The following is a 56,549-nucleotide window of genomic DNA, read 5'->3' as shown; positions in this document are numbered from 1 at the left end:
CAAGCGGCCCTTGTAGGTGTTGATGTAGAATTTGAAGAGCCCGTTAACGCAGACCAACGCCAGAAACGAGCACGATAGCGCGATGAGATAAGGCCAGCGTTCCAGCTGCATGCCTTCGTAGAGCGTGAAACCGGCACCACCCAGAAATTCCGGCAGGGACAAGCTCAGATCGAAAAAGGTTTGAGTTGCCGTGGCAGTCTCGAAGCCGACCCCCTGGATCGGTTCATTGATGATTTTGACTGGCAGGTTGAGGATCAGGAAATAAGGGACCATCGAGATGATGATAACAAAAAGCAGCCATATCTGCTCACCACGTGTCTGCCGCCAGATAAAACGCATGAGGCGCGTTTCCAGCGGCTTGTTGGCGGCGTCGTATTCGTCTTCCTTCGCCAACAGGCCCACCCTTCTTGCACGCCCGCTCAATCAGCAAAGCTCTGCCCCTGCGATGAAGGTTAGCGCAGTCAGCCCGATTGCGAAACCCGCGGTTTTTGCAAGAAATTTTCTATCGCCTTCGTTGGTTACCGGCGTTCACTTTCCGGTCAGAACTTGATGTGGCCCGACCCCGGCTCCTGACCGGGTCGTTGAAGTGTGACAAAAGTCCATTTCGTTACGTTGCCCGGAAGGTTAAAGACGGGTGACAAAATCACATCGGACAGGCGATCTCGCCAATTCCTTCAGGCTTTCTTTACCATGAACGTATGGACTCGCATTTCGTCTTCTTACCCGACCGGTGGTGCCATGCGCCTTCTTCCCTCAGCGGCTACCGGTCTCCGGAGTGCCGCCATGAAACTGTCTTCGCGTCTGTCGTTGCTTGCTCTCGTACCCGTGGTGGCTTTGTCCGCCTGTACTGAGGAAACCTACAGCTTGGAAAAAGCGGTGCGCGTGCAGACGACCTCGCATCTGAAATATGGCGATTTTGATCCGGTGAAAATCAAGGGCAAACAGCCCTCGGATTTCGTCGTCCATGGCATTGATATTTCGCGCTACAATCCGGCGGTGAACTGGCGCACGATCAAGCGTGAGGGCATCGACTTCGCATTCGTTAAAGCGACCGAGGGCAAGGATGATGTCGATCCGTCATTTTCCAAATGGTGGCAGCAGGCGGGCGCTTCCGGCATTCCGCGCTCGGCCTATCATTTCTATTATTTCTGCGCGACGCCCGAAGCGCAGGCGGCAAATTACATCCGCACCGTGCCAAAATCACAGCGTTCGCTGCCACCGATCCTCGATGTTGAATGGAACCCGTCATCACCATCGTGCAAAGGCCGTCCAGCGCCTGCCAAGGTTCGTGCCGTGCTGGCCAAATGGCTGACGATTATCGAAGCCCATTACGGGCAAAAACCGATTATCTACACGACCGTAGATTTCCACGCTGAGAACCTGTCGAACGGCGAATTGCCCGGCTACCAATACTGGCTGCGTTCGGTGAAGGCGGAGCCAAAATATATCTACGGCAGCCGTCCGTGGACGTTCTGGCAATATACCGGCACCGGCAAAATTCGCGGCATCGAAGGCCCCGTAGACATAAACGCCTGGAACGGCAGCCGCAGCCAGTGGAACACATGGCTGAAGCGCAACCGCCGTTAGGCGGACGCGCTAATCACCCCTGGGACGGAACCGCGTAGCCGGTTCGTGGTTGGTTTTTTCACACGATGGAGAACCACCCGATGCCAGACTTTATCGACATCATCTTACGCACCATTTTTCTGGTGGCGTTGCTCATTTTACTGACGCGGCTTCAGGGCCTGCGGTCGTTTTCCAAAATGTCAGGGTTCGATTTTGCGATCACCGTTGCCATGGGCTCGGTGCTCGCAGCAGGTGTTACGACACTATCGACTCCTGCATGGAAATTTGCCGTGGCCTTCTTGGCCCTGTTCATCGTGCAGGGCATCATTGCACGATTGCGGGTGCGGTGGACCGGATTTGAAGACACCACCGACAACTGCCCGATGCTCATCATGGAACATGGCGAAATACTAACTGGCAATTTAAAGAAAGCCGGTGTCACAGAAGCAGATCTCTACGGCAAGTTACGTGAAGCAAACGCGCTGGATTTGTCCCGCGTCAGAGCCGTTGTGATGGAGCCAACCGGCGACGTGAGCGTTCTGCATTTCGGCGCAGACGATGAGGCGTTTTCAGATAAGCTGCTGGAAGGCGTAAAACGCTAGAGGCAAGTCAGTCGCCAGATTAAAAGCAAGCCAAGGCGGACAAGCCCGCCCGGCGCTAACTGCGCCGCCCTCGCGGAGCGATCGGCAAAGCCGATCTGCGTGAGCGCAAGCTAGAACCGGTGGCGATAGCCAACGGTGACGAAGTTGGAACCGCAACCATCGCAGCCGAATGCGCCGCTGGCGCCTGAGCGGTGGTGAAGGCGGAACACGACTTCTTTGTTGAGATCACTCGGCAAAGAGAAGGCAATCTCGGGCGAGAAGTAATGCAGGATGTTTTTCGTCTGGCCTGCGCCCGGTGTCTCGAAATTCTCAAACGCTGTCTTCTCGGATGTATAGTTCAGACCGATGCTGCCCGCGATGGATGTGTGAATGATGTGGTTCCACGGGAAGGCGTCGTAGCGGCCGTAAAGCGCGCCCCATGCCTGAAACGAGGAGTTGTCCTGACCGCGAAAGTCACCGAACTGGTAACCGATGCCACCTTCGGCCTCGACGGAAAAACCTTTCCAACGCCACACTTCTTTGTTCAGCGCCGCGCCGATGAAAGACGTGTCGGTGAAATTTGCACCCTCGGTGGGCACAACAATATCGGAAAGCTCGTTCTCGGTCAGCTGGCCGCCGAAGATCATCACCGACCAAAGGCCACGGTCCGGTTTGTTGTCGAAATACGGTGAGCTGAGGTCGCCCTGCGGAACGGGGTCCGCGTCAGCGCGTGCAGCATCTGCAGCGTGCGCGGCACCCGAAATACCAAGACCGACAGTTGCAAATGTAGCCACCAAAACGGCACACAGGGTCTGTTTGATTGTCATAATTTGCCGCATCGCTTTAGTCACACCACTTACAAAGTCCCGCGCTGCTTCACGACTTGGACCGTCCATAGAACCCGCTATATCGCTCTAACATGGCTTTTGTCACCCTGTTCGCGTCAAGACCCTTAACTGTGTTGCGTAAATGCACGACTCCGTTTCTGCCGTGATGTCCATGCTGCCGCTGTTCGTCGTGCTGCTTAAATAAGCAGCTTGTCTGTTGCGCAAATCCGCTCTTGAGCCTATATTCCGCGCGGTTGCGCCCGCATTGGGCACGCAGCTTTCACGGCCCGCTCTGGACGACATCCCGGCGCGGGCGTCTTTTTACACTCTCATACAGGAGATCACCCGATGTCGATCACTCCAGAACGCAAGGCCGAACTGGTCGCAAAATACGCAATCGTCGAAGGCGATACCGGTTCCCCTGAAGTGCAGGTCGCGATCCTGACCGAACGGATCAACAACCTCACCAGCCACTTCAAGACCAACAAGAAGGACAACCACTCACGTCGTGGCCTTCTGCGCATGGTCGCCACACGTCGCTCGCTGCTGGACTATACCCGCGGCAAAGACGAGGCACGCTACAAAACACTCATCGAAGCTCTGGGCATCAGGCGCTAGGCCTTTGGCCTAGCTTCTATTGCTTTGCGCTCACGCTGTCGGGCTTCGCCCTTCGCTGCGCGGGCGCGCTGCATAAGCAGCGGTCGCTCTTCGCTCCTGTTGGAGGCAAAGAGTTGGCTATTGAGTTTTGAATGAATTTTAAGGCCGTTTCGGGAAACCGGAGCGGCCTTTTTTGTTTCTATTGGAGGAAATCGAGAACCGGTTTGATGGATTCTGTTGGCGCTTCTTCGAAGGGCACGTGGCCCAGGTCTGGCAATGTGACCAATCGGGCGTCTGGCAGGACGGCCAGATAATCCTGCGCGTTGGTGACGGGGATCATACGGTCTTCTTCGCCCCACAACAGCAGCACGGGCGCGGTGATTTTCTTTAGAAACGGTTCCGGGTTTTGCAGCACAGTTTGCTTCATTCGGTCCAGCAATGCCTGTCGGTTGCCCGGTGCAAGCATGAGGTCGTGGTAGCGATCCATCGTGGCATCAGACAGGCGGGTTTCGTCGCCATAGGCTATTTCGAGGTTTGTGCGCAGCATGCTCTTTGGCAGCGCATATTTCATCGCGCTCATTATAAAGGGCACCTCAGGTGGCTTGCCGTATGCGAAGCCGGGGCTTGCATATCCATCTGGCGATATAAGAACGAGTTTCTCGACCCGCTCGCCGTGCTGGCTGGCAAATTTCCACGCGATGCGCCCACCCACGGAATTGCCAATGATGCTGGCATTCTCAACGCCGAGGTGATCCATGATCCCAAGCAAAAGTTCCGATGCACGCTCATCGTCATAACGGCCCGTGCTGTCCGGCGGAGAAAGGGCCGCGCCAGGAAAATCGAAACAGACGACGCGAAATTCATCATCCAGAATATTGGCCCACCCGTCCCATGTCTGTAAGTGGGAACCGAGACCATGCAGCAGGATAACCGTGCGTCCACTTTTGGCCGCACCGCTGTCGCGCAAATGCAGCCTGGTCCCTGCGATCTCGATCATATCAGCAGGGTCGCTTAGATATTTGGCTTCCAACTCGGCGCGGCTGCGATCCGGCGTCCACGCCCATGTGGCAGCAGCAATGATAGCGATCATTACCAGCGTTGCGACAATCCAAAGCCACATCTTCACGCCCCGCATTCATTCACTTTCCAAGTAGGCATCCGCGCGCTTTGAGAAGCTGCTTGATTGCGCGTACAGCTTTTTATCCGGTTCGATTAAAATTGAAACAATGACGCAATTTTATTTCAGCATTTGCGGCGCAAAGTTTCATGATGGAACCTTGCAACGACCCTTATCCCGGCGACCACGAAACAGCGCAAAGCCTGTTTGCACTGGCGCAGCATTATGACGCTGCGGCCCTGCTTGTGTTACCAATGCGAAAGAAGAAAAACGCTGCCAGTTGGGCTCCGTTTCGATTTCTCTCTCTCCATGCCGTCGAACTCTACCTCAACGCCGCGTTGCTGCATCGCGGGCAAACCGTCGCCGACATTCGCGGTCTGAAACACGATCTTATCGCTCGTACCGATTTCGCTGAGTCCAAAGGTCTAAACCTTGAAGCGAGCACAGTGAAGCATCTTCAACAAACCAACGCTAAGCGTGCCTATGTGGCCAGTCGCTACGAGGCGAAACCCCGCTTCGCACCGGCCTGTCCCGCACACTTTGAAGAGGCGTTGAAAGACGTAGCCGCCAAAGTGAAACGAATGCTCACCACTCCACCCCCGCCACCACCATGCCCCCATTGCGGACATACCAAACTTACGACCCGCGTCTTGGAAACTGCCTGACAGCGCTTCATAGTGGCTGCAATCCCACGCCATTGTTCCGCCACGCATTTGGTGCTACTTGCGGCTTGCGTGGGAGGCATGTGTCGTCCGCGTGTGTTCTTGTGGTCCTTTGGGTCAGGGGGCAGGATTGTTAGCCACTGCTGAAACGCGCAGTTGCTTATTGTCTTGCCCTTGGCGGATCCGACGACGGGGAAACACCGAATGCGCCTGCAATGCAGCAGGACGGTGCGCCCTGAAGATGCCGAAGCGGTGGTAGCGAGGAGCTATCGCTGGCGGACATATGATGCGGTTGCGTACGCGTGGCCGCACCCATGTGCAGACAACCCCGAACACAACAGAACGGACCGAACCTTATCACTAAGGCGCGGTCACACGCGGTTCACGCAGCACGGCGATAGGCGTCGTGCGGCCGCGATGAAGGAAACTAGAACCGAATGTCCATGTTTGAAAAACATACCGTCGAAATCGAATGGGGCGGTCGCCCTCTTACTCTCGAGGCCGGTCAGGTTGCCCGTCAGGCCGACGGCTCCGTTATCGTCACTTACGGTGAAACCACCGTCATGTGTAACGTCGTCTCCGAGAAGAAGCCCAAGCCACACCTCGACTTCTTCCCGCTGACCGTGAACTACATCGAAAAAGCCTATGCAGCCGGTAAAATTCCGGGCGGCTTCTTCAAGCGCGAAGCGCGTCCTTCCGAAAACGAAACGCTGGTCTGCCGTCTTATCGACCGCCCGATCCGTCCGCTTTTCGCTGAAGGCTACAAGAACGACACGCAGGTTACCTGTACCGTTTTGTCCCACGACATGGAAAACAACCCGGACATCGTCGCCATGATCGCGACGTCCGCAGCGCTGACCATTTCCGGCGTGCCGTTCAGCGGCCCGATCGCCGGTGCCCGCGTCGGCCTGATCGACGGCGACTACGTGTTGAACCCCAATGTCGATGAAATGCCCGAGAGCGATCTCGACCTCATCGTCGCCGGTACGACCGACGCCGTGCTGATGGTGGAATCGGAAGCCAACGTGTTGTCCGAAGAAGTCATGCTCGGTGCGGTCATGTTCGGCCACGAAGAGTTCCAGCCCGTCATCGACGCCGTCATTCAGCTGGCTGAAAAATGCGCCAAGGAACCACGTCCGCACACCGTGCCGGACAATTCCAAGCTCGAAGGCGAAGTCACCAAGCTGGTCGGCAAGGCCATCGAAAAAGCCTACACCATCGCCGACAAGCAGGACCGTTACGCGGCCATCGACGAAGCCAAAGCCACCGCCAAGGACAAGTTCCTGAGCGAAGAATCCACCGATGAAGAAAAAACCACCTTCGGTGGCGTCTTCAAACAGGTGCAGGCCAATGTCGTTCGCGGCTCGATCATCAAAACCAAAAAACGCATCGACGGTCGTGACCTCGACACCGTGCGCCAGATCGAATCCCAGGTCGGTATTCTGCCCCGCACCCACGGTTCCGCGCTCTTCACCCGTGGTGAAACGCAGGCCATCGTGGTCGCAACATTGGGCACAGGCGATGATGAGCAGTTCATCGACGCGCTGACCGGCACGTACAAAGAAAACTTCCTGCTGCACTACAACTTCCCGCCCTATTCGGTCGGCGAAACGGGTCGCATCGGCTTCACCTCACGCCGCGAAATCGGCCACGGTAAGCTGGCATGGCGCGCTGTGAAAGCGGTTCTGCCGTCCAAGGAGGACTTCCCCTACACGCTGCGTGCGGTTTCCGAGATCACCGAGTCCAACGGCTCGTCCTCCATGGCCACCGTTTGCGGCACATCGCTTGCGTTCATGGATGCTGGCGTTCCGCTGAAGGCACCTGTTGCCGGCATCGCCATGGGCCTCATCAAGGAAGGCGACGACTTCGCGGTCCTCTCCGACATCCTGGGTGACGAAGACCACCTCGGCGACATGGACTTCAAAGTGGCTGGTACTGCCGAAGGCATCACCTCGCTGCAGATGGACATCAAGATCACCGGCATCACCGAAGACATCATGAAGATTGCTTTGGAGCAGGCCAAAGGCGGTCGCGAGACCATCCTGAACGAAATGTCCAAAGCGTTGACCGAAGGTCGCTCCGAGCTGGGTGAATTCGCCCCGCGCATCGAGAGCTTCAAAATCCCCACCGACAAGATCCGTGAAGTCATCGGGTCCGGCGGTAAGGTCATCCGCGAGATCGTGGAAAAAACCGGCGCCAAGGTGAACATCGAAGACGATGGCACCGTGAAAGTGGCGTCCTCCGACGGCAAAGCAATCGATGCTGCACTCAAGTGGATTCGCTCCATCACGGACGATCCGGAAGTCGGCGAAATCTATCAGGGTACGGTCGTGAAGACGGTCGACTTCGGTGCTTTCGTGAACTTCTTCGGCGCCAAGGACGGCCTCGTCCACATCAGCCAGTTGGCCGATGAGCGCGTGGGCAAAACCACAGACGTCGTCAACGAAGGCGACAAAGTCTGGGTCAAGCTCATGGGCTTCGACGATCGCGGCAAAGTCCGCCTGTCGATGAAAGTCGTCGATCAGGAAACGGGCGAAGAGTATGAGGATGAAGAAGACGAAGCCTAGAGGCTTCGACTTTTTCGGGTTCGCCCGATTGGGTTTGCGCTCACGCAGACCGGCCTACGGGCCGGTCGCTCCGCGGGGGCGACCTGACGGTCGGGCGGCTCTTCGCCGCCTGATACGGGCCTGAATTGAGAATGCAAAAGGGCGCTGCGGGAAACCGTAGCGCCTTTTTTCTGTTCTTCGGCGCCGCTGTCACCCGACAATCTGTGAGGTGGACTTTTTCTTAGAGCCCAAATGTACAAATGCTGCGCAGCGAGCGAAACAACGCTTCGTATGTTGGTGATACTCAGCGCTCAACATCGTTCAGGGCAGTTTGGTATCAATTTAGGTGGAGTGTTCAAAACCGTCTTGTTGAAATTCAGGACGCTCGCCCTAACAAATTGACGTCTTTAAGATCTATCTGGAAGAGCATCGGCCAAGCTAGTAAAATTCTGATCCGTTAATGCACTTAACAAGGCTTCCCGTTGCAGCTTTGTCAGATGCTTGCTGGGGTTGTTTTTCTCGACCTTAAGCCAGCGGAAATACACACCTTCAATATGAGATTTCAATGAATTCGGCGGTTCGCCTTCATTACTTGCCGTAATTTTGCACAATCGTGCGATTTCTTTCCATATTTGATACAGAATAGCTCTATTTGTTCGCAGAATTTGGTCATCGTAATCTCCGTCGGGTACGCGAAAGTGAATACCATCCGAACCAACGAAGTCACTAGCCGCCCAACTTGAGAGATTACATAATAGTTCCAATCGATCAGGTGTAAATTTTTTCGAAATCGGGAAATTTGCGCGAGCGCAGTTGTCTGCAAGATTTTCAAATACTCTGGTCGGATAAACACGTCCAGGCCTTGGAGTTCCGCGGAGAATAATTCGTAAAGTTTCGATACTTATATTTTCCACATTTTCCGGATTCGTCGCCTTTCTTGCTTCGTCACATAGTTCGAACCAAGTCAAACGTTCACTACCTATTGTTACACGGGTTGTTCCCGGCAGTCCGCGTAAGGTGTTTGCATGATAAACAATTAATTCCGGAGATTTCTCTTTTTCAATAGAGGCCTCGATCAAAGCCACAGACTCGTCAATGAGTTCGACAGATTTCGGATCTTCAGAATTGTAATATTTTGATAGTTGAGCCAGTCCCCTCGATAGGTATCTGAAGTAATCAGACTTTACTACATTTCCTTCCTCCATGAACAACTGATCAATCGTATATCTTACAACATCCTCAATAGCCTTCGGACTTTCGTGTGAAATTTTGTTAGCGCGATCGTAGCCCACTAGATACACCATGTTGTTTGCAAGTGCTGATAGTTTCGGAGGATTGGGAGTCATCTGCTTATGTGGGCCGACCTCAGAAAATGTGGCATAATGTGCCCATTTTGACGCACGGAAAGTGCCTTGTGGTCGAGACTTGTTCGCCGACGTCCCAAAGATTTCTCTAAATAGAAGCTGTGCAATCCTTGGGTGGCGGAACTCGTAGCTGCCCAATCCAACCACGGCGACCTCGCCCAACAACCGTCCAAAAAATTCCCTGACAATAGACTCGCTATCGTCTGCCGCGAGTCCTTGTGCCTCCGTGTGACGCCTTACATGCGCGATAAGTTCGCCGAATTTCGGCAAACGACCATGTGCGATCCGACCATTGATATCAAATAGCCACACGGCACTGGCCATTGTGTGAAACTCATGGCTACCAATTTCATATTCTTCGACGAGCCGCCGATACCGCATGTACAGCGCCTCACCCCGCGTTGCAGCAATCATTGCCGGCAGCAAGCCAAACCCAGAAGCGCCTTTAAGCTCCTCAGAAAAGAGCAATTTCAAGTCTACATCTGAGTTGTCGAAGGCTTCAAATTTTTTGATCAAACCGACGTATTTATCAGCGTCCTCAGGCCGGGTCCTTTCCAATGGTATTGCGTGAACTTCTACCTCAAGTTTTCTCTCCAGCCAGCGCCGATCTTTTTCACGGCAACCCAAAACCAGATGAAGTGACTGCTGGTCAGTGTTGTCTATCTTACAGCACCAAGTCGGAAATTTGATGCCACCATACTGTCGATCTGCAACGACCACGACCTTGCCGTCTGGCGGTGGCGGGGTGTCAGGCAATTTTCCGCCAGAGCTCCAGTAAACAATCGTCTTGGGTTCTTCGCGAGTCATTAGCTCAAGAAACTGTAGCAATGTGGATGTCACACCTTCGCCGATTGGCGCATTCAAAACGGTAATAACGTTTCCAGTTTCAATGGACGTCAACACTCGTTCAACTTGGTCTGTGTGGGGAACCATTCCATCTTTGACAATCTTAGGTGACGGATATCCTCCACGCAGGTAACTTTTTATAGCTGAATCTTGCTCAGGTGACGCTTTTGATTTGAAGGTCCCCTTGTCTATTTCAAGCTGCCACCATGGGTTCCAGTTCGTTGGCTCAGTGACATCTTTGAGTCTTGGGTCGTGAGTTAAGTTTAGCTCATCAATTATCCGTTTCTTATTGATATGTGAAATGTCGTGCTTTGCATTTAACCATCTGGACACCTGTCCCTTCTGCGCACCAACTCGCGCAGCAAGCCAAACAGAATTGGTCTCCATCTCCTTGAGCCTAAGGCGCATGAGTTCAGCAAAAGCGTGAATCTCACTCACTTGACAACCTCGCATCAACTATTTCGGAAAAACCACGGTATTGGTGCAATTAGCAGGCCTTCCCGTCAACCTTACTCCAACTACGAGATCAAACGCATCCCGCACCTCATACTCTAGGCCCGCCGCTTTGGTTCAAGGGTCGTAGATTGAGGAAAATGATATGATTCTTGTCAAAATTTCACATGCGGTAATCTGTATCGCCTATGCTGGAGCTCTCGCGGGTTTGGACAAACAGATCGTTTCTGCTGCGATGATGTCAGCCTATGCAATCATTGTGTGGGCCGATTGTTTTGGTAACGGTCGCTAGTTCAAAAAATTTATCCACATATCAGTATACACTGGACTAGGCTGCCACATTAAATGATATTCCTGCGGCAGCCTATTGCAAAATTCCATGCGAATAAATTTCCTACATCTCCTTCGGTGCGGTTGTGACGTTCGCTAACAATGACCACTTCCCGCACGTCCAAGACCTCCTACCAAAAATTCAATTTTGTCGCTTCGTTCACATAGCTGACTTTCGATGCGTTCGACCAAGCACAGAGAAAATTTCTCCCCACCCTACAATCCCACTTCATAATCACTCCATCCCCTCACAGGGAACCGGCGGTGCGCACCGTTCGGCTGTCGTGAGGGGGCGGTTCTTCCGGGGTGGGTGATGTAACGGCCATTCATCTTTCGGAGCCCCGCGCTCTCTTTCTGGGTCGCCGCGTCGTGCGGGGGCTGGCAGGGACCGGATGCGGCTCGCAAGGGTCGTGCACGGAGTGGTGTGTGAGGGGAAAGGCGTTTTTCGCGACGCCCGCAGCAGAACCGGGTGGGGCGTGACGGGCAACCGTTCTCGCCGAAACTACCGGCATAAGGTTGGCTTTCACGCCCCACCGGTTCCCGACTTCCCATCCCCTCGCAGCTTTCCGCTGGCGGGGTCGCGCAGCTGCGACCTCAGACTGTAACTTTGACTGAGGTTGGTACTGTGACCGGGCCGCAACGTCGGGAACGTTGTCTTAGGGCCGCCCTTGGATTCCGCCGCCGCACCGCTAGAGTGCCCGCACGTTCAACAGAAACGCGCCTTCTGACATGCGTATCGCGGTTGCCCTTCTCCTAACGCTCACGCTCGCGGCCTGTCAGGTCACGCGGCCTGAAACCGCGTCCTCCATCGCCGCGATCACGCCGCAGGAAGCGGTGGACGTCAATTCGGTCGATGCGGGCGTGCTCGATCCAGTCAACTCACGAGTGACGCCGCACTTGAAAATCCTGTCTCTGTCCGGTGGCGGGGTGGACGGTGCCTGGTCCGCGGGCATTCTCAACGGCTGGACCGAAGCCGGTACGCGGCCGAAATTTGATGTCGTAGCGGGCGTTTCCACCGGCGCGCTGGTGGCGGTGCTCGCCTTTCTCGGGCCAGACTACGATCCGGTGTTGAAACGCCTCTACACCGAAGTTGCTGAGGACGACATCTTCAAACGCCGCGGCATCACAGGCTTGTTGGGGGATTCCATTTTCGACAACGCGCCGCTGAAGCGCATGATCGAGCGCGAAGTGACTGCTGGACTGCTTGACAAGGTGGCAACCGAGCATCGCGCCGGGCGCCGTCTCTACGTCGCAACCGTCAATCTGGATGCCGGCGAAACGGTGGTCTGGAATATGGGCGCACTGGCAGCAGGCGAGCGCGGTGGGCGTACAAACTCTGTTCAGACGTTCCAGAAAATCCTGCGTGCATCCGCTGCCATTCCGGTGTTCTTCCCGCCGGTCTATCTAAAGCCAACACGCGGCGTTCAGTTGCGTCAGGCCCATGTCGATGGCGGTATCAAGACGCCGGTTATCCTGTCCGATTTTCTGTTCAAACGCCCTGCGCTCAAACGCGATCTCTATGTCATCGTCAACGGGCAGCTCGCCCTGGAAGATGTGAACGCTCCCATTGAAGCTAACCTGAAAAGCATCGCCGGAAAAACCGTGTCGTCTTTGACCCGCGAGTTAATGCAACAGACACTTTATCGCGGTTACGTTCGTTCGCAGAACACCGGCACGAATTTCCGCCTGTCCGCCATACCCAATGACATACCCCCGCCAGCCGACGCGCTGACATTCGAGGCGGGCTATTTGCAGCGTGTTTATGATCTCGGTCGCGCTTCCATCAAACAACCCGGTTTCTGGCAATCGACACCGCCGACCGTCAAACAGTTCGACCGCGTCACGATGCGTTAGAAGACGGGTGCCGGTGCTGGCGGCGGCGAAAAACCTTCGCGGGAAATACGGCGGTCAAGGCGTTCGATTTCAAAATCAAGATCGTCAATATCTAACTTCGCCTGCCTGATTTCACGACGAAATTTCCGCCTTTCTGCGATGACATCCGACTGCGTTCGCACACCGGCTGCGAATTTTTCATTGATGTCATCGATTCCTGACTTCGCGGTACTGATATTGCTCACCTCGCTGCTTCGGCGCTGTAGCAGTGCGTAGCGTTCCTTGCCGAGATTGTAGCCATCGAGAAACCCGGCCTGCTGATCTGCGGCGCAGATATTGTTGTAGGTCGATCCTATGTTGCCAACCAGGAGACCATTGTCCGGGGTGCAATAGCGGCGCGCACCGAGGGCATGACCTTCCTGCCAACGAGGCTGATCCACCGGTTGGCCGGATTTCGAGCAGGCTTTAATATGTTTGGAGATATATCCCAGCGATCGTCCCGCCGAACCGTCCCGTTCACCAATGAGCGCCCAATCGGCGACGGCGCATTCTTCTTTCGACAGCGTTTGGCAGGCTTGCAGGGTGAGCAGACCCAAAATGCTTGAAGCAAAGATAGTTAGTCGCAACATGAAAGAAGTTCCTGTGCTTGGTTCGATGGACCGGACATTTGCAGCTGCGGCCACTTTCAGCAGTGCCAAGTGACGGGCGCTGTTGTAAAGCGCACAGGCTGTTCAATTTACCCCCGTCCACCGGATCCACCATATGGCTGACGCCCGCGACACCCTGCTGCTGCCTTTTGATCAAGACCTGCTGCCGCAGCCAGATGGCGATTGGCTGTTTCTTGAGGCTCAACCCTTGCCCGGTGGAGCACTGCCGGAAGTGTTATGCGAGCAGGGGCATCGAGGCTTCTACCTCGCCTTAGAACAGGCTGGTTATAACACGGCCGCGGAGCGTGATGAGATCAGCAGGGCAGGTGCGCTGGTTCTGGCGAACCGCAACCGCATCGCCAACGAGCGCAATCTCGCCCGCGCGTGGAATGCAACGCGTGAAGGTGGCGTGGTTGCTTTTGCAGGAGATACGAATTCCAGCGTGAAGGCGTTGCGCAAATGGGCGGGCCGGCGCACCGAGGTCGCGGGCAGCTTGTCTAAACATCACGCGGTTGTCTTCTGGTTGATAAAGAGTGGCGACGACTGGCCGCTTGCGGAAGCGCCTGCCGTGAACCACGAATTCCATGTCGCGCCAGGCATGTTTTCTGCGCGCGATATCGACAAGGGGTCAGCGCTGTTGGCCGAACAGTTCGTGGGCAAACTGCATGGGCGAGTTGCGGATTTCGGCGCGGGTTGGGGGTATCTTTCCGCCAAAGCGCTGGAGGTCAGTGTCGAACATATCGAACTTTACGAGGCTGACCATGCTGCGCTGGAAGCTGCCAAGATCAATGCACCCGGCGCGGCAAGCTTTAGCTGGTGTGACATTACCAGCGAAGCGCCTCTTCGTTCAAATGGGGGCGGCACGTTCGACACGATCATCATGAACCCACCCTTCCACACTTCGCGGGCTGCGGAACCTGCGTTGGGGCAGACGTTCATTGAAGCGGCGTCCAAAGCGCTGCCGCAAGGCGGACGACTGTTGATGGTTGCAAACTCTCGCCTGCCCTATGAAGCCGTTTTGACGAAGCACTTCCGGCGGTTCTCAGCACTGACGCACCGGGACGGGTTCAAGGTGCTGGAGGCGGTGCGTTAGGGACAACGCCCTCGGTCATCCGGCGCACCACGATAGCAGATGAAGCGCTCGTGGAGTTGCAGCAGCTTCCAACCACGGTCCGTCTGACCGATATAGCCGATCAACTCCTGTCCGCTCACGGAGTCATCAAGAAAGTCACCTGCGGAGATATCGACCCGCAAGACATCACCCGCCTTTACCACATTCATCGAGAAGGAAGGCCGCCCTTCCAGACTTTCCGGTCCCGGCGGCAGATACCGGCCCAACGCGCCGAACACTGTGGCGGACGCAACTCGGTTCGGTGACAGTTCGACGGGGTGGAAACCGTCCGGCACGGCGCGCAGATCACTGGCAGGTGCAGCGGTCGCCCAAATTAAAACGGCACCGAGAACGACGAGTCCCCGGTGCCGCAAAGTGGTGTAGATTTGGCCCAACTCAGTGAGCCGCAGCAACCGCGCGTTTGGCCATGACCTTGACCAGATGGGCGCGGTATTCGGCGGAGCCATGGATGTCTGACAGCATGTCGCCTTCATCCACCGAGCAACCGTCGAGCGCGTCGGCGGAGAAGTTGTCGGAAAGTGCCTCTTCCATATCAGCGGGGCGATAAACGCCGCCGGAAGATGCACCGGTCACGCCGACGCGGACCGCATCGCCGTGATGGGCGACAAAGACGCCAGCCATGGCGTAGCGCGAGGCGGGGTTACGGAATTTTTCGTAGCCGCATTTTTCCGGCGCGGTGAAGGAAACGGCGGTGACGATTTCACCTTCCTTCAATGCGGTGTCGAACATGCCGGTGAAGAAATCGTCGGCTGCGATCTCACGTTGGTCCGTGTGAATGGTCGCGTTGAGCGCAAGCATTGCAGACGGGTAGTCAGCTGCCGGATCGTTGTTGGCGATGGAGCCGCCGATGGTGCCGCGGTGGCGCACATGGGGGTCGCCGATCCAGCCGCCCATTTCGGAAATGGCGTGGCAGGCGTCGCGCAGACCGGAGTGGTTGGCGACTTCGGCGTGGGTGGTCATGGCGCCGATTTTGACGGATTTCCCATTCACTTCGATGCCGCTCAGACCGTTGATCTTCGACAGGTCGATGAGGTCCGACGGGGCGGCAAGGCGTTGCTTCATAGTTGGCAACAGCGTCTGTCCGCCGGACAGGTATTTGCCTTCTTCGCCGATCTTGGATGCGGCATCCGCAAGGCTGTCAGCGCGGTGATAATTGGTCTCGTACATTGGGTCTCTCCCCTAAGGTGTTCGTTGTGCGATCATGCAGGGCGACTGCTCGCCCCACTTAAGATCACTCAGCCGCGTCGGTGATGTGGCGCTCGAACTGGTTGTTGTCGTTCGTGCCGTTCGGCCCGCCATGGATCGCCTTCCACACATTGTGCGGGCTGGCCGGCATCGTGATGCCTTCGTGGCCAAGCGCATCGGTGATGGCGTTGATGACGGCAGGCGGCGAACCGATGGCACCGGCCTCGCCACAGCCTTTGATGCCGAGCGGGTTGCCCGGGCACAGCGTGGTCTGGTGGGACACCTGAAAGTCCGGCAGGTCCTCTGCGCGGGGCATCTGGTAATCCATGTAGGAGGCCGAAATCAGCTGACCTTCATCGTCATAGACAGCGTTTTCCATGAGCGCCTGACCGATGCCTTGGGCCAAGCCACCATGGACCTGACCTTCGACGATCATCGGGTTGATGATGCGACCGAAATCGTCGGCAGCCACGAACTGTTCAATGGTGGTGATGCCCGTGTCGGGATCAACCTCCACCTCGCAGATGTAGCAACCGGCGGGGAAGGTGAAGTTCGTCGGATCGTAGAACGCGCCTTCCTTCAGACCCGGCTCCATGTCTTCCGGCAGGTTGTGGCCGGTGTAAGCGCCGAGGCAGACCTCGTGCCAGCCAAGCTTTTTGTCGGTGCCTTTTACCAGCACTTCGCCATCCTTGATCTCGATGTCGCCTTCGGCGGCTTCGAGCATGTGGGCGGCGATTTTCTTGGCTTTCGCTTCCACCTTGTCGAGAGCTTTCTCGATGGCCGACATGCCAACAGCGCCGGAGCGGGAACCGTAGGTACCCATGCCGAACTGCACTTTGTCGGTGTCGCCGTGGACGACCTGCACGTTCTCTTTCGGCAAGCCGAAACGTTCGGTCACCAACTGGGCGAAGGTCGTTTCGTGGCCCTGACCGTGGCTGTGGGAACCGGTGAGGATTTCCACGGTGCCGACCGGGTTCACGCGAACTTCCGCGCTTTCCCAAAGGCCGACGCCTGCGCCGAGCGAACCCACCGCAGCCGACGGTGCGATGCCGCAGGCTTCGATGTAGCACGACATGCCAATGCCGCGCTTCTTGCCGTTGGCTTCAGATTCTGCGCGACGCTTATCGAAATTCGCGTAATCGCTTTCCTTCATCGCGGCATCGAGCGAGGCGTTAAAGTCACCCGCGTCATAGGCCATGATCACTGGCGTCTGGTGAGGGAAGGACGTGATGAAGTTCTTGCGGCGCAGGTCCACCGGGTCGATGCCCAACTCGCGGGCCGCGACCGTCATCATGCGTTCCACCAGATAGGTGGCTTCCGGACGGCCAGCGCCGCGATAGGCGTCCACCGGCACGGTGTTGGTGTAAACCGTCTTCACGTTGGCGTGGATGTTCGGGATATTGTACTGGCCCGACAGCAGCGTGGCGTAGAGATAGGTGGGCGTCGCGGACGAGAAGAGCGACATATACGCGCCGAGATTGGCGACCGTGTCGATCTTGAAGCCGACGATCTTGTGGTTCTCGTCGAAGCCCATCGTGGCGGTGGAAACATGGTCGCGGCCATGGGCGTCCGTCATGAAGGCTTCGGAGCGGTCCGCCGTCCATTTGATGGCGGAAACACCGGCTTTACGGGCGGCCCAAAGGCATACGATTTCTTCGGGGTAGATGTAGATCTTCGCGCCGAAACCGCCGCCGACATCCGGCGCAATGACGCGTAATTTGTTTTCCGGTGCCACCTGATAAAAGGCGGACAGAACGAGACGCGCAACGTGGGGGTTCTGCGATGTGGTGTGGAGCGTGAAGTGCTCTTCGGCATTATCATACTCGGCCAGCGCAGACCGTGGTTCCATCGGGTTCGGCACCAGACGGTTATTGCGGATGTCGATGGACACGGTGTGAGCCGCGCCCTCGATGGCGGTGTCCGTGGCTTCGCCTTCGCCGATTTCCCAGTCGAAGATGATGTTATTGGCGGCTTCCGGATGAAGCTGGGGCGCGCCATCCTTCATCGCTTCCACGGCGGAAACGACGGCGGGCAGAACCTCGTAATCGATCTCGACAGCTTCAGCAGCCGCGCGGGCCTGCGCCATGGTTTCGCCGATGACGACGCAGACTGCATCGCCCACGTAGCGAACGGTGTCCGTTGCGAGCGCCGACCATGCGCCCATGTTCATGGGGCTGCCGTCCTTGGAGTGGACCATCCAGCCGCAAATGATGTTGCCGATGCCGTCGCCGGTCAGCTGTTTACCGTCGAAAATGGCGGCGATGCCGGGCATTTTTTCAGCCGCAGCGCGGTCGATGCCTTTGATCTTCGCGTGGGCATGGGGCGAGCGCACAAAGACCGCGACGTGCTGGCCCGCCGCATTGTGATCGTCCGTGTAACGGCCCTTGCCGGTGATGAATCTCTTGTCTTCCTTGCGCAGCACTCGTGCGCCAATACCTTCGATACCCATGATAGTCTCCTGTTTGCGCTCACGCAGATTGGCTATGCCAATCGCTCCGCGGGGGCGGCGCAGCTAGCGCCGGGCAGACTTGTCTGCCTTGGCCCGCTCCACGATTGGAGAAAGCCCGTTCAACCAGTTTCGTTACTCGGCGGCCTGTTTCATCGAACCGCCCATTTCCTTCGCGCCTGCGGCGATGGATTTAACGATGTTGTGGTAGCCGGTGCAGCGGCAGATATTGCCTTCGAGGTCGTGGCGGATGGTCTTTTCGTCCACGTCCGGGCCGTGACGGTTCACGATGTCGATGGCGGCCATGATCATGCCCGGTGTACAGAAACCGCATTGCAGACCATGGTGCTGGCGAAAAGCTTCCTGCATCGGGTGCAATTCGCCACCGCCTGCCAGACCTTCGATGGTGGTAACGTCGGAACCGGAAGCCTGAGCGGCCAGCATGGTGCAGGATTTCACGGCCTTGCCGTCCACATGAACCACGCAGGCGCCGCATTGCGACGTGTCGCAGCCGATGTGGGTGCCGGTCAGGTTCCGCTCTTCGCGCAGAAACTCCACCAGCAACGTGCGGTCGTCCACGGTTGCAGCAACCGCCTTCCCGTTCACATTCATTTCTACCTTGGCCATGCAATCCTCCCAGATGCACCACCCGTCCGTTCGTTCGAGACCGGTGGCGAGATGTCGTGAACCACAGCCTATGGGTCAAAGGCGGGTCGCGGCAAGAGCATATCGTTTGAAACAGCGTCGCAGCCGCCCTACCTCAAGTGAAACGTACAATAAGGAGCCGACCGATGGCCGAGACCGTAACCGTGAACGTGCCCAACAAGCACACCAAACTGGAAGCCCGCCGCCGCATCGAAGACGGGTTCGGCACCGTGCAGGAGCAAATCGCTGGAAAAGGAGTACAAGTTGACCAGATGTGGTCCGGCGACCGCCTCGACTTCAAAGCCGGAGCCATGGGCCAAAACATCACCGGCCACCTCATCGTGCGCGACGACGACATCCACATCGAAGTGGACCTGCCATGGATTCTGGCGAAGTTGAGCGGCGGGATAAAAGAGAAGCTGACGAAGGGCACGCAGTTGTTGCTGGATAAGAAGTAAGCCCGGTCACTCCAAATTCACTGTCATCCCCGCGCATGTGGGGACGCAGTTAGCAACACACTGCCAAATTTAATCAGGCGTTGAGCGGGGAATGATCGCCTCATCCTTCCGCGCGGAATATTCCGGTGATACTATAAGCTGTCGGAAACCCAACGCAGCCGGACCGCGCTCATGATACGCTTAGCCCTAACCGCAAGCCTTGTCCTCGCGGGCCATGCCACCTTCGCGCCAATGGCTGATGCCGAGGTGCGGTTCGGGAAGAACGTCTTCATCGGTGGCAACGATGTGTCCAACCAGACCTTCAACCGCAAGAAGCGCGGCCGCTACATCATCCACAAGGGCCGCCCGAAAAAGCCCGGTTGTGTCTGGCGCAAGAACGCCGATGGTTCGAAGACGAAAGTGTGCCATTTGCAGCGGAAGAAGCAGAATTAGTGATGATGAGATATTTTAGTAAATTTTAATTTTTTAATATCAATATAAAATTCGAAACATATTTGGTGATTTATCGCACCGGCAATATCTAGCAATCAAGACGTTTTAAATAATATTCTATGTCGTGATGATATATTTGTTCCCATTGCTCTGCATCTTGGAATTTTGGGTATGCAGTATTACGTTTGGGCCCGACAGTCCGTATTATGAGAGCTTCTAAATCACCAATAGTGGTGTGAGTATTATCGGTCAGCTCTTCTTCTGGTTTGCTAAGCATAAAAATTCCATTTTTGGGGTCCGCTTCAGCAATTGGATGGAATCCAAACCAAGAAAATCTATCCCATTTTCCGGCTAAATGGTCGGACAGATGGTCCTTTAGTCTTTTTCCAAGTCCCTGCGATCTCGTAAGCCCAACGTATGTAGGACCGTACTCGTCATATAGAATGTATATTCCTTGCTGAAATCGGAAATCCGTCACACGAATAGTTCCTCGATTGGATCCAATTTTCCCCAGAAGTCTGAAGCTGTTTCGAATGCCCTTGCCAGGGTTCCAATCTATCTCGTCTTCACGCCAAAATAGTCCGAAGCTCGTAATTTTCATGATTGTTGTCTGATTTGTCGTGCTTGAGAAATCAAGCCTGACAACATTATTCGTTTATTCCAACACAAAGTTAGATAAGTTAACAAAAATGAGTCCAGTCGCCCCCCTCACATAGCTCCACACACCCACTCCGCTTGCCACGCCCCGCCCATCGGCAGATATGTGATCCCAACAGACTTCCACCCACCACTGCGGGGGCACGCACCATGATTCCTACTCCTTATCTTCTCTTCCTCGGCGATGCGCCGGATCGTCTTGCTGGCAAGGTGGCGCAGGGTATCAAGGACTGGCGTCCGGAGCTTTGCGTTGGGCAGCTGATGTTTGAGGGCTGCGGGGCCGATATGGGCCTGACAAACATGACCATCGAAGAAGCTATCGCTGCTGGTGCCAAAACCATGGTGATCGGCGTGGCCAACCGGGGCGGGTTCATTTCCGATTCCTGGCGCGTGGTCATCAAGGAAGCGCTGAACGCCGGCATGGATGTAGCATCCGGCCTGCACAATTTGCTGAAAGACGACCTCGACCTGGTGGAAGCAGCTAGCGCCAACAATGTCGGTCTGCACGATGTGCGCGTACCGTCCGTGCCGTACCCGATTGCCAATGGCGAACGCCGCACCGGCAAGCGTTGTCTGGCTGTCGGCACCGATTGCTCGGTCGGCAAAATGTACACCGCACTGTGCATGGAAAAGGTCATGCGCGAGCGCAACATGAAGGCCACCTTTCGCGCCACGGGGCAGACCGGTATTCTCATCACCGGCAACGGCGTTCCGCTGGACGCGGTGATCGCCGACTTCATGGCCGGTTCCATCGAATGGCTGACACCGGATAACGACGCCGACCACTGGGACCTGATCGAAGGTCAGGGGTCGCTGTTTCACGCATCGTATTCCGGCGTGACGCTGGCGCTGGTGCATGGCGGCCAGCCCGATGCGCTGATCCTGTGCCACGAACCCACCCGCAAACACATGCGCGGTCTGCCGAGCCATCAGCAGCCATCGCTGGAAGACCTGCGCGACACCGCGCTGGCATTGGCCAAGGTTGTGAACCCGGATTGTAAGGTCGTGGGAATTTCCATCAACACCCAGCACCTGTCGGAAGACGACGCCAAGACCATGTGTGCCGATGTCGAAGCCCGCATGGGCCTGCCAACCGTCGATCCATATCGGCACGGCGCTGAGCGCCTGGTCGACGCGCTGGACGCCTAGATCGCGATGAAAATCACCGCCGTCGAAACCGTCTTTCCGCTCGCGGAAGTCTTCACCATTTCCCGTGGCTCCCGCACCGAAGCGCGGGTGGTGACGGTGACGGTGGAGCGCGATGGCATCACCGGCTGGGGCGAATGCGTTCCCTATGCCCGCTATGATGAGACGGTGGACAGTGTGCTGGCCGAGATCATGGCGCTGGAAGCGGACTTCGCAAACGGCCTCGACCGCAAGGTACTGCAATCGAAACTGGAAGGCGGCGCTGCCCGCAACGCGCTGGATTGCGCGCTGTGGGATTGGGAGGCCAAGAACGCAGGCGAGCGCGCCAGCGTGATGGCGGGCGTTCCCCATATCGGACCGGAAATTACCGCCTACACGCTATCACTGGCCGACGCCGACACGATGCGCGCCAAAGCCGCCGAACACGCCCACCGCCCGTTGCTGAAGGTGAAACTCGGCGGAGAGGGCGACCTCGCCCGCCTGCGCGCCGTGCGTGAAGGAGCCCCGAATACCGACATCATCATCGACGCCAACGAAGGCTGGGACGCGGCGACCTACACCGAACTAGCGCCCGTTCTGGTGGAACTCGGCGTGAAGATGGTGGAGCAACCGATGCCCGCCGGAGATGACGAAGTGCTGGCAACGCTGGACCGTATCCTGCCCGTCTGCGCTGATGAATCCTGCCACGACCGCGCCTCCCTGCCGGACCTCGCGGGCAAATACGACATGGTCAACATCAAGCTGGACAAGACCGGCGGTCTCACCGAAGCGCTGGCCTTGAAACGCGATGCCATCGCTGCCGGTTTCGACGTCATGGTGGGCTGCATGGTCGGCTCATCGCTCGCCATGGCCCCCGCCACGCTGTTGGCGCAGGGTGCGGCATTCACCGATCTGGACGGGCCGCTGTTGTTGGCCGAAGATCGTGACAACGCGCTGCATTTCGATGAACGCGGCGTCCATCCACCCGAACCGGCCCTATGGGGCTGATTTTTTGTTGCGCTCACGCTGTCGGGCTTCGCCCTTCGCCCGCTCTAGCTAAAAATGGGGGAGCGGCAAACGATTGCCGGAAGGCTTTTCGCCTTCTTCGCATTCCATCACAGTGATGAAATGCTCCGACCACTTCTTGAGGGAAAACCATCATGCGTACTGTTTATCTGAACGGCGAATTCGTTCCTGAAAACGAAGCCAACGTCTCCATTTTCGACCGGGGCTTTCTGTTCGCCGATGGCGTCTATGAGGTCACCACCGTTGTGGACGGCAAGCTGATCGGCTTCGAAGGCCACATACAGCGCCTACAACGTTCGCTCGATGAGTTGAAAATTCCGCACAAGGTCGATCGCGACAAGATGCTGGAGATCCACAAGGAGATCGCCGAGCGTAACAACGTGACCGAAGGTATGATCTATCTGCAGATCACCCGCGGTAATCCAGGCGATCGCGATTTCGCCTTCCCGCCGGAAGATACGCCCGTCACCATGGTGCTGTTCACCCAGCACAAGAACATCGTTCATGCCAAATCTTTGGAAACCGGTATCAAGGTGATTTCCATCGAAGATCTGCGCTGGGGCCGCCGCGATATCAAGACGGTGCAGCTGCTCTACCCTTCGCTTGCCAAGATGGAAGCCAAGTCGCGCGGTGCCGATGACGCCTGGATGATGCAGGACGGTTTCGTAACCGAAGGCACGTCGAACAACGCCTATATCGTAAAAGACGGCACGATCATCACGCGCCACCTGTCCAACGATATCCTCCACGGCATCACCCGCAAAAGCGTGCTGGAATGTGCGCGCATGTTGCAGATGAAGGTGGAAGAACGGCCCTTCACCATCGAAGAGGCCTATGCTGCTGACGAAGCGTTTGTCACGTCGGCTTCGGGCTTTGCGAACCCTGTGGTGGAGATCGACGGGAAGGCGGTGGGAACCGGTAAACCGGGAGCCGTATCGGAAAAACTGCGTGGTTTGTATCTGGAAGAAAACATGAAAGCGGCGGTCTGACCAATTTTGCGCTCACGCTGTCGGGGCTGACACCCCTTCACTCCGCGATGACGACACATAAGTGTCGGTCGCTTTTCGCTCGGGTTAGTGGGCAAACTCATAAACATCATACTGTCATCCCCGCATAAGCGGGCATGACAGTCGAGCTGGTGGCTACTTCCTCGCCAAGTCCAACCGCATTACCAGCGCGTGGCCTTTTCCACCATCGTAATAACCCTCGCGCTTGCCGACTTCTTTGAAACCGAGTTTCCGATAGAGTGCGACGGCAGCTTCGTTCGCAGCGTCGACTTCGAGGAACAACTCGCCCACACGATCATGCTGCAACCGGCGGATGGCTTCGCGCATCAGCAGGCCACCGATGCCGCTTTTGCGGCTTTTCGGATCGACTGCGATGGACAGAATTTCCGCGTCAAAAGCGGTCTGACGGATGATGTTGAAACCTAGCGGTGGTGTGCTTTTCTCGCCCACGCGTCGGGCGACCAGAAGACTGACATTTTCCTGACCCGAAAGCCGCGCGATTTCCACCGCACCCCAACCACGGGTGAAAGCTGATGCGTGCAGTGTCGCGATTGGTCCGTGATCGGCAGGTTCCGCGTCGAGAACGACTGGCTCACGGCGCTTTCCTCGCAGACCCAACATTACGCGACGCCTGTGTTGGCCTTCACCACGCCTGCCAGTGCGACGTCTGCAACCAATTTGGCCTGGGGTTTGGCGTCCGGCGCACGAAGGTAGAGAGGACGCACCGGCCCGCTGCGGTCACGGACGGCAAGACACGCAGTGGCAATGCCTGCTGGCGTGACTGCAACGGTGCCCTCGATGGCCTGCAAGCCGGTTCGACCCATTTCATGTGCCGCGGCAATGATGAGGGCAGCGCCGGAACCGGCGAGGTGAGTTATATCTTGCGGCAGGGCAGCAACGGCGTGACCTGGAGGTAGGGCTACAGGTTCGCCGGCTTCGGTTTCGCCAAAGACCTGCATCCAGACTTCGCCGCGTTTAGCGTCCTGCACAACAGCAGCAGGTCCGTTCGGAAGGCCCGCGTGAATGCCTTCGAACACCGTGACGCCAATACAGGGAATATTCGCCGCCAGCGCCAACCCTTTAGCCGCAGCCATACCAACGCGCAGACCGGTGAAAGAGCCGGGACCGATGGTGCAGCCAATCATGGTGAGGTCCGAATAGGTGGCGTCGACCTCTGCCAGTACTTCGCCGATCATGGTCATCAACCGTTCAGCATGACCACGACCAAGATGTTCGCTGGCGCTGCTGATGATCTTACCCGTGGCGGGATCGGCCAGCACAACGGTGCAATCAGGACCGGATGTATCAACGGCAAGCAGCAAAAAGCACTATCCAATATGCACGTTCAAAATTGCCTCAACTCCGAGCAAGCCGCCCGCAGCCCTGTCGGGCTGCCGGAGCGAAGAGCGACCGGCGCTTATGCGGCGCGCCCGCGCAGCGAAGGGCGAAGCCCGACAGCGTGAGCGCAAACAAAAAACCGCTACGCTACGGCTTCCACCGCCTCTACTTCAGGAATAAAATGCTTCAGCAGGTTCTGAATCCCGTGCTGCAGGGTAGCGGTGGAAGACGGGCAACCGGCGCAGGCGCCGCGCATTTTCAGATAGACGCGGCCATCCTTGAAACCGTGAAAGGTGATGTCGCCACCGTCCTGCGCCACGGCGGGACGGACACGGGTTTCCAACAATTCCTTGATTGTGGAGACGATTTCTTCGGAGCCTTCTTCCACGAACCCTTCCGGCGCAACTTCGGTGCCGCCAGCAGCATCAGCGTTCATAACCGGCGCGCCGGACATGAAATGCTCCATGATGACGCCCAAGACGGCGGGCTTCACGTGCTGCCAATCGGCAGTATCGTTCTTGGTGATGGTCACGAAATCGTAGCCGAAGAACACGCCGGAGACGGAAGGAATGGCAAACAGACCAGCTGCCAGCGGCGAGCGATCTTCGGCATCAACAGCATCGGAAAATTCAAACGGGCCATTTTCCGCCACGGTTTGACCGGGCAAAAATTTCAGCGTCGCGGGGTTCGGCGTGGCTTCGGTCTGAATGAACATGGTGGCACCTTTGGGTGGCGGGCTTGCGGGGCGTATAAAAATCGGACTTTATAACTCTTCAAAAATAGGGGTAGTTGAAGTCGCGATCAAGGGCGTATCGTATCACGCCGAAGCGCGTCTCGCTTTTTGCCCCTAAGCGGTCGCAGTTTAACGTGTGAGGGCAGATCTTAGCAGGCCAAAACCTGCGGCTGCGAAAAGCACCGATACCGCACCGTCCACTGCACGCCGCATACGCTGATAGCCGCGCATGAAACCGGGCAGTGAAAAGGCAGCGGCATGCACCGTGTAATTCGCAAAACCGATAGCGATGCACAGGGCTGTGGCAACCGGCAACATACCTGCTGCACCGCTGTCACCCAGCCCCATGGAAAGCGCTGCCATCCACGCAACCACCGCCTTGGGGTTAGACAAATTGAGCAAAAGCCCCTGCCGAAACCAACGCCCTTGTGGAGCCTCGGAAATCGCGTGCTTTTCTGATCGCATGGCGGAGCGGGCGGATTGGAGCGCCAACCATATAAGATAAGCGCCGCCCAACAGCTTCATGGCGATCAAAACAGGCGGCGTACTTTGAAGCACAGCCCCCATACCGGTGGCCGCGACCAACCCCCAAAACGCGAGTCCACAGGAAAGCCCAAGCGCAAAACTGTGCCCGGCTTTACGACCAGCGCTCATGGAAACGGTGGCAACCGCGATATTGGCTGGACCGGGTGATACCGTGACCACGAGAAAGGCGAGTGCGATGGACGCCAGTGAGGCTAGGTCGATCATGCTGTTAAACAAGATCGTCGATATCTTCATCCGTTAGCGTGGCAGGTACGACCGTTACGGGGATCGAGAACGCAGCCGATGATCCGGCGATAGCGGAAACCAGCGGGCCGGGTCCTTCTTTATCATCGCCAGCGGCCAGCACCATGAGCGCTATGTCGTGGTCTTCCTCAATCAGTTCTTCGATGGCCTGCGCAGGTTGGCCTTCACGCACCACGAGTTCCGGCGTGATTCCGCCGAATTCCGTGCACCAGGCCATGCCTTTGGCAAGTGCTGCATCAGCGGCGGCGCGGCCTTCCGAGCGCATGACATCTTCCACGCCCAGCCAGTGGCCGAAATCTTGCGGTACGATGACATAGATCAGCACCAGATGGGCATCGATGGCCGCCACACGGCGCGCCGCGTAGTGGATCGCCTTTTCGCATTCAGGGGTAGAATCCACCACAGCGAGGAATTTTCGCTTGTGGCCTTCGATGCGTACTTCGCGTTTTGAAACCATGGAATCGTCTTGCCGCTTGAGGGGCAGCCAAGGCCGCCGAACACGTCAATCTATATCGGCAAGGGGTGCGTGGGAAGCACGAAAGGGCATCATCATACTTACCAGAACACTGCGCTCATACCGGCTGAAAGGTCGTGGGTTTTATTCAAATTCTTAAGTTAAAGGGGTCATTGTCAGTATTTATCAGACGACAACGAGTGCAAAAGATGAGCTTTTTAAGACGATACTTCGTGCTCAAGCGCGGGTTTACCAAAAGGTTTGCGGGCGATGAACGCGGCGCAACAGCAATTGAGTACGGGCTAGCTGCCGGTATGATCGCACTCGCTGCTATCGGCGGCATGAGCGCTGCAGGCGAAGGCACAAAACGCCCGCTGAACTGTGCAGGTGAGACATTGCAGGCTTCTAGCAAGGGTAGCTCTTGCCACTAAGGGCTTGGTCTTGGCGCCTACCTTTCGCAGCACGACATCACCCGCTTGTTTGGGTTTACAGCGCGAAGCCACATGATCTCTCGCTCTCTAGCCTCACATTGCTTATAGAAGCCGCATGCCAAAAATCAGCTCCTTTTTCGTCACCCGCCTCTACCACGCTGCCGTTTCCGAACATGGCAAAGCGCCGGATGCTGCCGAACTTGAGGCGACCTGTTTGTCGGTTGCCGAGGATGACGAGGCCGGCCAAAACTGGTGTGAGGAAAGCGACTTCCCCGGTTATACGAGCTATTCATCGCTGGACGACCTCGCGTGGCGTTTTCCCACCTTCAAAGAGTTGGTGAAGTCCCTCGACAAGCATGTGGCCGCCTTTGCCAAAGATCTGGAATTCAATCTGGATGGCAAAAAACTCAAGATGGATTCGCTATGGATCAACATCCTGCCGGAGGGCGGAATTCACACCTCTCATCTGCATCCCCACAGCGTGATCAGCGGCACGACCTATGTGGCCATGCCTTCTGGAACGAGCGCCATTAAATTCGAAGACCCGCGCTCTGCCATGATGATGGCCGCCCCCGTTCGCAAAACCGACGCGCGCTATGAGATGCGGAGTTTCATCTACGTCGAACCGCAAGTCGGCGACGTTCTACTGTGGGAAAGCTGGCTGCGGCACGAGGTGCCGATGAACATGGCCGAAGACGACCGCATCAGCGTTAGTTTCAATTACCGCTGGGAGTGATGTTCGCAGACTTGAAGCAAGACGCTACAAAGTTCCGTACGACCTGTCGTCGGCATGCCAACATGATTGAATTTATGGCAATTATCGCGCCCCGATGAACCCAACGATTTCCTTGGTGTCGGCCAACGTCTTGCGCGCTATGGCTCTGGCCTGTTCCGAACCATCGGCCAATATCGCATCGATGTGTGTGTGGTCGTCCATAAGGCGGCGCATTTCGTTGGCGATGGGGCCGATGCGATCCACGGCGAGGTCTGCCAAAGCGGGTTTGAAAGTGCCGAACTGCGCGCCGCCGAACTCACCCAACACGGATGCTTTGTCGGTATCGGAAAGCGCTGCGTAGAGGCCGACGAGATTGTCGGCTTCGGGGCGGTCTTTCAGACCTTCGATCTCTGACGGCAGGGCGTCAGGATCAGTTTTGGCCTTCTTGAATTTCTTGGCGATGGTATCGGCGTCATCCGTCATGACGATGCGAGACAGGTCGGACGGGTCGCTTTTCGACATTTTCTTGGTGCCATCACGCAGGCTCATGACGCGGGCGGCAGGGCCGCCGATGATCGGTTCGGTGAGGGGAAAATAGCCGTTCACATGTTCATCGCCCACCTGCATCGGTACGCCCAAATCGAGCTGCGCGATGCGGTCGGAATAGTCGTTGTTGAATTTTTGCGCGATGTCGCGCGTCAGTTCCAGATGCTGCTTCTGGTCTTCGCCCACCGGCACGTGGGTCGCGCGGTAGGTGAGGATGTCGGACGCCATGAGCGTGGGGTAGGAAAACAGACCGACGGAGGCTTTTTCGCGGTCCTTGCCGGCTTTCTCCTTGAACTGCGTCATGCGCGACAACCACCCCATGCGGGCGACGCAGTTGAACACCCAAGCGAGTTCCGCGTGTTCGGAAACCTGGCTCTGGTTGAAGACGATGTGCTTGGTTGGGTCGATGCCGGAGGCGATGAAAGCCGCGGTCACTTCGCGGATGTTCTGCTGCAATTCAGCAGGGTCCTGCCACACCGTGATGGCGTGCAGATCGACCACGCAATAGATGCAATCATGGCTTTCCTGAAGCGCTACAAATTTTTTGATCGCGCCCAGATAGTTGCCAAGATGCAAGTTGCCGGTGGGCTGGACGCCGGAGAAGACTCGTTCGGGAATTGTGGTCATGGATACGGCTTTCGGGCGACGGTTTGGGGCTGTTTATTGCGTTTTGCGGAAGCGCCGCAAGAGCGGAGCGAATTCGGCTTTCGACAGGCCGCCGCTGGCAAAGGCTGCGGCGAAGTAGATGAGCGCACCGAGCAGGATTGTGCCACCAACTGCGGCCAGCCGAATGAAGAAGATTTCATCGAGGCCCGTCAGCCAATCGCGCAGGAACCAGAGCAGCATGCCCATGATGGCGGCGCTGGCGAGGAGGCCTGCGAGGCGGCGCAAGGTTGTTGCGGTGGGGCGGAATTCCCCACGACGCCATGCGATAGTTGCAAGGCCGATAACATTCACCCACGCGGAAATCGAGGTAGCCAGCGCAATGCCGACATGGCCGAGGATGGGGAACATGAGGAGCGACGCTGCAATGTTCACAACCACCATCAGCACTGAAAGGCGGAACGGCGTCTTCATGTCTTCGCGGGCGAAGAAGACAGGTTGGAAAACCTTGATCGCCACGTAAGCCGGCAGACCCGAGGCGAAGGCAGCGAGCGCCATGGCTGTGTTGCGGGTGGCGGTCGCGTCAAACGCGCCACGCTCGTAGAGCAGCGACACGATGGCGTCCGGGATCACGATAAAGCCCACGGCGGCAGGCAACGTGAGAGCCAGCGCAAATTCCAGCGACCGGTTTTGCAACTTTTGCGCCTCAGCAGCATCGCCAGACTTCAAGGCGCGCGACAATTCCGGCAGCAGCACCACGCCCACCGCTATACCGATGACGCCCAACGGCAGTTGGTTCAGCCGGTCGGCATAGTTCAGCAGCGCATTCGCCCCGTCCTGCGCGGTAGCGATGATGGTGCCGACCAGCAGATTGATTTGCAGCACACCGCCGGTGAGCAGGCCCGGCCCCATGAGCACGAGGAGGCGTTTCACGGGCGCGGTGATTTTCGGCATGGCAAGCCGGAAACCCATGCCCTCGCGTCGGATGCCCATCCAGAGTGCCGCCAGTTGCACCACGCCCGATGCCAACACGCCCCAAGCCAGCGCGATGCCGACCTCACGTTCCGGCCATTCGAACCAAATCGCCGCTGCCAGAATGAACACAAGAATAATGTTCAGCAGCACCGGCACGATAGCTGCGAGGAAATAGCGGCGCAGGGAGTTGAGGATGCCGGAGAACATCGCCACCAGCGACATGCACAACAAATAGGGAAACATGATGCGCGTCATGGTGACGGCGAGATCGAATTTTTCCGGCGTATCCTTGAAGCCCGGCGCGACGATGGTTGCCACGAGAAATGGCATGGTGAGCATCGCCAACACGGTGAGCACGATCAGCCATGAGGCCAGCACCGCGAAAACATCACGAGCAAACGCGCGGGCTTGGTCTTCGCCGCTTTTTATATCACCGGCTCCGCCTTGGCTTTTATCACCGGCTCCGCCATGGCCTTCCAACTCCTTCGCAAAAAGCGGCACGAAAGCGATGTTGAACGCGCCCTCGGCGAACAGCCGCCGGAAGAGATTGGGAAAGCGAAAACAGGTGTAGAACACATCCGCCACAGGACCGGTGCCCAGCGCGCCAGCCATCATCGCCTCACGGACAAAGCCGATCACGCGGCTGGCCATGGTTGCCCCGCCGACGGTGGCGAATTTTCCGATCAGCCCGCTGCTTTTCCCCCCGGCCATATCGTTACACCGCCACTTTTTTCTTGCGCGGCTTACTCACCGTCGGCGGGCGTTTCGGCTTTGCGTGGGCATTGTTTTCCAGAACCTCCAGCAGGGTCGCCCGCGCTATATCCAGACGTTCCTCATTCAAAATTTTCGAGCCTACGAGATCGGTAACATAGAAGGTGTCGACGAATTTCTCGCCGTAAGTGGCGATGTGGGCTGAGGCGATGTCTAGCGACAAATCGGCCAGCGTGTCGGTAATGCGCGACAGCACGCCGGAGCGGTCCAGCGCTTCCAATTCGATGACGGTAAACTTGTTCGACGCCGCGTTGTCGATGGTCACTTTCGGCGTGATGGTGAAGGCCTGCTGGCGGCGCGCGGGTTTTCCGGCTTGCGATTCCAGTTCCGACAATCGCTTTTCGCCACGCAGCACTTTTTCGATGGTGTCGGCGATGTTTCTCGCGCGGCGCTTTTCATCATCTGGGTCGTCATAGAGACGCCCGACGAAGATTGAATCCAAAGCGCGGCCATCCTTCATGGTGTAAATTTCAGCGTCTTCGATGTTCGCACCCGACGCCGCGCAAACGCCAGTGATCGTGGACAACAAGCGTGGGTGGTCCGGTGCGACGAGGGTGATTTCAGTGATCGCCTCGAAATTGCGCGTGGCGATGTGGGTGGCCACCGGGATGCTCGCTGCATCCGTTTCCGCAATAAATTTCGCGTGGCGGATTTGGTCGGGAAGTTCCACAGACAACAGGTAATTGTCGTAGTGCAGGTCGGCGATATGGGCAGCGTCCGTTCCATCTTCGGCCAGCAAGGCTTCGCGCAACTCTTCACGCATGGCGGCCACGCGCTGGCGGCGTGGAGTGCGGGTGAAACCGCCGGTGAGATGCGGTTCTGCTTCGTAATACAACGTCCGTAGAAGCTGGCCCTTCCAGCCGTTCCACACGCCCGGGCCGACGGCGCGGATATCGCAAACGGTGAGCACCAGAAGCTGCTTCATGCGTTCCAGCGACTGCATGGTGGCTGCAAAATCCGAGATGGTTTTGGCATCGTTCAGATCGCGCGACTGGGCGGTGTCGGACATCAAGAGATGATGCTCGATCAGCCAGGCCACACGCTCCGTCTCGTGTTTGTCGAGGCCCAGACGCGGGCACAATTTGCGGGCAACTTTTGCACCGGCAATCGAATGGTCTTCCGGCCTGCCCTTGGCGATATCGTGCAGCAATGCAGTGACGTACAGCACCTTGCGGGTGCTTTCATCGCCCACCATCTCGGCCATGATCTCGTTGGCCAGCGGGTGCTTGTCTTCCGCCTCGCCCTTTTCGATCTGCGTCAACACGCCGATGGTCCGTATCAGATGTTCGTCCACCGTGTAGTGGTGGTACATGTTGAACTGCATCATCGCGACTATCTTGCCGAATGCGGGGATGAAGCGGCCCAACACGCCCGTCTCGTTCATTTTTCGCAACGTGCGTTCCGGCCAGACGGGCGACGTGAGCAAAGCGATGAACGCCTCGTTGGCGCGGGGGTCTTCGCGCACGATCTTGTCGATCAGTTTGCGACCGCGAGAAGCCCATTGCATCGCGTCCGGATGGAACAGTAATTCGTTTTCTTCCGCCAGTTGGAACATGCGAATGAGCTGCACGGGATCGTTTTCGAAAATCCCCGAACCGCAAGGACGAATGCGGTTGTTGGAAATTTCGAAATCATCTTCGCCGGACAGTGTTTTTGGGCGGCGGCGGAAACTTTCCCACATGCCTGTGATACCACTGGCCTGCTTGGCTTGCTCTTCTTCCAATTTTGAGCAGACGATGCGGGTGAGATCGCCCACATCTTTTGCCATGAGGAAATAGTGCTTCATGAAGCGTTCGACCGCAGATTGTCCTGGCCGCTCTTCGTAACCCAAACGCTCGGCAAGCTGCGGCTGGAGATCAAAGGAAAGTCGCTCTTCTGCGCGGCCCGTCAGATAATGCAGATGGATGCGAACGGCCCACAGGAAACTCTGAGCTTTCTCGAACTTCCGAAACTCGGATTTTGTAAAAACATCCTTGCCGGCAAGTTCTGCCTTGGAGCGTACGCCATAGTGATATTTCGCAATCCAGAACAGCGTGTGCAGGTCGCGCAGGCCGCCCTTGCCTTCTTTCACATTCGGTTCGACACGGTAGCGTGACGAACCTGATTTGTTATGGCGTGCGTCACGCTCGACAAGCTTTGCCGCGATGAATTCCGGTTTGGTTTTTTCGACAATATCGCGGTCGAAGCGTTCCCGCAGTTCATCAAATAGACTGCGTTCACCCCATAGGTAACGGGCCTCCAGCACAGACGTGCGGATGGTCATGTCATCCCGCGAAAGCGCGATGCACTGGTCGATGCTGCGGGTCGAATGGCCGACTTTGTAGCCGATATCCCACAGCATATAGAGCATGTATTCGACGATCTGTTCGCCCAATGCCGTCTGCTTGTAGTCGAGCAGAAACAGCAGATCTAGGTCCGAACCCGGCGCAAGCAAAGCGCGCCCGTAACCGCCCACCGCGACCACCGCCATGCGCTCGCCCGACGACAGGTTCGCGGTGCGGAACACATGGGTGATCGCGAAATCGTAGAGCACGCGGATGATCTCGTCTTCCAGCCCGCTGATGCGTTCGGCTGCCGCCTGCCCTGACCCGTCTTCCAGCAACATGCGCTCGACTTCGGCCCGTCCGGAACGTGATGCCGCCTTGAACAAGACGAGTGCCTGATTGCGGATATCGGTGGAAGAACCATCACCGTGCTGATCGACCGTCAGCAGCGACAGGGCTTCGCGCAAGGCATCCGCATCGACGATGCGGGCCATTTGGAGATCGGGGGTGGCCATGGCCCGCTTGTAGGCAAGGCAGGCGATTGTGGAAAGTGGCAAAGGCTGCGCTGTTTTACTGCCGGACAAAACCAGCTAGACCGCTTCCATCTTCGATGGAAACGGATTCAGTGTTTGCGCTCACGCTGTCGGCCTATCGGCCTTCGCTACGCGGGTGCGGTGCACAAGCACCGAGCGATCATTTGATCGCCTTTTGCTCAAACGGAAAATAACCTTATGTCCCTTCGCCAGCTTTGCATCGACAAAGGTATGCGCATGACCGAGCAACGGCGTATCATTGCCGATGTGCTGGAAGCAGCTGTGGATCACCCCGACACCGAAGAATTGTTCCGCCGCGCAACGGCAATCGACGCAGGCATTTCCATCTCGACGGTCTATCGCACCGTTGCCTTGTTCGAAGATGCGGGCATCATCGAACGCCACGATTTCCGAGATGGCCGCGCCCGTTACGAACCGGCACCGGAAGCCCACCACGACCACCTGATCGACACCCGCACTGGCCGCGTCATCGAGTTTCGCAACGAAAAAATCGAAGCGCTGCAAGAGGCCATCGCACGAGACCTTGGTTACAAGCTGGTGGACCACAGGCTGGAACTCTATGCGGTGCCGCTTAATGATGAGGACGCAAAGGACTGATGGCGCAACTGCGGCTCGTTCTTGCTCTGACACTTGCCGTGATATGGCTGTTGCTTCTGTTGCCGTTTCATCTGGTGGCACTGCTGTTGTTGAAATTCGGCCTGCGCTTTCCCGCCGGGCGCATGCCCGTGCTGTTTCACAAGGGGCTGCTGTTCCTGTTCGGCGTGCGCTGCCACGTCTCCAACAAGATGCCGAAAGACCGACCGCTGCTGCTGGTCTCCAACCATGTGAGTTGGCTCGATATCGTTGTGCTGGGGTCGATTGCACCGCTGAGTTTCGTGGCGAAATCCGATATGAAATCGTGGCCCGTTTTCGGACAGCTCGCGCAGTTGCAACGAACCGTTTTCGTTGAACGTGGCGACCGTCGCGGTTCTGCCATTCAGGCCGGTGATATCGCCGAGCGTATGGTGCTGAACGAGGTGATGGTGCTGTTTCCGGAAGGCACGACGACCGACCACAACCGCATCGAGCCGTTCAAGACCTCACTGTTCGAGGCCGCCAAACTTGCGCTGAAGGAATCCGAAGTCGATCACGCGACGGTGCAGCCGGTGGCGATCCACTACACCCATCTGCACGGCCTCCCGCTCACCCGCGCCGAACGCCCCCACGTTTCGTGGCCCGGTGAAATCGGCATCGGCGAAAGCATATTGCCGTTGGTGCGGGTCGGCGCATTGGATGTTCATGTGAAACTGGGCGAGCCGGTGGTGTTCGACGCCTCCACCCACCGCAAAAGAGTGGCCGCCACGACACGCGAGGCGATCGAAGCGATGCTGGACCCTTCACGGGGCTGACAAGTCTTTGCGTTGCGCCTGAATCGGCCTATGTGAGCGGAATGCAAAACGATACCAAAAAACCAGAGCCCCAAGCACCTACCAAAAAGGTCTTCATCAAGACCTGGGGCTGCCAGATGAATGTCTATGATTCCACGCGCATGAGCGACGCGCTGGAAGCCGATGGCTATGCGCCAACCACCACGATGGAAGACGCCGATCTGGTGCTGCTGAACACCTGCCACATTCGTGAGAAGGCGGCGGAGAAGGTCTATTCCAATCTCGGTCGCATCCGCCAGTTGAAGGAAACGCGCGCAGGCACGGACCGTCCGCTGACCATCGGTGTGACTGGTTGCGTGGCGCAGGCCGAGGGGCAGGAAATCATCCGCCGTGAACGCGCGGTCGATCTGGTGGTCGGACCGCAAACGTATCACCGCCTGCCGGAAATCGTGACCCGTTCAAAATCCGGCCCGCAGGTCGACACCGAATATGCGGTGGAGGACAAATTCGAGCACCTCGCACTGCCGAAGAAACGACAGGTTCAGGCGCGGGGCGTGACTGCCTTTCTGACGGTTCAGGAAGGCTGTGATAAATTCTGCACCTTCTGCGTGGTGCCTTACACGCGCGGTGCCGAAGTCTCCCGACCGCTGGCGCAAATTCTCGATGAAGCCCGCGCCCTGATCGACGCCGGCGTGCGTGAAATCACGCTGCTGGGGCAGAACGTCAACGCTTGGCACGGCGTCGATGGCACAGGCCGCGAGTTGGGTCTCGGCCATCTTTTGCACCATCTCGCCGCCCTGCCCGGCATCGCGCGACTGCGCTACGTCACGTCCCACCCGCGTGACATGGCGGACGATCTGATCGAGGCCCACCGTGATCTCGATTGTCTGATGCCCTATCTGCATCTGCCGGTGCAGGCCGGATCGGACAAAATTCTCAAATCCATGAACCGTGGCCACACCAGCGCAGATTACCTGTCGATCATCAACCGCGTGCGCGAAGCACGCCCCGACATCGCGATCTCCGGTGACATGATCGTCGGCTTCCCCGGCGAGACGGACGACGATTTCGAAGCGACGATGGAAATCGTCCGGCAGACGAATTACGCCGCTTGCTACTCGTTCAAATATTCCATGCGCCCCGGCACCCCCGGCGCGGAAATGACCGATCAGGTGGACGAGGCGGTGAAGACCGAACGTCTTGCGCGCCTGCAGGCGTTGCTGTCCGACCAGCAGAAAGCGTTCAACGCCGCCTGCATCGGCAAGACCATCGACGTGCTGATCGAAAAGCCCGGGCGCACGGAAGACCAGTGGATCGGACGCTCGCCTTGGCTTCAATCCGTCGTCATGCCGCGCACCTTGGGTGCCATCGGCGACATCGTGTCCGTTGACGTTATCGCCGCGCAGGCCAATTCTCTCATGGGGGCAGGCGCGCAGCTTGCTCCACCCGCATCCCACAACTCAACCTCCCAAAACATGGAAACCGCCACGCTTTGAGCAACACCGAAAATCTGCCAGATTTCATCACCGAACCAGCCGTCGACGCCGACCGTCTGGAAGCCAGCGAAACCGTCACGCTGACCTTTGAAAACAACGCCAGTGCCAGCGCCCTTTTCGGGCAATACGACCAGCACGTCGCCGTGCTGGAACGCGACTTGCGGCTGGAAGCCAGCACGCGGGGCAACACGGTGCAGCTCACCGGCGACCCGACAGATGTGGCCCATGCCAGCATCGTGCTGAACGCGCTCTACGACCGCATCGAAGCGGGCGAGGCCGTCGAGGCAGGCGACATGGAAGGCGCGATCCGTCAGGTTGGTCGCGATGCTGCAGCGCCGCATTTGCCGCCCCGTGATGCGGAAGACATTCCAGCCCCCGCGCAGGATGAAGTGGCCGCTCCCGCGCAGCCATTGTCCATGGCGTCTATTTCGACCGTTCGCAAAACGCTCCATGCCCGCACGAGAACGCAGGACGATTACATCCGCGCGATGGAGCGGTCCGAAATGATCTTCGGCACCGGCCCTGCCGGTACCGGTAAGACCTATCTTGCCGTCGCCCATGCCGCCGCTCTGCTGGAACGCGGCGCGGTGGATCGCATCATCCTGTCCCGCCCTGCTGTCGAAGCAGGCGAACGCCTCGGTTTTCTGCCAGGCGACATGAAGGAGAAAGTCGATCCCTATCTGCGCCCCCTCTACGACGCGCTCTACGACATGATCCCCGGCGATAAGGTGGAGCGGGCGATCACGTCCGGCGTCATCGAAATCGCGCCGCTGGCCTTCATGCGCGGTCGCACACTGGCGCATTCCGCTGTCATTTTGGATGAAGCGCAGAACACGACGACCATGCAGATGAAAATGTTTCTCACCCGTCTGGGTGAAGGTTCAAAAATGATCATCACCGGCGACCCCAGCCAGATCGATCTTCCCAGAGGTCAAGAGTCGGGTCTCGTGGAAGCGCTGCGGCTTCTCAAGCCAGTCAAAGGCATCTCTATGGTGGCGTTCACCGGCGATGATGTGGTGCGCCACAAGCTGGTTGGTCGCATCGTGAAAGCCTACGACGAAGAGGGCCGCCGCCTGTCGCAGAACCGCTCTTGATCGCCTTCGATCTGACCATCGAGGGCGGCGAGTGGGGCGATGAGGCTGCGCTCGCCACGTTGATCGAGCGTACGCTTGCTACAGCTGCGCCCCACATCGTGGATGGTCTGCCGGAGGATGCGGAAACATCGTTTCTGTTCACGAACGATGAAGCTGTGCGCGTGTTGAACCGCGATTGGCGCGGTCAGGACAAGCCCACCAACGTGCTGTCCTTTGCGGCCAACGAAGGCGGCGGACCCGTCACACCCCTTTTGGGCGATATCGCCATCGCGCAGGAAACCGTTGCGCGGGAAGCCGAAGAACAGGCCAAGAGCTTCGATAATCATCTCACCCACATGATCGTCCACGGCCTGCTGCATCTTATCGGACATGACCATGAAAACGACACAGAGGCGGACGAGATGGAAGCCCTTGAACGGCGGATCTTAGCCGATCTTTCCATGGCCGATCCCTATGCCGACCCCTATGCCGACCCCTATGCAGATACCGAGCCACTTGGCGCGGATTTGCGTTGAACTTCCGCCCTGCCATCTCCATATGCAGCCGACCCGCGATAGGCTAAGCTTTCTCCATGAACGACCTTAAACACGATGCTTCTGCCGACCGCACGGATGATGCTTCAGCCAGCGTTTCTGAAAATGAAAGCGCTACCGAAGCTGACGCCGACAGTCCGGTATCTCCTACATCTATCGACCCTGATGCCGAACCGCTGCCCACCAACCGCTCGCCAGCCTTGCTGGAAAACACTGCGCCCGGCGGTTTGGGCTGGTTCGATCGTTTGATGACGACGCTGCGTTTGCGCGGTCCCAGCACAATTCGCGATGATCTCAACGAGGCACTGACGCTTGGTGGCGAAGGCTCCGACGCCTTCTCGCCAGAAGAACGCGCGCTGCTGCAAAATATCCTGCGTTTCCGCGAGCAGCGCGTCGAAGACGTGATGGTGCCCCGCGCCGAAATTCATGCGGTTTCCCACGACGACACGCTGGAAGAAGTGCTGCGGGAATTTCAGGATAACGGCCACAGCCGGATGCCGGTTTATGACGACACGCTGGACGATCCGCGCGGCATGGTGCTGGTGAAAGACCTGCTGACGCACATCATCGCCACCGCACAGGCGCCTAAGAAAAAGCGAACGACAAAGGCGAAGACCGACAAACCGGCAAAGGTTGCGACAAAGGCCAAAACGGCAAGCAAGACTGCAACCAAACCAGCAGAAATTGAATCGGGTTCGATCGACCTCACCAAAGTGTCGCTGTCCATCCCGTTGCGCGACACGGACATCATGCGGAAAGTTCTGTTCGTGCCGCCGTCGATGCTCGCCTCCGATCTCATGGCGCGTATGCAGGCCACGCGCACACAGATGGCGCTGGTGATCGATGAATATGGCGGGACCGACGGCCTGGTGTCGCTCGAAGATGTGGTCGAGGAAGTCGTCGGCGAAATCGAAGACGAGCACGATGATGATGATGATGATCTCATCACATCGCAGGGCGATGGCCTGTGGTTGGTCGATCCGCGTATCGAACTGGAAAAACTGGTCGAGGAAATCGGCGATCATTTCATCCCCGGCGAACGCGGCGATGATGTGGACACGCTTGGCGGATTGGCCTTCGCCATCGCAGGCCACGTTCCCGTACGCGGCGAAGTCGTGCGCGGTATTCCCGGGTTCGAGCTGCGTGTGCTGGAGGCCGACCCACGCCGTATCCGTCGCCTTCAACTGGTGCAGATCAACGCTGTGCGCCGGACGCGGGCGAAACCCCGTGGAACGTAAGGCTGCATGATCCATGGCATTTGACGACGAACGCGCGAAACCAAACGAGTCCGGTCAGGAAATAGATCGGCTGATCCAACTGCTTGCGCGTCTGCCCGGCCTTGGCCCCCGCTCCGCCCGCCGTGCCGCGCTTCACCTTATCAAGCGCAAAGATGCGCTGATGTCGCCGCTGGCCAGTGCGATCAACGACGCGGTGGAGAAGGTTGGTGAGTGCTCGACCTGCGGAAACATCGACACCAGCAACCCCTGCGCCCTGTGTCGTGACCCGCGCCGTGATGGCTCCACCATCATCGTCGTAGAGGACGTCTCGGACCTGTGGGCGCTGGAGCGGGCCGCCGTGATGAATAACGCGAAGTATCACGTGCTGGGCGGCGTGCTTTCACCGCTGGACGGTATCGGGCCGGAAGATCTGTCGATCTCGCAATTGGTGGAGCGGGTATCCAGTGGCGCGGTGAGTGAGCTGGTCATTGCGGTCAATGCCACCGTTGAAGGCCAAACCACAGCCCACTACATCACCGACCAACTGCGCGGCATGGAGGTCAACATCTCCCGCCTCGCCCACGGTGTGCCGGTGGGTGGCGAACTAGATTATCTGGATGAAGGCACGCTGTCAGCTGCTATGCGGGCACGGACTAAGTTTTAAGTCGTAGGCGGCGGCTTCTTTAACAGAAAGACCATCACCAACCCGGCGATCAGCCCCCAGAACGCACCCGAAATTCCCAACAAACTCAGGCCCGACGCTCCTGCTAGAAATGTGACTGCAGCAGCTGGGCGCAAGCGCTCATCAGCAAACGCGGCCATGGCGGACGCCGAGAACGCGCCCACCAAAGCCAAGCCTGCAACGGCGGTGATAAGCACTGGCGGAGCAAGCGACACGAAGGCCGCAGCGACCCCTGCAAACAGGCCGAACAACACCGATCCGATGCCGAAAACGGCTGCCGCCACATAGCGTTTCGCAGGGTCCGGCCCTGCTTCCTCGCTTGCCATCATAGCGGCTACTATAGCGGACAGGTTGACCGCGTGGGCACCCAGCGGCGCGAAGAGGGCGGAAAACACACCCGTTGTTGCGATGGCCGGACCGGCATCTGGCTCGTAGCCATAGGCTTTCAAAACCGCGATGCCGGGAATGTTTTGCGATGCCATCGTGACCACAAAAAGCGGCAGCGCGATGCCGAGGATCGCGGCTGGTTCGAACACCGGCATGATGAGCGCGATGTCGGGCAACAACGCATCGCCCAACTGCTGCTCCCAACCGGCAGGGAACGTGACGCCGAAGACCACGACCACCGCAAACGCCACCAATGCGGCTGGAACCGCGAGCGCCTTGTTGAAACGCTGCATGACGATCCATGCCAGCAGGATCGGAAGACCCAACCGCCAGTCGAAGGCGATGGCCTGAATGGGCGCAAGGCACAATTGCAGCAATACGCCAGCCAAAAGTGCGTTGGCCAATGGCCCGGGGATAGCAGCTACCGCTCGCCCAAATGGTTTGAACAAGCCTGCCAGAACAAGCAGCGCACCGCACACGATAAAGGCCCCCACTGCAGCGGGAAACCCACCGGCTGGTACAGCTGCGCTAGCCAGAAGTGCAGCGCCCGGTGTGGACCATGCGACCCCCATTGGCAGCTTCGTTTTCAACGCAAGGAAAATGGAACTGAGACCCATCGCAACAGCCGCTGCCGACATGCCGAGCGCCGCTTGCGCGTCTGTCGCACCGACACCCTTCAAGCCTGCCAACACCACCGCAAACGACGATGCAAAGCCTACGAAAGCTGCAAGCGAGCCGGAAAAAACCGATTGCGGTGTGGCGTCTCGAAACATGAAGAATCTACTTTATCGCGGCGTATTCGGCGTCATCGCCGGGCGGCAGTTTGAAACGACCATGCGTGAAGTCGCCCTCGCGCCACGCTTCTTTGGCAGTTTCGATTTTCTCCTGCGACGACGCCACGAAATTCCACCAGATGTGGCGCGAACCCGTCATCGTATCGCCACCCAACAACATCAAACGCGCACCTCGTTCACCTGCCTTTACGGCTAACTTATCGCCGGGGCGGAAGACCATCATGCGGCCTGCCTCGAATGTATCGCCGGAGACTTCGATGGAGCCATCGACGACATAGATGCCGCGATCTTCATGATCGTCCGGCAAGGGCAAAACGGCACCGGCCTGCAAGGTGGCGTCTGCGTAGAACATATCAGTGAAGGTCTTGGTCGGGGCTTTTTCGCCATAGGCACGACCGACGATGAGGCGCAGATGTTTTCCCTCGGCCTCGATCTCCGGCAGCGCGTCCTTGGCATGGTGCTGGAAGGTGGCATCCATGTCCTCGGCCTCTTCCGGCAGCGCGACCCACGTCTGGATGCCGAACAGATTCGAGCCCCGCTCTCGCGTACCGGGGCTGGTGCGTTCGGAATGGGTGACGCCGTTGCCTGCGATCATCCAGTTCACCGCGCCGGGATAGATCATCTGGTTGGAACCCACGGAATCGCGGTGTTGGAACTCACCTGAATACAGATAGGTAACGGTCGCTAATCCGATGTGGGGGTGAGGACGTACGTCGATGCCCTGTCCGGTCAGGAATTCTGCCGGTCCCATCTGGTCGAAGAAAATAAACGGCCCGACCATCTGTCGTTTCGGAGCCGGTAGCGCACGGCGAACTTCGAAGCCACCTAGATCGCGGGAACGCGGCACGATAAGCGTATCGATGGCATCGATCTCGTTGCCTGTGGGGCAGTGGGCGTCCAACGCCGGATTCCAGCTCATGTCAGCGCCCCTGCAACACGTCGTGCCATTCCTGATGTTTGCGGAACTGCGCTGCAGCAAAGGGGCATAGCGGCATGATTTTCTTGCCAGCCTTCCGCATGTCTTCCACCGCGCGTTCCACCAGTTTCACGCCGACACCCTGCCCGCGCAGGGCATCGGGAACATCGGTGTGATCGATGATGATCATCGTGGCACCGGCCTTGGAGAAGGTCATTTCTGCGCCGTGGCCATCCACGACCGTGCGATAGCGCCCACCGGAATCCGTCTCGTCTAAATGAATATCCATATAGGCCTCTAATAGTGGGGAGGTGGTGTGTTCTCGTGTGCGCCAGTGCCGCCCTCTTCCACTTCTGTCACGCGGTCGCGCAGGCGGAGGAAAGATTTGGTCAGCACGTCGACCTTCTCCCATTGCTCGCGCAGTTGGTCGGACAGGCTCTCGATTTCGGCACCCTGATGGGCCACGAGTTCTTCGAGGCGGTCTAGTCTTTTTGGATCATCGCTCATTCCCCCTCATCGCCTGCCAAAGCGCGCTTGTCGAGATGCGTTTACGCCGGTAGCGTCGTCACATGAAAAAAGCGATAACAACTGCTCCGGCTATCCAGCTTTCCGGTATCTCCAAAAGTTTTGGGCCGGTGCACGCCAACAAGGATATCGATCTGACCATTGAGGCCGGAACGATCCACGGCATCATCGGTGAAAACGGTGCGGGGAAATCGACACTCATGTCGATCCTCTACGGGTTTTATCAAGCCGACAAAGGCATCATTCAGGTGGGCGGCAACGTCGCCACCATCCCAGACAGTCAGGCGGCCATCGCCCATGGTATCGGCATGGTGCATCAGCATTTCATGCTGGTGGACACGTTCACCGTGCTCGAAAACATCATTTTGGGTGCCGAAGGCGGCGGTATTTTGAACTCCGCCGTTCGCAAGGCGCGGGCCGAATTGCTGCGGCTGGAAGAAGAATACGGGTTGAAGGTCGATCCCGACGCTATCGTGGGTGAACTTCCCGTCGGGCTTCAACAGCGCGTGGAAATTCTGAAAGCGCTTTATCGCGGGGCCGACATTCTTATCCTCGATGAGCCCACCGGCGTGTTAACGCCGGCAGAAGCCGACCACCTTTTTCGCATCCTTCGCCAGTTACGCGAGCAGGGCAAAACTGTGCTGCTCATCACCCACAAGCTGCGGGAAATTATGGCCGTCACCGACGCCTGCTCCGTCATGCGGCGCGGGGAGATGGTCGCGACACGCACGACTGCCGAAACCAGCCCGGAAGAGCTGGCCGAGCTAATGGTGGGTCGTCGCGTACTGTTGCAGGTGGACAAGGAAGACGCTCAACCGGGCGAAGTCCGGCTTTCCGTTGACGGTCTAACCGTGCGCGATAGCCGTGGCGTAGCCATGGTGAAGGACGTTTCGCTGAACGTGCGGGCAGGTGAAATCGTCGGCATCGCAGGCGTTGCCGGCAACGGGCAGTCGGAACTGTTGCAGGCGATTGCTGGCATGGTGCCCATGGAAAGCGGCACGGTCTCGATGGACAGTGCGGTGCTGGACGCCAACCCTGCCGAACTGCGCAAAATGGGCCTCGCTCATGTTCCAGAAGACCGACACCACGAGGGGCTGGTGCTGCCGTTCGAGGAAAACGAGAACGCAGCGCTTGGCTATCATGGCGATGAAAAATTCGTCTCCGGTCCCTTCCTGCAAATTGACGCCATGCGGGCAGACGCTGAAGAAAAGATCGAGCGTTACGACATTCGCCCGCCGAACCCGCGCCTAAAGACGGCTAATTTCTCTGGCGGCAATCAGCAGAAAATCGTGCTGGCCCGTGAGATGGAGCGCGACCCGGGTGTGCTGCTGATTGGCCAGCCAACACGCGGTGTTGATGTGGGCGCAATCGAATTCATCCACCGCCGCATCATCGAAATGCGCGATGCAGGGAAAGCGGTGCTGTTGGTGTCAGTGGAACTCGACGAAATCCGCGCCCTCGCCGACCGCATCATCGTTATGTTCGACGGTCGTGTCGTTGGCGAACGTCAACCGGACGCCAGCGAAGCGGAACTCGGGCTGTTGATGGCCGGGATTGAAGACGAAGAGGCGGCTTAAGTCACCGCTACTCCGGCTTCACACCGCGCATATCGCCCGGCACAACTTGTTCCAGTTCTTCGTCGTTCGTCGAAGGCTCATAAGCCGGTAATGACTCAAACGCAGTCCGAAGAGCCGTTCCCCAGCCACGGGCAATTTTGTTGTAGCTGGGATCGTCAGCCTCAATGCGGGTGGATTCCGGCAGGGTAAGTGCATCACGATCGTAAGTCATAAAATCCAAGGGCATGCCGACAGACAGATTGGCCTTGATGGTGGAATCGAATGACACGCAGAGCAATTTGATCGCAGCTTCAAAGCTCATATCAGGATCGTAGGCACGCACCAGAATAGGCTTACCGTATTTGGCTTCACCGATCTGGAAGAAGGGCGTTTCCATCGTCACTTCGACGAAATTACCTTCCGGATAGATCAGGAACAGGGTCGGGTCACCGCCCTTCATTTGTCCGCCAACGATCAGTGAGGCGCGAAATTTCGACTGTGCTTTTTGGCCGTTATTGCCGTTGGTCTTCTCGATCACTTCACGCAGCGTCTCACCTATGCGTTCGGCCACTTGAAACATTGAAGGTTCGTGCAGAATGGAAGGGTCGCGTTCGTCATGCGCCTTCGAGCGTTCTTCCAACAGGCTGATGAGCGATTGCGTGGTTGCCAGATTGCCCGCCGTCAAAATGGTTATCACCCGTTCGCCCGGCACCTCGAAGGTGAACATCTTTTTCGTCATGGAAAAATTGTCGACACCGGCATTTGTGCGGGTATCGGACATGAAAACGAGGCCACGGTTCAGGCGCAGGCCGACGCAATAGGTCATGGGTGGTATGTCTCAGGCAGCTCCGGCGGCTGTCATTTTTCAGGAGGAATGCCGGAATGCAGTGCCCTATTTACTGCTGTTGCTGCGATGATTCAACGGTCTGCGTGTGAGGAGACACGAAAACTGCAACTTCCAGCGTCTCCGTTGCACCTCCGCGTCGTAAACCGCGAACGGGGGCGCACTCGCGGTAGTCTCGTCCGCAGCCGATACGAACGTAGCGCTCGTCCGGCGAGTAGCCGTTGGACACGTCGAAGCCGACCCAGCCAAGCCCTTCAACATGGGCTTCTGCCCAGGCGTGGGTGGCATCCTGCTCCTCACGTTCATTCATGCGCAGATAGCCAGAAACGTAACGCGCCGGAATATCGAGCAGGCGCGCGGCGGTGCAGAAAATTTGCGCGTGGTCCTGACAAACGCCTTGCGCGCCCTTCAGCGCGCTTTCCGCGTCGGTAGCGCTGTAGGTCGCGCCGGTTTGGTATGGTGTTGCATCACGGATCGCCTGCGACAGGGCGTGGAGACCGGCCACCAAATCATCGCCAGGCTTGTTTTCGCGGGCGAGTTTGCGGATCTCCGGCCCCGGTGTGGTCAATTCGGTAGCGGACAGAAAATGCCACAACGGGGCTGTGCCGTAATGTTCGCCATAGACTCCACTGCTGTCGGTGGTTTCTACACGCCCTTCGGCAATGATTTTCAATTCGCCCGTGCCCTCGGCGGCCTGCACCAAATGTGTGCGGTTGGCGTGCTGATCGTCGAATATCAACTCCGACCGGCCACCTTCGATGGTGATTGCCCAGTCGAGCACTTTCTGGTGCGGGCCGTCCTGCGGTGTCAGTTTCACCTGCTGCAGGGCTGCACCAACAGGCGCGTCGTATCTGTAAGCCGTGGTGTGTCGGATGGTCAGGATCATGCTCTTGCTCATCCGCTAAAACTGAAATCGGTCTCGATCTGCTGAGCGAGATGAATGTTGTCATCGAGAAATGACCCGATGAATTTGTGCAGTCCCACATCAAAAATAGACTTGATGTCGCGGTTTTGCAGCCTTTCAGAAAGCTCCCGCGCACGGCGGCAGCTGGGGTAGTCGATGCCGTATTCCGTTGTGAGCAATTCGAGGTTCGCCACCATTTCGCTGGCGCAGAACGCAAGCGAACGCGGCAGGCGTTCATCGAGAATGAGGAATTCCGCGATGGCCGAAGCCGATGATCCGGTGTCGTTCATCCAGCGGAACGCGCGGTGTGCGGAAACAGAGCGCAGGATCATTTCCCACTGCACATTGTCCAGCGCAGAGCCGACCGAGGCGACCGTTGGCAGCAACGTGTAATATTTTACGTCGATAATGCGCGCGGTGTTGTCAGCACGTTCAAGATAAGTACCGAGGCGAGCAAAGTAGTAGATGTCGTTGCGCATCATGGTGCCGTGCAATGCACCGCGCACAAGGGCTGCCTGACGGCGGATGATGCCCAATGCGGCTGGCAGTTCGGTCTCGCGGATAGGGCGTGCGAGTGCGTCGTTCAGTTCCATCCAGCTTTCGTTTATCGCTTCCCACGCCTCCGTGGTGATCGCCGTGCGGACCATACGCGCGTTCTGGCGCGCACTGTCGATGACGTTCAAAACGCTCGACGGGTTGGCCTTGTCGCGCAGTAGAAAATTCGTCACCTGCGCGTGGTTGTAGACAATGCCATCATCATCTTCGCGGTGTCGGTCGTCGTAAGACTGACGAACACCAGCGGTGGTGACGACGGATTTCCAAGCGCTTTCGCCATCGAGCATCCGCGACAGCGCAATGCGCGACCCGGCCTCGACGAGACGCGCCGTATTTTCGGACCGCTCCAGAGAACGGCACATCCAATAAATTCCGCCAGCAGTACGGCCCAACATCAGTTCATGCCTCCGGCCTGAACAGATGATTTACTTGCGCTCACGCTGTCGGCGCGGTGCGCCTTCGCTGCGCGGGCGCGGCGCAGTAGCGCCGGTCGCTTTTCGCTCCGGCTGGGGGCGAAGGTCTGGTGGGATGAAAATTTCATAAGATCAATCATCGAGCACCCAGGTGTCTTTCGTACCACCGCCTTGGCTGGAGTTGACCACGAGTGATCCTTTCTTCAGCGCGACGCGGGTGAGGCCGCCGGGGACCATGTCGATGCCTTTGGGCGAAACCAACGCGAAAGGGCGCAAATCGACGTGGCGAGGGGCAAGGCCCTTTTTGACGAAGATAGGGCATGTGGACAGCGAAAGCGTGGGCTGGGCGATATAATTGGCCGGACGCGCTTGAAGCTTCTTACGAAATTCTGAAATTTCTTTTTTCGACGATGTCGGTCCCACCAGCATGCCATAGCCGCCGGAGCCGTGAACTTCTTTCACAACCAAATCGGCAAGGTTGTCGAGCACATATTGCAGCGAATCCTTTTCCGAGCAGCGCCAAGTCTGCACATTGTTCAGCAGCGGTTTTTCGCCGGTGTAGAACTCGATGATGTCCGGCATGTAACTGTAGATTGCCTTGTCATCAGCAATGCCGGTGCCGGGCGCGTTGGCGATGGTGATACCGCCTGCGCGATAGACATCCATGATGCCTGGCACGCCCAGCATGGAATCCGGATTGAAATTCAGCGGATCGAGAAAATCGTCATCAACGCGGCGGTACAGCACGTCGATGCGCTGGTAGCCGGTGGTGGTGCGCATGGCGACGTGACCATCGACAATTTTAAGGTCACTGCCTTCCACCAATTCCACGCCCATCTGGTCGGCAAGGAAGGAGTGCTCGAAATAGGCGCTGTTATGAATGCCGGGAGTGAACACAGCCACGACTGGTTTCTGGTTGCAATTGTCCGGCTTGCAGGCAGCCAGCGATTCACGCAGCCGCTTGGGATAACCGGAGACCGGCCGCACTTTCACGCGGGAGAAAAGCTCCGGGAACATCTGCATCATGCTCTCGCGGTTTTCCAACATGTAGGAAACGCCGGACGGTGTGCGGGCATTGTCTTCCAGCACGAAAAACTCGCCTTCGCCGGTGCAGACCAGATCGGTGCCGACGATGTGGGTATAAATGCCACCGGGAGGCTCCACGCCGATCATCTGCGGCAGGTAGGCTTCGTTACGAGCGATCAACTCGTGAGGAACAACGCCTGCGCGGAAAATTTCCTGGCGGTGATAAACATCATACAGGAAAGCGTTGAGCGCTCTCACACGCTGGTCGATGCCCTTGGCGAGCTTGTCCCATTCGCGACCCGACAGAATGCGGGGAATGAGATCAAAAGGGATGAGGCGCTCCTGCGCCTGCGCAGCGTCGGCGGTTTGACCATAAACGTTGAAGGTGATGCCGGTGCGGCGGAAAAAAGCTTCCGCTTCTTTCGATTTACGCATCAGGCGGGTGGGGTCTTGATCGTTGAACCACTCGGCGTAGCCATCATAAGGCTCGCGCGGTTGATCCCCGTGGCCCGTCATTTCATCGAAATGGTTGATAATGCTTGTACCCCCTGTTCACTCCCATCAGCATAAGGAGCCTTAAGGGTAAGTCCAGCGGAAGCCGGTTGGTTCCATTAGGTTTCTCGCGACACCTGCACGCTCTGCGATTTCAGGTTCACCGGCGCGAATGCGGTGAGGAAGGAAATGTCTGCCGCGTCACGGCCTACGCCGACACGAACCATCTGGTGCGGGTGCGCCATGCCGGTGGCATCCACCAGCCGCCATTCGCCGCCGAGCCACAATTCGGCAACAGCATGGAAGTCCTGCGGGTTCACATCCGGCGCATAGACGGACACCATGCGTGCGGGTACGCTAAGCGAACGGGCAAGCGAAATCATGACATGGGCATAGTCGCGGCATACGCCTGCGCGCTTTTCCCATGTGTCGAAACCGGTGGTGGAAGCGTCGCTGGCACGGCTGTCGTAAGTGAAGTTTTCCTCAACCCAGTCCCGCATGGCGGCCATGGTTTTGCCGCTGGGTATGCCGCCAAATTTTTCAATCGCAACACTGCCAAAGGCGATCGGGTCGCAATAGCGCGACGCGAAGATGTATTTCACAACGTCAGCGGGAAGTCGCACCAACGGCTCGCGTTCCAGTTCTGCAAGTTTGAACGGCTGCCGTGTTACCTCGACCTGCGCTTTGTAGCGGGCAGTAAAATCTCGTTCGGACCATATCCACCGGCGTGAACCAATCCCTTCATCGCCTTCGATCATTCGGGTAGACGGATCACCCTCAATGTCTAACCCGGCCTTACGGATCGTCTGCCCGTCGCCATCTGCGGCTTCGATCTGCAGCAGGATAGACAGTGCTTCGGTGCATTCGTAGTCGAGCGCAACGTCGATATTGAGCAGCATGGTGAGCTTTCAAGCCGGTGGGACGTGAGCAACGCGTCGTTGGGCTCGATTACCAACGCAACCGCTACGGGCGGGTTGCACGAATGTCCATTACCACGTCCACATCTAGCCCGACTGTATCGCCAGCGGGAAAGCCAGCACCAACGCCGAAGTCCAATCGCTTTATCGGTATAGTGGCGGACACGGTGGCCACACCGTCAGCCTCTGCGAACGTAAAATCGATAACGGCAGGAGCTTCGGTTCCCGACAGCATCAACATGCCGGTGGCGCGGTAGCCCGTGTCAGTCGTCCCGATGGATTCGGAAACGAAACGCGCCGTGGGGTTGGCGCCGGTTGCCAGAAATTCATCGCCAATGGCGCGGGCGGTGTTGTCGCCCATCTGGAACGTTGCGGTTTGAACCGTGGCATCGATGGAGCCGGACGCAGGGTCTGTGGGATCGAAAACCACGTCAGCCGACCATTCTCCAAAGCTGCCGCTAACGGGCGAACCCATCTGACGAATGGTTACGCCGAGGGTGGATTGTGCCTGATCAATGACCCACGCTCCGGCTGTAACCGACGCTGCTTCTGCTGCTTGCTCAACTGTTGCCGCAGGTGTTTCCACCACAGCTGCTACAGGCGCTTCCGGCGTATAAATACGATCCACCACAACGACGGCAACGGCGGACACCAAAAGCACTGCCACGGCTGCAAATAGCGGATTATGATCGTGGGGTATGCGCACCATGGGCATCTCGCCGGAAAGGTCTGCGCCGGGCACCATACGGGCCAGTGTTTTATCCTTGTCGATCACAGCATGCTTCAGCGCGCCTGCAATGTGCAGGCCGAGTGAACCCACCAGTGTGATGGCAAAGACGAAATGCGCCGAGTTGAAAAAACGGGACACTGCATCACTTTTCGGCACCAGCGGCAGCGTGTCACCAAAGCCCCACCAGATGGGCGAATAGCCTGTGGATGCAGCGTGATGAATCCACCCCGTTACCGGCAGCAGAATGATCGAAGCGTAGAGAAGGTCATGAACGGCGCGAGAGGCGAAGCCTTCCATGCCGTCGTGCAATGGCGCGGGCTTGGTTTGCGTCAGCACCCAGCCGATGCGGATAAGCGCCAATGCCAATGCTGCAATACCGATGCTTTTGTGCAAGCCGTAAAGCCAGACCTTGTCGGCAATCTCATCGGGATTGGTGGCAGGCAGCCAACCCATGATGACACCCATGGGCAACATCGTAATGATGAGAAGAGCTACGGCCCAGTGCAGGATTTGGTGCACAAGGCCGTAGCGTTCGCGTGTGTTGGTGAGCTGCATGGTTCTATCTTACTTCGTATGTTGCTCACCCAATAGCAGATGCTGCCTAGGACGTCTTTTCGAGTTCTGCAGAAATGATGATTTCCACCTCATCGCTGACGTTGGGTGCGAATTTACCAAGACCCCAGTCGGTGCGCTTCAGCGTTGTGGTGGCGTCGAAGCCTGCCCAACCCTTTTGATTGATCGGGTTGGTGCCAACCTTGTTGACTGTCGCATCCAACGTGACGGACTTGGTTTGGCCAAGGATCTTTAGATCACCGGTGATTTTTGCAGTCTTATCGCCGGTCGGCTCCACACTTGTGGATGTGAACGTCACTACTGGAAACTTACCAGCGTTGAAGAAGTCGGGTGACTTGAAATGGTCATCGCGACCCTGCCAACCGGTCAACATGTCTTCGAGTTTCATTTCCACCTGCACTGAGGAATTGGCGAGGTTTTCCGTGTCCAGCGTGGCGGTGCCGGTGAAGCCGGAGAACATGCCGTAGGTCGTGGAGAAACCGAGGTGATTGTAAGAAAACACAGCCTGGGCGTGGCTTGGATCAATCTTGTAGCTGTCGGCAGCGAAAGCAGAAGTCGCGGTGGCGAGTGCGATGGAAGCGGCGAGAAGGATGCGTTTCATAGAGCAAGTTCCTTTTGGAAGGGTGTGTATGAGAAATGACGGATCGGGGCTTGGGTTCCCGTTTGCCCTTATAAGCTATGTCGTGCAAATCTGCTTCTCAACAGACAATCACGCATGTTTGAAATGCATTTATGCAGAACATTGATTGGGACATTTTCCGTTTTGTAGTGGCCGTTGCCGATAGTGGCAGCGCAGTGAGGGCGGCTGAGGTTTTGGGAGTGGATGCATCGACCGTCCAACGCCGCATCATTCGGTTCGAACGTGACCATGGTGTGACGCTGTTCGAGCGCCAACGCTCCGGCTATACGCCCACCGCGGAATGCGCTGCGATCATAGATCAGGCCCGTGCTATGGAAGCAGGTGTTTCCGACACGATCCGCAGCATTTTAGGTCAAGACCTGCGGCTGGAAGGCCGAGTGACAGTGGCCACAAACGAGACGCTGGCCGAAACGCTTTTGCCGCCGCACCTGGTCGAATTTCAACGCCTGAATCCTGCAATCGAAATAGATCTCAACGTTTCCAGCCAGCGTGTGAACCTTGCGCGGATGGATGCTGATATCGCCGTGCGCCCGTCGCACAATCCACCGCAAAACCTCACCGCGCGGCGGGTTGGTGATCTTGCGGTGGCGGTATTTGCAAGCCCGTCGCTGGGCATCGCACCTGCTCCGCTGGAAGCGTTGGCGAAGCTTGAGACAAGCTGGGTTGGCGTCATGGGACCGTTGGAAGCATCTTCGGCTTTCGATGTGTTGAGTGAACTTATTTCACCCGAGCAGATTGCCATGCGGGCCGACACGTTCACCGCAGTGAAACAACTCGTCATCGCCCGCGTCGGGCTTGCGGTTCTGCCCTGCTGCTCACCAACCGCAGCTGACGGCTTGGTGCGCCTCACGCTGCCCCTCGCCGGGCGGTCCGTGCCGCTTTGGGTGCTCACCCATCCCGACGTGCGTCACTCCGCCCGCGTAAAAGCCTTGGCACAACATCTGCATGAAGGTTTGATGGCAGATCGCGCGGTGCTGGAAGGCCTAGATGACTAAAGAACAACTCCTGCCCGTCATTTTGGCGGGCGGCGGCGGCACACGCCTTTGGCCACTATCGCGCACACGCCATGGCAAACCGTTTTTGGATTTGACGGGCGACGGCTCACTCCTGATGCAAACTTTACAGCGGGCTGCACTGGTCACCGATACCGCACCTATAATTGTATGCGGCGAAGAAGAACGGTTTCTGGCGGCTGAAGAATTGCGCAGCTCAGAAATCTCAGGCGGTCGTATTTTGCTGGAAGCGGTGCAGCGCAACACAGCGCCAGCGCTTACCTTGGCGGCGTTGGAAGCCACCCGCGATGGTGCCGACCCATTGCTGCTCGTTCTACCCTCCGATCACATCATAGATAATGTTGCATTTGTGGAGGCGCTCGCTGTGGCTGCCCTTCATGCTGGCCAGGGCCAAATCGTAACCATGGCGGTAACGCCGGAAGGGCCTCAGACAGGCTATGGCTACTTGCAACTGCGTAAAAGCCAAAGTGCCGGGGATGCGAGTTTCGTGGATGGCTTCATCGAGAAACCCGGGGATGCGGCAGCAAAAGCGCTCATCAAGAGCGGTAACGTTGCCTGGAATGCGGGCATCTTCGTGCTGCGCGCCAGCAGCTGGCTGAGCGAGGTGGAGCAGCATGCACCGGATATAATTTCCGCCTGTCGGTCTGCCTTCGACAAACGTTCAGCCGACGCGGACTTCATTCGTGTCGATGCGGCAGCCTTTGCCAAAAGCCCGAATATCTCCATCGACTATGCTGTAATGGAGCATGCAACAAATCTGGTCGCCGTGCCGCTGCATGCCAATTGGAGCGATCTGGGCACATTTGATGCCTTGGCCCATGCGCTACCCAAGGACGAACACGACAACGCTATCGTTGGCGATGTTGTCACTCACGATAGTCGCCGTAATTTTCTCCACGCTGAAAGCCGACTGCTCACCGTTGCTGGTCTGAGCGATATGGTGGTCGTGGAAACTGCAGACGCGGTTTTCGTTGCACCGCGCAACAGCGCCAATCTGGCGGGAGGGGTGGCGAAAGCACTGTCGCAATCAGGCCGTAGCGAGGCCGCGCAACATACACGGGTGCAGCGCCCTTGGGGTCGATACGTCATCTTAGCGGAACGCAAAGACCATGTGATTAAGCGCATCACCGTCAATCCCGGCCGATCGCTGTCCCTGCAACGCCATAAGCACAGGTCGGAACACTGGTTGGTGCAGAGCGGTGTTGCAACAATCGAACTTGATGGCGTGATGAAAACGCTTGCCATAGGGCAGTCCATCGACATCCCCAAAGGCGCGGTTCACGCCCTTTCAAACGAAAGCGACAAGCCGCTTGTGATCATCGAAGTTCAGATGGGTGAACATCTGTCCGAAGATGATATCGAGCGGCTGGAGGACCGTTACGGACGAGCGGGACCAAACGCGTAGCTGCTATTCGCCAGCGATTGTTCAGATGGGAATGCTGAGCCCCTTTCTCAGCACTCGCCCTTATTTCTATATCAGGCGGTGAAGAACCGCCCGGCGCTTATGCGCCACGCCCGCGCAGCGGAGCGAACCACAAATAAACAGCGGAGCCTGCAGGGCGACAGCGTGAGCGCAAACAGAAAGCTTGAGCCAAAAGCTCAAGCGTCTCGAGCAACTTCCTGCCGCTGGCGGCCAAGACCTTCGATCTCCAACTCCATGACATCACCTTCAGACAGATATTGCGGAGGCTTCATGCCCATGCCGACACCGGGAGGGGTGCCGGTGGAGATGACATCGCCCGGATGCAAGGTCATCAATGATGATAGATGCTCAATGATCTGCGCCACTGTGAAAATCATCGTCGATGTATTGCCGGTTTGCATCCGCTTGCCGTTTACATCGAGCGACATGGCGAGGTTTTGCGGATCGGCGACTTCATCGCGGGTCACAAGCCACGGGCCGGTTGGACCGAACGTGTCGCAGCTTTTGCCCTTGGTCCACTGGCCGGTAAGCTTCGTCTGGAAAGTGCGTTCGGACACGTCGTTAATGACACAATAGCCGGCGACATAATTCAGCGCATCGGCTTCGGAAACGTATTTGGCTTGCTTGCCAATCACCACGCCCAGTTCAACTTCCCAGTCGGTGGTCTCGGAGCCGCGCGGCATGGACACCGTATCATGCGGTCCGACGACGGCGGAGTTGGCCTTGAAGAACAGGATTGGGTGTTCGGGAATATCTGCGCCGGTTTCGGCTGCATGGTCGGAATAGTTGAGGCCGATACAAAGAAATTTGCCAATATTGCCCACACATGGGCCTATGCGCGGGTTGCCTTCAACGAGTGGTAGCGTTGCCGGATCAAGCGCACGGATGCGGTCTAGCGCTTCGTCGGAAAGGGTTGCGCCCGTCACATCGTCCAGTTGTCCACCCAGATCACGAAGGTTGCCGTCGCCATCGATAAGACCTGCGGTTTCAGAGCCGGATGGGCCAAAGCGTACTAATTTCATGGATTTATCTCGTCCTTTTTGGCCGGTGTATATCGGCATCTCGTTCGCATTACCCCTATGAGAACCCAGAGGCGCGCTTCAATCAAGACCGTTACTATATTGCGCTCCAAACACTTCACCATTTGTTCAAATATAGCGTTCTATTGTATCGGCGTGAGCCTCCCTTGGCGGGATGGCGGATGGTGATAAGGGATTTGTACGGCCAGATGTTTCGTTCTTCGCAGACACAAGCACGTCGTGGCGCACCGCGCGAAAAGGCACAGCGCGAAGAACGCGTTCCGGTTATCAAATCCGCTTACATCACCGTTGATGGCAGTGACCCTCTGCTGGCTTGCACCGTACGCGACATCAACAGTGGTGGTGCCCGCATTTCGGTTGCCGATATACATAAGATTGCCGATGAATTCCTGCTGATCGCCCGTTCGGAAGATTTGGTGGCGCGCGTGCGCGTGGCGTGGCGCCGTGAAAAAGAGATGGGCGTGCGCTTTCTGCGTTCCACCCGTCTCGATAACGAACCACGTATGCGTCAGGAACAAGCCAAGACATTCGAACGCAGTCGCGCTGCCGAAGCGCAACGCCTGGCTGAAGCGCAAGCCGCACAAGAAGCGCTACAGAACCAGCAAATGGAAGCCGAGCGTATGGTAACCGCACGCTTGCGGTTCGACCGTATGGTGTTGCTCGCCATGGACCCGACCAAAGGTTACACCAAGGACATGCTGCGCGACGCCTACCACGCCCGCGCAAAGGAAACGCATCCCGATCAGGGCGGTAATTCCGAAACCTTCGATGCCGTAAAACTGGCCTACGAAGGCCTACTGGCAGAATTTCCGGCTGTCTAATCGCAATTAGCGGTTTTTTCGCGCCCGATTGAGCTGCGAAATCGCCTTTCTAAGTCCGGATCGTTTCGACGCGCTGGTCTTGCCCACACGTTTGGTCAACCAGCGTTTGCGCACAGCCGAAAGCGCCGCCCGCTGTAATATCGACCATTCACGTTCATCGACCAAAGCATCGTAAACCGCGCCAGCCTGAATGTGCAGTTCTTCCATTGAGACACTGGCGACCGACCGTTGCGGGTCGTGCTCCACAGGAGCCTGATCGTCGTTGTGGCGTAACAGGCGTTGGGTGAAAATTGCGTTCCTGTCGCCGCGAATTGTCCCATCAAGGCTGAGCGCGAGCAGAGTAAGGTGGTCGGCGGCCCATGGGTGGGGAAAGGCCGCATAGATGCGGTCGAATAGACCTAGCAGTGTCTCACGGTGCCAAACGCCATAATAGCTGCTCTCATGTAGCGAGAACATCCGGTCATTGAGAGCGCGAACGCTGGTCGAGCTGTTGAGTGCAGAAGGCATCCGCCGCCAGCGCTCATGTTTTAACCGACCATCAGTGTACATTTTCAATGTCTTCACCCGCCCAACCGCCAGCCGCGTTGCAGGGTCGTTGGCGTGTAGGGCTACGAGGCGTTCAAGATAGTCATCGGACGTTACATCATCATGGGCGCGCCACATGAACAGGTCCGATGCAGGAGCTTCGGTGAGCGCGTAACGAAAATTGCCGGACATGCCTAAATTGGTCTCGTGAAACACGTGCGTAAAGCGACTGTCCTGCGCTGCCATCGCCGCGCAAATCTCACTGGTGCCATCAGTTGAAGCGTTGTCGGACAACAGCACTTTAAAATCGGTGTGCGTTTGGCGCAGCAGGCAGTCGAGGCTTTTTTGCAGGTCTTCTTCGCCATTATAGACGGGAACACCGATGGAAACGGTTGGAGGCTGCATGAGCGA

57 protein-coding genes (1 of these 57 running past the window's edge) are annotated in these 56,549 nt (G+C 57.6%); 26 read left to right on the top strand and 31 right to left on the bottom strand.

Features of this window, described 5'->3' with window-relative positions:
• A protein-coding gene (locus R2A130_RS12670) for an ABC transporter transmembrane domain-containing protein (RefSeq protein WP_156798515.1) crosses the window boundary here: on the bottom strand, positions 1-423 show its start. 2,382 nt of this gene lie to the left of the window's left edge; only the first 423 of its 2,805 coding nucleotides appear in the window; the start codon lies at positions 421-423; the stop codon falls past the left edge of the window.
• 360 nt (positions 424-783) lie between these two features.
• On the opposite strand from R2A130_RS12670, the gene R2A130_RS12665 reads away from it, so the two are divergent.
• Positions 784-1,587 carry a GH25 family lysozyme gene (locus tag R2A130_RS12665; RefSeq protein WP_009464895.1) on the top strand — a complete coding sequence of 268 codons (804 nt, stop codon included), beginning with the start codon at positions 784-786 and terminating at the stop codon, positions 1,585-1,587.
• Between the two features lie 80 nt (positions 1,588-1,667).
• Positions 1,668-2,168 carry a DUF421 domain-containing protein gene (locus R2A130_RS12660; RefSeq protein WP_009464894.1) on the top strand — a complete coding sequence of 167 codons (501 nt, stop codon included), beginning with the start codon at positions 1,668-1,670 and terminating at the stop codon, positions 2,166-2,168.
• Positions 2,169-2,278: 110 nt separating this feature from the next.
• On the opposite strand, the gene R2A130_RS12655 is transcribed toward R2A130_RS12660, so the two are convergent.
• The gene (locus R2A130_RS12655) at positions 2,279-2,974 is read right to left on the bottom strand and encodes a hypothetical protein (protein WP_050786153.1); all 696 of its coding nucleotides are present in this window, start codon (positions 2,972-2,974) and stop codon (positions 2,279-2,281) included.
• 348 nt (positions 2,975-3,322) lie between these two features.
• On the opposite strand from R2A130_RS12655, the gene rpsO reads away from it, so the two are divergent.
• Positions 3,323-3,592 carry a 30S ribosomal protein S15 gene (gene rpsO, locus R2A130_RS12650; protein ID WP_009464892.1) on the top strand — a complete coding sequence of 90 codons (270 nt, stop codon included), beginning with the start codon at positions 3,323-3,325 and terminating at the stop codon, positions 3,590-3,592.
• 178 nt (positions 3,593-3,770) lie between these two features.
• On the opposite strand, the gene R2A130_RS12645 is transcribed toward rpsO, so the two are convergent.
• On the bottom strand, positions 3,771-4,706 hold the full coding sequence (locus R2A130_RS12645) for an alpha/beta fold hydrolase (protein WP_009464891.1): 936 nt from the start codon (positions 4,704-4,706) through the stop codon (positions 3,771-3,773).
• A 131-nt stretch (positions 4,707-4,837) separates the two neighbouring features.
• Here R2A130_RS12645 and R2A130_RS12640 point away from each other — a divergent pair, with 131 nt between their 5' ends.
• Entirely contained in the window at positions 4,838-5,353 is a 516-nt protein-coding gene (locus R2A130_RS12640) for a hypothetical protein (protein ID WP_009464890.1), read from the top strand.
• A 440-nt stretch (positions 5,354-5,793) separates the two neighbouring features.
• A complete protein-coding gene (gene pnp / locus R2A130_RS12635) occupies positions 5,794-7,917 on the top strand; it encodes a polyribonucleotide nucleotidyltransferase (RefSeq protein ID WP_040305985.1) in 2,124 nt (707 codons plus the stop codon).
• Positions 7,918-8,303: 386 nt separating this feature from the next.
• Here the strand turns inward: pnp and R2A130_RS12630 are convergent, their stop codons facing one another.
• Positions 8,304-10,544: a hypothetical protein gene (locus tag R2A130_RS12630; protein ID WP_156798514.1), complete on the bottom strand. Its 2,241-nt coding sequence runs from the start codon at positions 10,542-10,544 to the stop codon at positions 8,304-8,306.
• A 160-nt stretch (positions 10,545-10,704) separates the two neighbouring features.
• Here R2A130_RS12630 and R2A130_RS18505 point away from each other — a divergent pair, with 160 nt between their 5' ends.
• Positions 10,705-10,851, top strand: a complete 147-nt coding sequence (locus R2A130_RS18505) for a hypothetical protein (RefSeq protein ID WP_009464887.1) — start codon at positions 10,705-10,707, stop codon at positions 10,849-10,851.
• Between the two features lie 767 nt (positions 10,852-11,618).
• Complete coding sequence (locus tag R2A130_RS12625; protein WP_009464886.1) at positions 11,619-12,743, top strand: patatin-like phospholipase family protein; 1,125 nt, start codon at positions 11,619-11,621, stop codon at positions 12,741-12,743.
• Here the strand turns inward: R2A130_RS12625 and R2A130_RS17680 are convergent.
• The gene (locus R2A130_RS17680) at positions 12,740-13,351 is read right to left on the bottom strand and encodes a DUF2799 domain-containing protein (RefSeq protein ID WP_156798513.1); all 612 of its coding nucleotides are present in this window, start codon (positions 13,349-13,351) and stop codon (positions 12,740-12,742) included. The genes R2A130_RS12625 and R2A130_RS17680 overlap by 4 nt on opposite strands.
• Before the next feature lie 133 nt (positions 13,352-13,484).
• On the opposite strand from R2A130_RS17680, the gene R2A130_RS12615 reads away from it, so the two are divergent.
• Entirely contained in the window at positions 13,485-14,462 is a 978-nt protein-coding gene (locus tag R2A130_RS12615) for a class I SAM-dependent methyltransferase (RefSeq protein ID WP_009464884.1), read from the top strand.
• On the opposite strand, the gene R2A130_RS12610 is transcribed toward R2A130_RS12615, so the two are convergent.
• The 4 genes from R2A130_RS12610 to R2A130_RS12595 all read right to left on the bottom strand — a co-directional run bounded on the left by R2A130_RS12610 (position 14,459) and on the right by R2A130_RS12595 (position 18,759).
• The gene (locus tag R2A130_RS12610; RefSeq protein ID WP_156798512.1) at positions 14,459-14,893 is read right to left on the bottom strand and encodes a hypothetical protein; all 435 of its coding nucleotides are present in this window, start codon (positions 14,891-14,893) and stop codon (positions 14,459-14,461) included. The genes R2A130_RS12615 and R2A130_RS12610 overlap by 4 nt on opposite strands.
• Positions 14,877-15,668: a xanthine dehydrogenase family protein subunit M gene (locus tag R2A130_RS12605; RefSeq protein ID WP_009464882.1), complete on the bottom strand. Its 792-nt coding sequence runs from the start codon at positions 15,666-15,668 to the stop codon at positions 14,877-14,879. Before R2A130_RS12605 ends, R2A130_RS12610 begins: the two co-directional genes overlap by 17 nt.
• Positions 15,669-15,732: 64 nt before the next feature.
• A complete protein-coding gene (locus R2A130_RS12600) occupies positions 15,733-18,135 on the bottom strand; it encodes a xanthine dehydrogenase family protein molybdopterin-binding subunit (protein ID WP_009464881.1) in 2,403 nt (800 codons plus the stop codon).
• Between the two features lie 132 nt (positions 18,136-18,267).
• Positions 18,268-18,759, bottom strand: a complete 492-nt coding sequence (locus tag R2A130_RS12595; protein WP_009464880.1) for a (2Fe-2S)-binding protein — start codon at positions 18,757-18,759, stop codon at positions 18,268-18,270.
• 164 nt (positions 18,760-18,923) lie between these two features.
• On the opposite strand from R2A130_RS12595, the gene R2A130_RS12590 reads away from it, so the two are divergent.
• Complete coding sequence (locus R2A130_RS12590) at positions 18,924-19,235, top strand: polyhydroxyalkanoic acid system family protein (protein WP_009464879.1); 312 nt, start codon at positions 18,924-18,926, stop codon at positions 19,233-19,235.
• 171 nt (positions 19,236-19,406) lie between these two features.
• On the top strand, positions 19,407-19,667 hold the full coding sequence (locus tag R2A130_RS12585; RefSeq protein ID WP_040305949.1) for a hypothetical protein: 261 nt from the start codon (positions 19,407-19,409) through the stop codon (positions 19,665-19,667).
• Between the two features lie 88 nt (positions 19,668-19,755).
• Here the strand turns inward: R2A130_RS12585 and R2A130_RS12580 are convergent, their stop codons facing one another.
• Positions 19,756-20,268 (bottom strand): GIY-YIG nuclease family protein, encoded by a 513-nt coding sequence (locus R2A130_RS12580; protein WP_040305947.1) that lies wholly within the window; start codon positions 20,266-20,268, stop codon positions 19,756-19,758.
• A gap of 206 nt (positions 20,269-20,474) precedes the next feature.
• Between R2A130_RS12580 and dgcN the strand changes: the two genes are divergently transcribed.
• From dgcN to R2A130_RS12565, 3 genes are all read left to right on the top strand, one after another.
• Entirely contained in the window at positions 20,475-21,473 is a 999-nt protein-coding gene (dgcN, locus tag R2A130_RS12575; RefSeq protein ID WP_009464877.1) for an N-acetyltransferase DgcN, read from the top strand.
• A 6-nt stretch (positions 21,474-21,479) separates the two neighbouring features.
• Complete coding sequence (gene dgcA / locus R2A130_RS12570) at positions 21,480-22,457, top strand: N-acetyl-D-Glu racemase DgcA (RefSeq protein ID WP_009464876.1); 978 nt, start codon at positions 21,480-21,482, stop codon at positions 22,455-22,457.
• 152 nt (positions 22,458-22,609) lie between these two features.
• A complete protein-coding gene (locus tag R2A130_RS12565; RefSeq protein ID WP_009464874.1) occupies positions 22,610-23,464 on the top strand; it encodes a D-amino-acid transaminase in 855 nt (284 codons plus the stop codon).
• A gap of 153 nt (positions 23,465-23,617) precedes the next feature.
• On the opposite strand, the gene rimI is transcribed toward R2A130_RS12565, so the two are convergent.
• The 5 genes from rimI to R2A130_RS12540 form a co-directional block, all read right to left on the bottom strand.
• A complete protein-coding gene (gene rimI, locus R2A130_RS12560; protein WP_009464873.1) occupies positions 23,618-24,103 on the bottom strand; it encodes a ribosomal protein S18-alanine N-acetyltransferase in 486 nt (161 codons plus the stop codon).
• Positions 24,103-24,804, bottom strand: a complete 702-nt coding sequence (tsaB, locus tag R2A130_RS12555; protein WP_009464872.1) for a tRNA (adenosine(37)-N6)-threonylcarbamoyltransferase complex dimerization subunit type 1 TsaB — start codon at positions 24,802-24,804, stop codon at positions 24,103-24,105. The genes rimI and tsaB overlap by 1 nt, the downstream gene beginning before the upstream one ends.
• Positions 24,805-24,962: 158 nt before the next feature.
• Complete coding sequence (locus R2A130_RS12550; protein WP_009464870.1) at positions 24,963-25,535, bottom strand: NifU family protein; 573 nt, start codon at positions 25,533-25,535, stop codon at positions 24,963-24,965.
• A 147-nt stretch (positions 25,536-25,682) separates the two neighbouring features.
• Positions 25,683-26,303 carry a LysE family translocator gene (locus R2A130_RS12545; protein ID WP_009464868.1) on the bottom strand — a complete coding sequence of 207 codons (621 nt, stop codon included), beginning with the start codon at positions 26,301-26,303 and terminating at the stop codon, positions 25,683-25,685.
• A gap of 4 nt (positions 26,304-26,307) precedes the next feature.
• On the bottom strand, positions 26,308-26,799 hold the full coding sequence (locus tag R2A130_RS12540; RefSeq protein ID WP_009464867.1) for a universal stress protein: 492 nt from the start codon (positions 26,797-26,799) through the stop codon (positions 26,308-26,310).
• Positions 26,800-27,005: 206 nt separating this feature from the next.
• Between R2A130_RS12540 and R2A130_RS12535 the strand changes: the two genes are divergently transcribed.
• The gene (locus R2A130_RS12535) at positions 27,006-27,227 is read left to right on the top strand and encodes a Flp family type IVb pilin (protein ID WP_083804312.1); all 222 of its coding nucleotides are present in this window, start codon (positions 27,006-27,008) and stop codon (positions 27,225-27,227) included.
• A 115-nt stretch (positions 27,228-27,342) separates the two neighbouring features.
• Positions 27,343-27,963, top strand: coding sequence for a TIGR02466 family protein (locus tag R2A130_RS12530; RefSeq protein ID WP_009464865.1), 621 nt, complete (start codon positions 27,343-27,345; stop codon positions 27,961-27,963).
• Between the two features lie 81 nt (positions 27,964-28,044).
• On the opposite strand, the gene trpS is transcribed toward R2A130_RS12530, so the two are convergent.
• The 3 genes from trpS to R2A130_RS12515 are packed head-to-tail and all read right to left on the bottom strand — an operon-like array spanning position 28,045 to position 33,616.
• Entirely contained in the window at positions 28,045-29,115 is a 1,071-nt protein-coding gene (trpS, locus tag R2A130_RS12525; protein WP_009464864.1) for a tryptophan--tRNA ligase, read from the bottom strand.
• 33 nt (positions 29,116-29,148) lie between these two features.
• Entirely contained in the window at positions 29,149-30,777 is a 1,629-nt protein-coding gene (murJ, locus tag R2A130_RS12520) for a murein biosynthesis integral membrane protein MurJ (protein ID WP_009464863.1), read from the bottom strand.
• 4 nt (positions 30,778-30,781) lie between these two features.
• On the bottom strand, positions 30,782-33,616 hold the full coding sequence (locus tag R2A130_RS12515) for a [protein-PII] uridylyltransferase (protein ID WP_040305978.1): 2,835 nt from the start codon (positions 33,614-33,616) through the stop codon (positions 30,782-30,784).
• A 216-nt stretch (positions 33,617-33,832) separates the two neighbouring features.
• Here R2A130_RS12515 and R2A130_RS12510 point away from each other — a divergent pair, with 216 nt between their 5' ends.
• Genes R2A130_RS12510 through recR form a run of 7 tightly spaced genes read left to right on the top strand, consistent with a single transcriptional unit; the run spans position 33,833 to position 40,026 of the window.
• Positions 33,833-34,252, top strand: coding sequence for a Fur family transcriptional regulator (locus R2A130_RS12510; RefSeq protein ID WP_009464861.1), 420 nt, complete (start codon positions 33,833-33,835; stop codon positions 34,250-34,252).
• A complete protein-coding gene (locus R2A130_RS12505; protein ID WP_009464860.1) occupies positions 34,252-35,043 on the top strand; it encodes a 1-acyl-sn-glycerol-3-phosphate acyltransferase in 792 nt (263 codons plus the stop codon). The genes R2A130_RS12510 and R2A130_RS12505 overlap by 1 nt, the downstream gene beginning before the upstream one ends.
• Before the next feature lie 41 nt (positions 35,044-35,084).
• Positions 35,085-36,518 (top strand): tRNA (N6-isopentenyl adenosine(37)-C2)-methylthiotransferase MiaB, encoded by a 1,434-nt coding sequence (gene miaB, locus R2A130_RS12500; protein ID WP_009464859.1) that lies wholly within the window; start codon positions 35,085-35,087, stop codon positions 36,516-36,518.
• 26 nt (positions 36,519-36,544) lie between these two features.
• The gene (locus R2A130_RS12495; protein ID WP_247869273.1) at positions 36,545-37,612 is read left to right on the top strand and encodes a PhoH family protein; all 1,068 of its coding nucleotides are present in this window, start codon (positions 36,545-36,547) and stop codon (positions 37,610-37,612) included.
• Positions 37,609-38,127: an rRNA maturation RNase YbeY gene (gene ybeY, locus R2A130_RS12490; protein WP_009464857.1), complete on the top strand. Its 519-nt coding sequence runs from the start codon at positions 37,609-37,611 to the stop codon at positions 38,125-38,127. The genes R2A130_RS12495 and ybeY overlap by 4 nt, the downstream gene beginning before the upstream one ends.
• A gap of 56 nt (positions 38,128-38,183) precedes the next feature.
• Complete coding sequence (locus tag R2A130_RS12485) at positions 38,184-39,383, top strand: CBS domain-containing protein (protein ID WP_009464856.1); 1,200 nt, start codon at positions 38,184-38,186, stop codon at positions 39,381-39,383.
• 13 nt (positions 39,384-39,396) lie between these two features.
• Positions 39,397-40,026 (top strand): recombination mediator RecR, encoded by a 630-nt coding sequence (gene recR / locus R2A130_RS12480; RefSeq protein WP_009464855.1) that lies wholly within the window; start codon positions 39,397-39,399, stop codon positions 40,024-40,026.
• Here recR and R2A130_RS12475 read toward each other — a convergent pair.
• The 4 genes from R2A130_RS12475 to R2A130_RS12460 are packed head-to-tail and all read right to left on the bottom strand — an operon-like array spanning position 40,023 to position 42,648.
• Positions 40,023-41,204 carry a benzoate/H(+) symporter BenE family transporter gene (locus R2A130_RS12475; protein ID WP_009464854.1) on the bottom strand — a complete coding sequence of 394 codons (1,182 nt, stop codon included), beginning with the start codon at positions 41,202-41,204 and terminating at the stop codon, positions 40,023-40,025. The genes recR and R2A130_RS12475 overlap by 4 nt on opposite strands.
• Positions 41,205-41,211: 7 nt before the next feature.
• On the bottom strand, positions 41,212-42,144 hold the full coding sequence (locus tag R2A130_RS12470) for a pirin family protein (protein WP_009464853.1): 933 nt from the start codon (positions 42,142-42,144) through the stop codon (positions 41,212-41,214).
• Between the two features lies 1 nt (position 42,145).
• A complete protein-coding gene (locus R2A130_RS12465) occupies positions 42,146-42,430 on the bottom strand; it encodes a GNAT family N-acetyltransferase (RefSeq protein WP_009464852.1) in 285 nt (94 codons plus the stop codon).
• A gap of 8 nt (positions 42,431-42,438) precedes the next feature.
• On the bottom strand, positions 42,439-42,648 hold the full coding sequence (locus R2A130_RS12460; protein ID WP_009464851.1) for a SlyX family protein: 210 nt from the start codon (positions 42,646-42,648) through the stop codon (positions 42,439-42,441).
• Positions 42,649-42,722: 74 nt separating this feature from the next.
• On the opposite strand from R2A130_RS12460, the gene R2A130_RS12455 reads away from it, so the two are divergent.
• On the top strand, positions 42,723-44,243 hold the full coding sequence (locus R2A130_RS12455; protein WP_040305969.1) for an ABC transporter ATP-binding protein: 1,521 nt from the start codon (positions 42,723-42,725) through the stop codon (positions 44,241-44,243).
• Between the two features lie 7 nt (positions 44,244-44,250).
• Here R2A130_RS12455 and R2A130_RS12450 read toward each other — a convergent pair whose 3' ends face one another.
• The 7 genes from R2A130_RS12450 to R2A130_RS12420 form a co-directional block, all read right to left on the bottom strand.
• Positions 44,251-45,048, bottom strand: coding sequence for a peptidase (locus R2A130_RS12450; RefSeq protein ID WP_009464849.1), 798 nt, complete (start codon positions 45,046-45,048; stop codon positions 44,251-44,253).
• A gap of 70 nt (positions 45,049-45,118) precedes the next feature.
• A complete protein-coding gene (locus R2A130_RS12445) occupies positions 45,119-45,952 on the bottom strand; it encodes a transglutaminase family protein (RefSeq protein WP_009464848.1) in 834 nt (277 codons plus the stop codon).
• Positions 45,953-45,960: 8 nt separating this feature from the next.
• Complete coding sequence (locus R2A130_RS12440; protein WP_009464847.1) at positions 45,961-46,920, bottom strand: alpha-E domain-containing protein; 960 nt, start codon at positions 46,918-46,920, stop codon at positions 45,961-45,963.
• 150 nt (positions 46,921-47,070) lie between these two features.
• Entirely contained in the window at positions 47,071-48,480 is a 1,410-nt protein-coding gene (locus tag R2A130_RS12435; protein ID WP_009464845.1) for a circularly permuted type 2 ATP-grasp protein, read from the bottom strand.
• Positions 48,481-48,575: 95 nt separating this feature from the next.
• Positions 48,576-49,355 (bottom strand): transglutaminase family protein, encoded by a 780-nt coding sequence (locus R2A130_RS12430; protein ID WP_009464844.1) that lies wholly within the window; start codon positions 49,353-49,355, stop codon positions 48,576-48,578.
• A 64-nt stretch (positions 49,356-49,419) separates the two neighbouring features.
• Entirely contained in the window at positions 49,420-50,658 is a 1,239-nt protein-coding gene (locus R2A130_RS12425; RefSeq protein ID WP_009464843.1) for a YceI family protein, read from the bottom strand.
• Between the two features lie 46 nt (positions 50,659-50,704).
• On the bottom strand, positions 50,705-51,277 hold the full coding sequence (locus tag R2A130_RS12420; RefSeq protein ID WP_009464842.1) for a YceI family protein: 573 nt from the start codon (positions 51,275-51,277) through the stop codon (positions 50,705-50,707).
• Positions 51,278-51,408: 131 nt separating this feature from the next.
• Here R2A130_RS12420 and R2A130_RS12415 point away from each other — a divergent pair, with 131 nt between their 5' ends.
• Positions 51,409-52,311 (top strand): LysR family transcriptional regulator, encoded by a 903-nt coding sequence (locus R2A130_RS12415; RefSeq protein WP_009464841.1) that lies wholly within the window; start codon positions 51,409-51,411, stop codon positions 52,309-52,311.
• Positions 52,304-53,734 (top strand): mannose-1-phosphate guanylyltransferase/mannose-6-phosphate isomerase, encoded by a 1,431-nt coding sequence (locus tag R2A130_RS12410; RefSeq protein ID WP_009464840.1) that lies wholly within the window; start codon positions 52,304-52,306, stop codon positions 53,732-53,734. Before R2A130_RS12415 ends, R2A130_RS12410 begins: the two co-directional genes overlap by 8 nt.
• A gap of 194 nt (positions 53,735-53,928) precedes the next feature.
• Here R2A130_RS12410 and R2A130_RS12405 read toward each other — a convergent pair whose 3' ends face one another.
• Complete coding sequence (locus R2A130_RS12405; protein WP_009464839.1) at positions 53,929-54,774, bottom strand: fumarylacetoacetate hydrolase family protein; 846 nt, start codon at positions 54,772-54,774, stop codon at positions 53,929-53,931.
• A gap of 206 nt (positions 54,775-54,980) precedes the next feature.
• Here R2A130_RS12405 and R2A130_RS12400 point away from each other — a divergent pair, with 206 nt between their 5' ends.
• Positions 54,981-55,613, top strand: a complete 633-nt coding sequence (locus tag R2A130_RS12400) for a PilZ domain-containing protein (RefSeq protein ID WP_040305945.1) — start codon at positions 54,981-54,983, stop codon at positions 55,611-55,613.
• Between the two features lie 6 nt (positions 55,614-55,619).
• Here the strand turns inward: R2A130_RS12400 and R2A130_RS17675 are convergent.
• Positions 55,620-56,549 (bottom strand): glycosyltransferase family 2 protein (locus tag R2A130_RS17675; protein WP_050786152.1); only part of this gene is annotated, 930 nt, incomplete at its 5' end.

Origin of the sequence: Ahrensia sp. R2A130 (genome assembly GCF_000179775.1) — a bacterium.
GTDB lineage: Bacteria > Pseudomonadota > Alphaproteobacteria > Rhizobiales > Rhizobiaceae > Pseudahrensia.
Note: the sequence above shows the minus strand (reverse complement) of the source record. Positions and strands in the feature narration are given on the sequence as shown.

Bases quoted from the DNA above. Each gene is read 5' to 3' on its own strand.
- R2A130_RS12600 (WP_009464881.1), bottom strand. From the start codon at position 18,135: ATGGGTATCGAAGGTATTGGCGCACGAGTGCTGCGCAAGGAAGACAAG.
- R2A130_RS12645 (WP_009464891.1), bottom strand. From the start codon at position 4,706: ATGCGGGGCGTGAAGATGTGGCTTTGGATTGTCGCAACGCTGGTAATG.
- R2A130_RS12590 (WP_009464879.1), top strand. From the start codon at position 18,924: ATGGCCGAGACCGTAACCGTGAACGTGCCCAACAAGCACACCAAACTG.
- dgcA (WP_009464876.1), top strand. From the start codon at position 21,480: ATGAAAATCACCGCCGTCGAAACCGTCTTTCCGCTCGCGGAAGTCTTC.
- R2A130_RS12515 (WP_040305978.1), bottom strand. From the start codon at position 33,616: ATGGCCACCCCCGATCTCCAAATGGCCCGCATCGTCGATGCGGATGCC.
- R2A130_RS12425 (WP_009464843.1), bottom strand. From the start codon at position 50,658: ATGCAGCTCACCAACACACGCGAACGCTACGGCCTTGTGCACCAAATC.
- R2A130_RS12485 (WP_009464856.1), top strand. From the start codon at position 38,184: ATGAACGACCTTAAACACGATGCTTCTGCCGACCGCACGGATGATGCT.
- R2A130_RS12440 (WP_009464847.1), bottom strand. From the start codon at position 46,920: ATGTTGGGCCGTACTGCTGGCGGAATTTATTGGATGTGCCGTTCTCTG.
- murJ (WP_009464863.1), bottom strand. From the start codon at position 30,777: ATGGCCGGGGGGAAAAGCAGCGGGCTGATCGGAAAATTCGCCACCGTC.
- R2A130_RS12565 (WP_009464874.1), top strand. From the start codon at position 22,610: ATGCGTACTGTTTATCTGAACGGCGAATTCGTTCCTGAAAACGAAGCC.
- R2A130_RS12655 (WP_050786153.1), bottom strand. From the start codon at position 2,974: ATGACAATCAAACAGACCCTGTGTGCCGTTTTGGTGGCTACATTTGCA.
- R2A130_RS12430 (WP_009464844.1), bottom strand. From the start codon at position 49,355: ATGCTGCTCAATATCGACGTTGCGCTCGACTACGAATGCACCGAAGCA.
- R2A130_RS12405 (WP_009464839.1), bottom strand. From the start codon at position 54,774: ATGAAATTAGTACGCTTTGGCCCATCCGGCTCTGAAACCGCAGGTCTT.
- recR (WP_009464855.1), top strand. From the start codon at position 39,397: ATGGCATTTGACGACGAACGCGCGAAACCAAACGAGTCCGGTCAGGAA.
- R2A130_RS12475 (WP_009464854.1), bottom strand. From the start codon at position 41,204: ATGTTTCGAGACGCCACACCGCAATCGGTTTTTTCCGGCTCGCTTGCA.
- R2A130_RS12470 (WP_009464853.1), bottom strand. From the start codon at position 42,144: ATGAGCTGGAATCCGGCGTTGGACGCCCACTGCCCCACAGGCAACGAG.
- R2A130_RS18505 (WP_009464887.1), top strand. From the start codon at position 10,705: ATGATTCTTGTCAAAATTTCACATGCGGTAATCTGTATCGCCTATGCT.
- R2A130_RS12625 (WP_009464886.1), top strand. From the start codon at position 11,619: ATGCGTATCGCGGTTGCCCTTCTCCTAACGCTCACGCTCGCGGCCTGT.
- R2A130_RS12585 (WP_040305949.1), top strand. From the start codon at position 19,407: ATGATACGCTTAGCCCTAACCGCAAGCCTTGTCCTCGCGGGCCATGCC.
- R2A130_RS12400 (WP_040305945.1), top strand. From the start codon at position 54,981: ATGTTTCGTTCTTCGCAGACACAAGCACGTCGTGGCGCACCGCGCGAA.
- R2A130_RS12605 (WP_009464882.1), bottom strand. From the start codon at position 15,668: ATGTACGAGACCAATTATCACCGCGCTGACAGCCTTGCGGATGCCGCA.
- rimI (WP_009464873.1), bottom strand. From the start codon at position 24,103: ATGTTGGGTCTGCGAGGAAAGCGCCGTGAGCCAGTCGTTCTCGACGCG.
- R2A130_RS12595 (WP_009464880.1), bottom strand. From the start codon at position 18,759: ATGGCCAAGGTAGAAATGAATGTGAACGGGAAGGCGGTTGCTGCAACC.
- R2A130_RS17680 (WP_156798513.1), bottom strand. From the start codon at position 13,351: ATGTTGCGACTAACTATCTTTGCTTCAAGCATTTTGGGTCTGCTCACC.
- R2A130_RS12550 (WP_009464870.1), bottom strand. From the start codon at position 25,535: ATGTTCATTCAGACCGAAGCCACGCCGAACCCCGCGACGCTGAAATTT.
- R2A130_RS12545 (WP_009464868.1), bottom strand. From the start codon at position 26,303: ATGATCGACCTAGCCTCACTGGCGTCCATCGCACTCGCCTTTCTCGTG.
- R2A130_RS12535 (WP_083804312.1), top strand. From the start codon at position 27,006: ATGAGCTTTTTAAGACGATACTTCGTGCTCAAGCGCGGGTTTACCAAA.
- rpsO (WP_009464892.1), top strand. From the start codon at position 3,323: ATGTCGATCACTCCAGAACGCAAGGCCGAACTGGTCGCAAAATACGCA.
- R2A130_RS12540 (WP_009464867.1), bottom strand. From the start codon at position 26,799: ATGGTTTCAAAACGCGAAGTACGCATCGAAGGCCACAAGCGAAAATTC.
- pnp (WP_040305985.1), top strand. From the start codon at position 5,794: ATGTTTGAAAAACATACCGTCGAAATCGAATGGGGCGGTCGCCCTCTT.
- R2A130_RS12435 (WP_009464845.1), bottom strand. From the start codon at position 48,480: ATGACGGGCCACGGGGATCAACCGCGCGAGCCTTATGATGGCTACGCC.
- R2A130_RS12420 (WP_009464842.1), bottom strand. From the start codon at position 51,277: ATGAAACGCATCCTTCTCGCCGCTTCCATCGCACTCGCCACCGCGACT.
- R2A130_RS12410 (WP_009464840.1), top strand. From the start codon at position 52,304: ATGACTAAAGAACAACTCCTGCCCGTCATTTTGGCGGGCGGCGGCGGC.
- R2A130_RS12615 (WP_009464884.1), top strand. From the start codon at position 13,485: ATGGCTGACGCCCGCGACACCCTGCTGCTGCCTTTTGATCAAGACCTG.
- R2A130_RS12460 (WP_009464851.1), bottom strand. From the start codon at position 42,648: ATGAGCGATGATCCAAAAAGACTAGACCGCCTCGAAGAACTCGTGGCC.
- miaB (WP_009464859.1), top strand. From the start codon at position 35,085: ATGCAAAACGATACCAAAAAACCAGAGCCCCAAGCACCTACCAAAAAG.
- R2A130_RS12450 (WP_009464849.1), bottom strand. From the start codon at position 45,048: ATGACCTATTGCGTCGGCCTGCGCCTGAACCGTGGCCTCGTTTTCATG.
- R2A130_RS12510 (WP_009464861.1), top strand. From the start codon at position 33,833: ATGTCCCTTCGCCAGCTTTGCATCGACAAAGGTATGCGCATGACCGAG.
- R2A130_RS12660 (WP_009464894.1), top strand. From the start codon at position 1,668: ATGCCAGACTTTATCGACATCATCTTACGCACCATTTTTCTGGTGGCG.
- R2A130_RS12505 (WP_009464860.1), top strand. From the start codon at position 34,252: ATGGCGCAACTGCGGCTCGTTCTTGCTCTGACACTTGCCGTGATATGG.
- trpS (WP_009464864.1), bottom strand. From the start codon at position 29,115: ATGACCACAATTCCCGAACGAGTCTTCTCCGGCGTCCAGCCCACCGGC.
- R2A130_RS12580 (WP_040305947.1), bottom strand. From the start codon at position 20,268: ATGAAAATTACGAGCTTCGGACTATTTTGGCGTGAAGACGAGATAGAT.
- R2A130_RS12530 (WP_009464865.1), top strand. From the start codon at position 27,343: ATGCCAAAAATCAGCTCCTTTTTCGTCACCCGCCTCTACCACGCTGCC.
- R2A130_RS12415 (WP_009464841.1), top strand. From the start codon at position 51,409: ATGCAGAACATTGATTGGGACATTTTCCGTTTTGTAGTGGCCGTTGCC.
- R2A130_RS12445 (WP_009464848.1), bottom strand. From the start codon at position 45,952: ATGATCCTGACCATCCGACACACCACGGCTTACAGATACGACGCGCCT.
- R2A130_RS12665 (WP_009464895.1), top strand. From the start codon at position 784: ATGAAACTGTCTTCGCGTCTGTCGTTGCTTGCTCTCGTACCCGTGGTG.
- R2A130_RS12640 (WP_009464890.1), top strand. From the start codon at position 4,838: ATGATGGAACCTTGCAACGACCCTTATCCCGGCGACCACGAAACAGCG.
- dgcN (WP_009464877.1), top strand. From the start codon at position 20,475: ATGATTCCTACTCCTTATCTTCTCTTCCTCGGCGATGCGCCGGATCGT.
- R2A130_RS12465 (WP_009464852.1), bottom strand. From the start codon at position 42,430: ATGGATATTCATTTAGACGAGACGGATTCCGGTGGGCGCTATCGCACG.